The organism is uncultured Thiohalocapsa sp., from assembly GCF_913062725.1.
Taxonomy (GTDB): domain Bacteria; phylum Pseudomonadota; class Gammaproteobacteria; order Chromatiales; family Chromatiaceae; genus Thiohalocapsa.
In genome coordinates, this window is sequence record NZ_CAJXWY010000025.1 from 1 (window position 1) to 53,561 (window position 53,561).

The following is a 53,561-nucleotide window of genomic DNA, read 5'->3' on the forward strand; positions in this document are numbered from 1 at the left end:
GGTGCCATTACCAATTACATCGATGTCGCACAGCTCGTGCTGTACGTCTTCTGGTTCTTCTTCTTCGCGCTGATCTTTTATATTCGCACCGAAGACAAGCGCGAAGGTTATCCGGTGGCGTCTCAGCGCCTGGGCCGCGCAACGATGATGGAAGGCTTCCCGCCCTTGCCCAAGCCGAAGCAGTTCAAGATGCCGCACACCGGCACCATCGTGCAAAAGCCGAGCCCGGACCGGCCGCAGCCAAAGCTGAACGCGGCCGCCATCGCGGACTTCCCCGGTGCGCCGCTGGCGCCTACGGGTAACCCCATGCTCGCCGGCGTTGGTCCCGGCTCCTACGCCGTGCGCGCCGAAGAGCCCGACCTCACGGAGACCGGCGAGCCGCGCGTGCGGCCCATGCGCGTCGCCAAGCACTTCAGTATCGCCAAGGGCGACGCCGATCCGCGCGGCTGGCCCGTCGTCGGCTGCGACGGCGAGCAGGGCGGCGTCTGTAAAGAGATCTGGGTGGACACCGCCGAGCCCTGTGTGCGCTATTTCGAGATCGACGCCGGCGGCAAGCGCATGCTGGCGCCCAGTACGCTGTGCAACGTCCGTCGCAAGAAGGCGGTGATCGAGGTCAACAGCATCACCGGCGCGCAATTCAAGGACGCGCCCACACTGAAGAGCTATGACCAGATCACGCTCGCGGAGGAGGACAAGGTTGTCGCTTACCTCGGCGCTGGTAAGCTGTACGCCACGCCGGACCGGGCGGAGCCCTATCTGTGAGTGAGTTCGACTTCGAGCCGGTCCCCGGCTTGCCGGAGAATCTCCCGGAAGGGGAGCAGCTCCGGTGGCAGGGCGCGCCCAAGTGGGGCGCGCTCGCCGTGCGGGCGTTCTATGTCCGCACGGTGGCCATCTACTTCGGGCTGCTCATTGTCTTTCGCATCGGCTATGTCATCGCAGCCGGCGAGTCCGCAAAGGCGGCGCTGCTCTCGGGCCTGTGGCTGTTATTGCTCTGCCTGATGGCGGTGGGCATCCTCGCGCTCATGGCCTGGGCCTTCGCGCGCTCAACCATTTACAGTATCACGGACCGGCGCCTGGTGATCCGCTTTGGCGTCGCCTTGCCCATGGCCGTGAATATTCCTTTCAAGGCCATTCAGAGCGTCGGTCTGAGGCGTTACGAGGGCGGTGTCGGCGATCTCCCCATGGTGCTCGGCGACGGCCACAGCGTGAATTTCCTGATCCTTTGGCCAAACGTGCGACCCTGGCGCTTCCTCGATGCCCAGCCCATGCTGCGCTGCGTGCCCGACATCGACCGGGTGGCGGCGATCTTGGCCGATGCGCTGCGCGAAGCAGCGGCGGCGGAGCAGGACGCACCGGCGGACGCGACTGGCGGTACGCCGCGTGATGACGCCGGCGGCTCGCCGCAGCTCGGCGCAGCGCCGGCGACGGGCCGGTGAGCGAGGTCTTGTCCCTGTGAGCGACCCGTTCGAAGGCCGACCCTTCCCGCGTGCCGTGCTCATCGGCGCAGGGCTGCTGATCGGCTTCGTCATTCTTTCCGCGGCCATGGTCCAAATCACCGGCGTCGGCGGGACAGAGACACCGCTACCGCCGGTGGTCGAAAGCCGCGAGCTCGTGTTTGTGGATGATGGCGCGGGCACCACCATCGTGCGCATCGCCGGCGAGGACGGTGAGCTCGCGGAGCTGGAGTCCGGTATCGATGGCTTCGTGCTGGGCGTCATGCGCGGCATGGTGCGGGAGCGGGAGGCGTATGACGTACCGTTGGACGCGCCTTATTTGATCTCGCTGCGCGCCGGCGGCATCCTGCTGTTCGAAGATCCCCAAACCGGTCGGCAGATCGACCTGCGTGCCTTCGGTCCCACCAACACCGCCGCCTTCGCGCGCCTGCTGCGCACAGCGCCGATAACCCAGTGATCGTGCTGAGCGGGCATCGTACCACCTCGCGTCAGATGCCATGCCATGCCCGGCGCTGGCTCGGCGCGTGTCGAAAGCAACAACAATCGCATCCGGAGTGAAGGGTCTATGACCGAGACTAGCCAGCCAGCGAACGACGCCGCGCAACTCGCAGGAGAAGAAACCCTGCTGACGCCGCGTTTCTACAAGACGGACTACGCCGCCATGGACCGCCTCGATGTCGGGCCCGTGCGCGAGGCATGGGACGCCTTGATGGCGGAGTTCGAGGCGGACGTGAACCGCGGGCATTTTCGCCAGGATGAAGCGTTCCAGGCAGAAGTGAAGGAACTGCCCCCGGCTTTACGGGCAGAATTCTTGGATTTCCTGATCAGCTCAGTGACTGCGGAATTCTCTGGCTGCGTCCTCTATGCGGACATCAAGCAGCGCGCCAAGAACCCGGATATCCGCCGCGTCATGGGATACATGGCAAGGGATGAGGCGCGGCACGCGGGCTTCATCAATCGTGCGTTGAAAGACCTTGGTGTCGGTGTCGACCTTGCTTATCTCAAGCAAGCGAAGCACTACACGCACTTCCGGCCGAAGTTCATTTTCTACGCAACCTATTTGTCCGAGAAGATCGGCTACGCGCGCTACATCACCATCTTCCGGCATCTCGAGCGGCACCCGGAGTACCGTTTTCACCCGATCTTTCGCTGGTTCGAGCAGTGGTGCAACGACGAATTTCGCCATGGCGAGGTGTTTGCACTCATCATGCGGGCGCACCCGGAACTGCTGACCGGGCTGAACAAGCTCTGGATCCGGTTCTTCGTGCTATCGGTTTACGCCACCATGTTCGTCCGCGATCACGCCCGCCCGGAGTTGTACCAGGCCCTCGGCATCGACCCCGATACATTCGATGCGCGCGTCTTCGCAATCACCACAGAGATTACGCGGCAGGTCTTTCCGCTGACGCTCGACACCGACCATCCGCGCTTTCAGCGCGGTCTCTTACGCTTGAATGAGATCAGCCGGCGGCTCGACGCCGCCCGCGGTGGCTGGCTGGCTCCGCTGCGTCGGCTGGGGCTGCGCGCGTCGGCGGCGGTGACCTTCACTTCGCTGTTCCTGATCCCCGCCAAGCGTAACCCGCTGCCGGCACAGCCCCTGCTCGCCCCAACCTGGTAGCGTGCCACGGTGATGTTGAGTTACGGAATTGCCGTCGGCTATGCGCTGTTCCTGTGGTGGTTCAGCACCGGCGTCATTCTGTATCTGGACAAGCGCCCCGAGCACACCTACCCCTGGAGTCTCGCCGGGGCCACGCTGGCCCTCGTCATCGCCTTCGGCGTGTTGGTGTGGAGCCGTGACATGGCGACGGTGACCGGCGCCTATGCGGGCTTCACCGCCGGGGTGGTCATCTGGGGCTGGATGGAGATGAGCTATTTCATGGGCTTCATCACCGGCCCGCGTAAGCTACCCTGTCCGGAGAATTGCCATGGCTGGCAGCGTTTCCGCTTGGCGCTGTCCACCAGTCTCTATCATGAGCTGGTCATTGTGGCCGCCGCCGGCCTCATGATCTGGCTCACCTGGGGGGCGGTGAACGCGGTAGGAGCCTGGACTTATCTGATTCTTTGGCTGATGCGCTGGAGCGCGAAGCTGAATCTGTTTTTGGGCGTCCCCAACCTCAACGAAGATTGGCTGCCCGAGCGCATCCGATTCCTGACCTCCTATCTCGCCAAGCGTCCCATGAACCTGCTGTTCCCGGTGTCCGTGAGTGTGGCGACTGTCATCATGTGCCTGCTGGTGGATACCGCGGTGGAGTTGCCCGCCGGCAGCTTCACCGGCGTTGCGCTGATACTGGCCGCTACCCTGCTGGCCTTGGCGATCCTGGAGCATTGGTTTTTGGTGCTGCCGCTCACCGACGGCGCACTTTGGCGCTGGGCACTGGGGTCGGGTGCCGAGCATGGGGGCGAGGTCGAGCCCATGGCGCACAGCGCGCAGCGGACATCGCCGCGCAGTGATATTGGAGCGGAGCCAGTGACGGCGACGGGCAGGACGACACAGCACATGGTCTCGCCGCAGGCCGCTTCCCTCCCTGCAGTGCCAGGTTACGAGTCGCCCGCCATTCGCGCGCGGAAGGCGTTGAGCGTGACGCTGAGCACTTAGCGCCGCTCGGCAGGGCGCAGCGGCGGGAGACGTTCGCAGCCGGCTTGATGTCGATCAACGACGCCCCGGGACACCTTGGCTAAGTTTACAGGCGGGCGCACAGCGACCTCGCCTTCATGCCGGCGGGCGCCTCATACCGCTGCGGCGGTATCTTTTCATTACAAGACCAACTGGCAAATCAGTGTGCTGCTCAGGAGAAGCGATATTCAGCGTCTGGCAATGTATCGCCCTGAGCTGAGTAGGCTGGATAGCTGCTGATTCGGCTGCAGGCGCCGGCGTCGCACGCTGCTGCCACGGAGCCGAGCTTGTGGCGTTGTCTACCGGCCAGGGAGATCTGAACTGCGCTGGGGGGACGACGCCTCGCCGCATCCATCGGGCGGGGCTCGGGCCGCAGGTCAGCAATGGCTGCTTCCGGCTGCCCGCGCCTGCAACCCATGTCGGGTGCAAAGGCTCCGGCGCAACGTCCCACAGGAGGCACTGCCCAGGCGCACCTGCGCTTGCCGTGTCACCCGGAACTCACAGAGGCCACGCCACTATGTCCACCGCTGCACCCGCCGAGCTCACTCCGAAATTGGCTCAACGGTTGACGGGACGGGGGAGGCCCTTACAACAGGCGGTCCGCATCCCTCGCTGGGTCGACGGATACGGCGCCGAGGATTACGCACAAGATCTTGCCGCCATCGCGCAACGGCCCAGCGAGACGTTGTCGCTGCATGTGCACATTCCCTTCTGTGCCGGACGTTGCCTCTATTGCGGCTGCAACACCACAGTCACCCACGACAGCGCGCGCATGGATGCCTATCTGGACGCCCTGGATCGGGAGATGGCGCTGGTGGCAGAACGTATCGATGGCAACCGTGACGTTCTGCAGGTACATCTCGCCGGCGGTACCCCCAATTACTTGAGCGAGGCCCAGCTCACGCGTCTGACGGAGATGCTGGAGCGACGCTTTCATATCGTTGCGGACACGGAGTGCTCCATCGAGTGTGATCCGCGGCGAAGCTCGGCGGGGCAGTTGGAGCTGTTGCATGCGCTCGGCTTCCGCAGTATCGGCTTCGGTGTGCAGGATCTCGATGCGGATGTGCAGCGCGCCATCGGCCGCATCCAGTCCGAAGAGCTCATTCGCGATGTCTACTGGATGGCGCGCGAGATCGGCTTCGACAGCATCGGCTTCGATCTCATCTACGGCCTGCCGCAGCAAACCGCAGCCACCTTCGATCGCACCCTGGACACCGTGCTGGAATTGGCCCCCGACCGGGTGGCCTGCTTCGGCTACGCCCGGCGGACCCTCAGCGGTCCGCACCAGCATGCCATCGATGTCCACGAGCTTCCCGACAATGCCGAGCGCGAGCGGCTCTTTCGCACCGCCGTCTCCGCCTTCACTCAGGCGGGGTATGCCTGGATCGGGCTGGATACCTTTGCGTTGGAGACCGATGACCTGGCGCTCGCCCAGGCCGATGGCCGTTTGCACCGCAACTGCATCGGTTACACAGCCACACCCAGCGCCCACGTCGCAGGGCTCGGCGCCGGTGCCATCGGCGAATTGCAGGGCACTTGTGTGCAAAACCAGCTGGACTTGGAGGGTTGGCGCCAGGAGGTGCACGCCGGTCGCATGCCGGTGGATCGCGGGCGTAGGCTCAGTGCGCTGGACCGCCGCCGGCGCGACGCCATCTCGCATCTGATCTGTAACCTGGAACTGCCGTACAGGATGGCGGACGGTTGCCTCGACGACGAATATCGCCGCCTTGCGGCATACGCCGGTGACGGTTTGGTGGAGGTGTGGTCGCAGGGCCTGCGCGTCACCGAGGCCGGGCGTTTCTTCCTGCGTGAGCTCTGCACCGAGCACGACGCTGACTTCCACTGGGATCGCGCACGTTGGCATTTCTCTCCTTTCGCGTAAGGCACGCCATATCCCGACGCCGTGGCGGCCAGCCTACCGGCGTCGGTCGTCGACGAGCCGCCTGCCGCGCGGTCGTCGCTCGGCACCGGGCGCGCCTGAGCAGGCGTCGACGGCGTTGACCGAGGTCGACCAATCAGCCCCGGCGGCCGCCGCGCATGCCCACCCGGCGCCTGTTGCGGCGCAGGGCACGGCGGCGCGCATCGGGCCGAACGCCATTACTCGGGTGGCGGAAGCGCTGGAGGCGCAGGGAGCGGCGGTGGCGGCGGTCTTCGCCGACGCCGGGCTCGGGCACCACTTGGTGCAGCCGCCCGAGCACATGGTGGACGAGTGCGACGTGATCGCCCTGCAGCAGGCGCTGCGGCGACGGCTTGGTATCGCAGAGGCCAGATGCGTCTCGTTCGATGCCGGGCTGCGCACCGGTGACTACCTGCTTGCCCACCGGATTCCGCGCCCGGCACAGCGCGTGCTGCGACTGCTTCCGCCGGGTGCCGCCAGCCGCCTGTTGCTGAAGGCCGTGGGTCGGCATGCCTGGACCTTCTCCGGCAGCGGGGTCTTCGATTTCAGCCCACGCAGCCTGCTGCGGGGCCGCCCGGTGCGCGTGCGCATCGCCGGCTGCCCCCTGTGTCGCGACAGCCAGGCCGACACTCCCCTGTGCGATTTCTACACGGGCACCTTCGAGCGGCTGTTCCGTACACTGGTCAGCGCCCGCACCCGCGTGGAAGAGATCCAATGTCAGGCGCAGGGGGCTGACGCCTGCATCTTTGAAATGCGTTGGCGATGATGCCGGACCGGACGCCCGTTGCTGAAGCCGGTGGTCTTGACGGGCGCACTGGGCCGGGCCCAGTCACACTCAATGCAGGCGGGTGCCGGTATCCGCTTGCCCCTGCGACGTCCCGTTCTGCCCCTGTCCCCGTGGCTCCACCAGAGGCAGCGTGGCGTGATGCAGCACCATCCGCCAGCCATCGACGGTTTGCCGATAGACATTGGTTGCCAGAATGCGCGTCAGGTGGCGCTCAGGATCGTCGCGGGAGCCGATGAGCTCTTCCACCAGGTGGATACTGAGTGCGCCCGCGTTGGTGCGGTGCAGCAGGCGATGATGCACCCTCGGGGCGGCGGCGCCGGCGAAGATCTGTCGCCAACTGTCCAACACCGCGCCGGAGCCGCTCAGTAGATCGCCGCCGGGGTGGATGCAGCGGGCTTCGTCGCCGTCGTGCCAGACGTTCGCCATGGCCGTCAAATCAGCGTCTGCGAAGGCACCGTAGAAGGCGGCTTCGACCGCTGCGGCGGTTTCGAAACATGCATCGGGCATGCGGGTAACTCCCTGGGGCATGGGTGCGGTCCCGCGTTCGGGACTGCGGCGCCGCGGGCCGCTTAACGCAGGACGCCCGTCGATCGATGACATCGCCCGGCGATTGTGGCAGCAGACGGACGCGCGCCGGTGCGCGGGTCTGCTGACACCGACAGGCTCGGCGGTATGGCTGGGGTGCCGGCGAGACGCGCCTTGGGCTTTGCGCAGACGGCGCATTCGAGCGAGCCGGCGACGCCGTCAACATAGACCCGGTTGTGCTGGCAGGGCTGCCGCGAGGTGAGGGGCCGGCGCGATGGTACCGGGGACGAGACTCGAACTCGTAAGGTGTTGCCACCGGTGGATTTTGAGTCCACTGCGTCTACCAATTCCGCCACCCCGGCCAGTCATTCCGGATGGTAACGCAAGGCCGGTCTATTCCGCCAGTTTTGCCGCGCTGATCGCAATGCTGCCGACAGCGCTGCAAGGAGGTCACCGAAACGCCGTGGCGTTCAGTCCGTGCGCGCGCAGCTTCATGCGCACGGCCCGCGGTGTGATGCCGAGTGCCTTGGCCACATCGGTAACGCTGCCATGGCATTCGCGCAATGCTACGGTCAATGTTCCGATCTCCGCTTGTGCGGCGGCATGGCGCTTCGCCTGCCGCCAGTCGTGCGCGGTGTCGGGACCGGCTGCCGGCTCGACATCCAGGTGCTCGATGACCGCTCCCGGGGTAAAAATGACGGCGCGCTCGAGCAGATTCTCCAGCTCGCGGATATTGCCGGGCCAGTGATAGCGGCGGGCCTTCTCCCACGCGCATGTGCTCAGGCGCTTCGGCGCAGTCCCGTAGCGCTCGGCCAAGCGGCCCAAAATGTGCCGGACCAGCGGGGCGAGATCGGCCGCGCGTTGGCGCAATGGTGGGATGTCGATGGGGACCACGTTCAGTCGGTAGAATAGATCGCTGCGGAAGGCCCCACTGGCAACCAGGTCGCCGATGCTGCGGTTGGAGGCGGCGACGATGCGGACATCCGTTGTTAGGGTGCGTTTTCCGCCCACGCGCTCGTACTCGCCCTCCTGGAGCACCCGCAGCAGCTTGGCCTGTGCCGGCAGCGGAATGGAATCGATTTCATCGAGGAAGAGCGTGCCCGCCTGGGCGCGGTGAAAATACCCATGATGCAGCTCAGAGGCGCCTGTGAAGGCGCCCTTTTCGTGGCCGAACAGCGCCGATTCAATCAGATTCTCGGGGATCGCGCCGCAGTTCACCGTCACCAAAGGTCCTCGCCAGCGCTCCGAGAGCGTATGGAGGGCGCGCGCCATGAGCTCCTTGCCGCAGCCGGTCTCGCCTGTCAGCAGCACCGTCGCCTGGGTGGGGGCAACCACCTGCACAGCGTGCAGGGCGTCGCGCATGGCCGCAGATTCCGCCACGATGCTGGGCACTGCGCGCTTCGCGGCGCCTGCGGCGGAGACGCACCAGCGCTCGCGGATGCTCTGATCGATACGGGAGGCTACGGTACGGCCCGGGGCATGGGAGCGCAGATAATCGCCTTCGCGATGGTATGTTGTCCCCTGCTCGCCGTTGGCCCGCCCTGGGTCCAGATAGATCCGCGCCTCGCAACCGCTATGGCCCAAGGCGATGCGCCGGGAGAGCTCCACCTTGGCGTAGCCGAAGTTGCGCGCAGCAATACCCCCGAACACACTCGAGGTCATCTCACACAGATTGGGGGCATCCTTCACCCGCTCACCGAATGGGCAGCGCGTGCTGACGACCCGCACCATGCCCTCGTCCACTTCTGCGACGGCAAAAGCACCGCCAACGCGGTTCTTCAACGTGACGATGACATCGGCATACTCGGCGTTGGTCAGCGGTTTGTCGTCGCGTTGCAGGGCGCGACGGGCCATCAGCTCCAGGCACTCGCTGGCGCTCAGGCCCACCTGCTCCACGTTCAGCACAGGGCTCAGTGCGGGCGTGCCGCGCCCGTACTCGCCGCGTTGCTGCTCGACGACATTCATCAGTTCGACGATGAACGTCTGCAGGAAAGTCAGCGCCTCGGGTGTCGTCGCCGATGTCCGCATGGTCAGGCTGTCTTGCGACATGCTCATGCTGGGTGGCTCATCTTTTCGGTGGGCGGACAACGCTGCCCCAGGCAGATGCGCCGCGGGTGCTTGCGACCCGCGGCCGAGGGCAGGTCAATGCTGCGCACAGCCACAGTTCGGACCGTGGCGATGACCAGGTGCGGAGGCTGCGGGTGTGAGTGATTGCACGGCGCGCTCGCGCCCCTGCGCCATAACACCATGGACAGCGGGTGCAGAGAGTAAGGTCTTGCGCGTGGCCCCGCCGCAGTGCGGGCAGGGGGGCGCCTGCGCGGCGAGAGCATGGCTCGCCTCGAAGGCATGCTGGCATTGTTGGCAGCGGTAGTCGTAGCGTGGCACGAGATGTCCTCCCGGGTCGGTTTCCAGTGGTCGCGCCGTAGCGCCTGCGGGCGCCACGGCGCGCGGCGGCTCTCAGTCGATCAGCGCCAGCGCCCGGGCTGCGGCGAGCGCACGCCGAACTGATCGGCAGTTACATCGGTGCGTGCCCGTGCCGCCGCATCCGTGGTCGGCGCCCGCAGGCGTCGCGTCTCCACTTCCCAGATCCAGCCGCTCACTTCCACGTGCTTGGGAATCAGCGGATGATTCCTGAACACTTCCACCGTCTTCATGCAGGTGACGTCCACATCGTCCATCATGCCGATCCACTTGGCAAATCCTCCGGGCTGCAGGCTCAGCTCCGGCAGCGTCGGGTCCAACGTCAGGTTGTCGATGTCCACGCCTCGATCGCGCAGCGCCTGCTCCAGATCGGTAGCATTCGCCGAGAGCATGCCGCACTGGGTGTGCTGAACGATGGCGATTTCCTGCGTGCCGAAGAAGTTGCAGGTGAGCATCGCCGAGCGAATCGCATCTTCCGTGACGATGCCGCCGGCGTTGCGAAAACAGTGTGCATCGCCGCCGCCTACGGGGGTGTCGACGCGGATGCCCAGCGCCTCGTCCACCGGCAGCCGTTCGTCCATGCAGGCGAGTACCCACAGTCGCCGATTGTTGGGGCCATTGGGACCATGGCGCCGCCGTGTCGCCCAGTGGTCATATTGCTCGATTCGGGCTTGGATGTCGTCTTTCAGGAAACCCATGGAAACCTCCTCCATCGATGTTGTCGAGATCGTTGCGGCCGGCACCCGATAGCGCCGGCTTGGGAGGCTAAGCACGAACCAGGCCAAAGTCAGTGCTTTCATCTCGTTGCAGCCGCCGCAGCCTCATGGCCCAAAAACGTCCGTGGCGCGGTAACCTATGGAACCGGCGTTGGCCGATGTCGGCGGCTTCTGCCTGTGTGCTGCGGAAGTAAAGCTTCCGCTGAGGGAAGTGCTGCTTCCGTCCACACGGCAGCCGCCGTGACAAGACGAACGCGTGTGCTTAGATCGCCGGCAAGGTTGTCCTGTCGCAGGCGCCCCGTGTTGGCGGCCAAGGCGCGTCGCGCGACGGTGAGCGCGGCTGCGCTCAAACATGAATGTACGGACCTGAGTAGGCGAACGAGGTGATGCAGCGCAGCGATTTCGATTTCGAGCTACCGTCGGCGCTGATCGCTCAGCGTCCGCTGCCGGAACGGGCCGCGAGTCGGCTGTTGGTGCTGGATGGTGCGAGCGGCGCGTACCGGGACAGTCGGTTCGCCGACTTGCCGAGCCTGCTGGATCCTCGGGACTTGCTGGTGTTCAACGACACCCGGGTACTGCCGGCGCGACTCTTCGCCCGCAAGGCGACGGGTGGCCAGGCGGAAATCCTCGTGGAACGGCTGGTGAGCCCGCGGCGCATCACCGCGCACGTGCGTGCCAGTCAGGCACCCCGTCCCGGTACCCGGCTGGTGCTGCCCGGCGGTGAGGTGTTGACGATGGCGGGTCGTGAAGAGGCGCTCTTCGTGCTGGTGAGTGAGCACGAGGACATCGCCGTGCTGCTGCGGCGCCACGGCCACACACCCCTGCCGCCGTACATCGACCGCCCGGATGACGCCAGCGACCGCGAGCGCTACCAGACCGTCTATGGCCGGCGCGAGGGCGCGGTGGCGGCGCCCACCGCCGGCCTGCACTTCGACGCCGCCATGCTCGGGCGGCTGCGGGCCATCGGCGTTGAGCTGGCGCATGTGACCCTGCACGTGGGGGCCGGCACCTTCCAGCCGGTGCGCGAGGACGATCTCGACAAGCATCGCATGCACGCCGAATGGCTCGAGGTCGGCGAGGAAGTCTGTGCCCAGGTCGCGGCCGCACGCGAGCGCGGCGGACGGGTGGTGGCGGTGGGCACAACGACGGTGCGCAGTCTGGAGAGCGCCGCGGCATCGGGCGAGCTGCGGCCGTTCCGGGGCGACAGCCGATTATTCATCCGGCCCGGCTACCGCTTCCGCGCCGTCGACGCCATGCTGACCAATTTCCACCTGCCGGAATCGACGCTGCTGATGCTGGTCTGCGCCTTCGCGGGTCATGCGCCGGTGATGGCCGCCTATCGGCATGCCGTGGCCCGGCGCTACCGGTTTTTTTCCTACGGCGATGCGATGTTCCTGACCCGCGCCCGGGGGCCGGATCCTTGAGTTGCGACGTCATGCCGGCGTCGTTGCGTTCGGCGCCCGGAATCGGCGCCCGGAGGCGGACACGCTCACGTGTTGAGCGGGCAAAAAAAAGCGCGGCGGGCGCCGCGCTTCAAAATTACCACCAAAGGAGGATGGAGGAGTGCACTGAAGAACTGCAAATCTTCAGTACATCACTAGTTTCTTAAATACCGATGGATCTGTCAACCCCGATCGCTGCCGGCGCGAGGTCGCCTGCTCGGGCCTGCTAGGCCGCGACTGGATAGGGCACACCACAGCCGCCATGGCCGCAATAGCCCCCCGGGTGCTTGGCGAGGTACTGCTGATGGTAGTCTTCGGCGTAGAAGAAGATCGGCGCCGGCACGATCTCTGTGGTGATGCTGGCATGGCGCCCGGCCGCCGTCAGTGCCGCCTGGTATCGGGTCCGACTCTCCTGGGCGATTGCGAGCTGCTCGTCATCGACGCAATAGATGCCCGAGCGGTACTGCGTGCCCACGTCGTTGCCCTGGCGCATGCCCTGGGTGGGGTCGTGCCCCTCCCAGAAGGCGGCCAACAGCCGCTGGTAGCCGACGGCTTGGGGCTGGTAGACGACGCGCACCACCTCGTTGTGGCCGGTCATGCCGGAGCAGACGTCCTCGTAGGTTGGGTTCGGCGTATGGCCGCCGGCGTAGCCGACGGCGGTGCTGTAGACGCCGGGCAGTTCCCAGAACAGGCGCTCGGCTCCCCAGAAGCAGCCCATGCCGAACAGGGCGAGTTGCATACCCTCCGGGAACGGTGGCTGGATCGGGTGGCCCGAGACATGGTGGCGGTTGGTCACCGGCATGGGTGTGTCGCGCCCGGGCAGCGCCTGCTCGGCGCTCGGCATCTCGGTCTTCTTGCGGAACATGAACATAACTGGCCTCCGGCGGAGATGGTCACCTGACAGCGGGCGGCGTCAGGGCGGCGTCAGGGCGGCACGCCGGCGGCGTGCGCACCCGCTTCCCGCCCGCCTGCGCTCGCGTGCAGAATTGGGCGCCGCCTTCTGGTTACCAAGCAAAGGTCCGTCGATGCCAGTGCACACCCCGGCAAACGCCCAACCCGCCCCCACGCCACCTTCGGGTCTGGTGCGGCTCATCACCATCGATCTCGACGATACCCTCTGGCCCTGTGGGCCGGTGATCCAGGCGGCGGAGGAGGCCCTGCACGCATGGCTCGCAGAGCAGGCGCCGCGTCTGACGGCGCGCTTCGATGCCCAGGCGCTGCGCGGCCACCGCCAGACGCTGATGGCCGCACGCCCCGAGCTCGCCCACGACCTCACCCAGGTGCGGCTGCTGTCGCTGCGCGCCCTGCTCGCGGAGCTCGATTACGACATCGCCCTGGCGGATGCCGCCATGGACTTGTTTCGGCGTCACCGCAATCGCGTGCAGCCCTACGCCGATGTGGCACCCGTGCTGGCGCGACTGCGCGAGCGCCATCGCCTGGTGGCCGTCACCAACGGCAACGCCGAGGTACACCAGACGCCGCTGCGTGACGCTTTTCACCGCACGCTGACGGCGGCGGAAGCGGGCGCCGCCAAGCCCGACCCGGCCATATTCGAGCTCGCCATGGACTGGGCCGGCGTCACCCCCGCGCAGACCCTGCACGTCGGCGATGATCCGGTGCGGGATGTGGAGGCGGCGCGCCGGCTGGGCATTGCGGCTGTCTGGATCAATCGGGACAACCAGCCCTGGCCCGACGACCTGCCGCCGCCGCTGCTCGCGGTGGACAACCTGCATGGCCTCGCGCGCTGGCTCGAGACCGCCGTCGGGCCGGCTGAGCACGAGACCTCCTGATGATGCAATTTGCGCGCATCGCCACCGCGGGTCATGCCCGCCGCGGCCGGCTCAGCTTCCCCCGCGGCAGCATCGAAACGCCTGCCTTCATGCCGGTGGGCACCTACGGCACCGTCAAGGCGATGACGCCGGAGGAGCTCGAAGGACTGGGCGCGGAGATCATCCTCGGCAACACCTTCCACCTGTTGGGCCGCCCCGGTACCGCCGTCATCGAGGCGCACGGGGGACTGCATGGCTTCATGCACTGGCGACGGCCGATCCTCACCGACTCCGGCGGCTTTCAGGTCTTCAGCCTGGGTAATCTGCGTAAGATCACCGAAGATGGCGTGCACTTCCGCTCGCCGGTGGACGGGAGTCGCGTGTTCATGGGCCCCGAGGAGTCCATGGCCGTGCAGCGGGCGCTCGGCTCGGATATCGTCATGATCTTCGATGAATGCACGCCGTACCCCGCCGACGATGCAACCGTGCGCCTCTCCATGGAGCGCTCACTGCGCTGGGCCGCCCGCAGCCGCGAGGCCCACGGCGACAACCCCTCGGCGCTGTTCGGTATCGTCCAGGGCGGCATGTGCCCGGACCTGCGCAGCCGCTCCCTCGATGGGCTGTTGCGCATCGGCTTCGAGGGGTATGCCGTCGGCGGGCTCGCCGTCGGCGAGCCGGAGGCGGAGCGGCTCAAGGTGCTGGACCACCTGGCGGACCGGCTGCCGGCGGACAAGCCGCGCTACCTCATGGGTGTCGGCACGCCCGCGGACATCGTCAAGGCCGTGCTGCGCGGCATCGACATGTTCGACTGCGTTATGCCCACCCGTCACGCCCGCAACGGTTACCTGTTCACCAGCGCAGGCACCGTGAGAATCCGCAACGCCGTGCACAAGACCGACACCGGCCCGCTGGACCCCGCGTGCCGCTGCTACACCTGCGCCAACTACAGCCGGGCTTACTTGCATCACCTCGATAAATGCAACGAGATCCTGGGGGCGCGACTCAACACCCTCCACAACCTGACCTTCTACCAGGACCTGATGCGGCGGCTGCGGGCCGCCATCGAGGCGGGCACCCTGGCCAGCGTCGCCGCCGAGCTCGCCGTGCCCGTGCCGGAACCGATATGCCATAATGCTGGGCTTGGTTGCGTCTGACGCCGTTCAGTGATCCGCGCATCGCGCGGCAGCGAGGACTACTCATGAGCTTTTTCATCTCCGACGCCATGGCCCAGGGCGAGGCGGCCCCGGCCGGCGATCCGCTGCTGGGGCTGCTGTTTCCAGTCGGCCTCATCGTCATCCTCTACTTCCTCATGATCCGCCCGCAGATCAAGCGCCAGAAAGAGCACAAAAAGCTCATCGAAGGCCTGGGCAAGGGCGACGAGGTGGTGACCATGGGCGGCGTCGCCGGGCGCATCGTCGAGCTCGGCGAAAACTTCGCCCAGCTCGAAGTCGCCGACAACGTGCGCATCAAAATCCGCCGCTCCGCCGTGGAAGTGCTGCTGCCCAAGGGCCAGCTGAAAGAGCTCTGAGCGCCGCCCCACCCCGCGGCTCTAGACGTCAGGTCCGCGCCCCCGCGGCGCCGGCCCGCTGGCACCATGCGCTGCGGCCCATCGTCGGCGGCTGTTCGACCGGGCGGCGGGGCCATGTGCCCGCGTCTGGCGCCGCCGCCCCCGAGGAAGCCCCCAAGAAGCCTCAGCCATGAACCGCTATCCACTGTGGAAGAATCTGCTCATCCTGGCCGTGGTACTGATTGGGCTGCTGTATGCGCTGCCGAATCTGTTCCCGCAGGACCCCTCCATTCAGGTCACGGGCATCCGCGACCAACCCGTCACCGCGGCCAGCGCCGCGGAGATCGCCGCCGCCATGGAGAACGCCGGCGTACCGGTGAAGGACATCGAGCAGCTGCCGGACGACAAGCTTTTGGTGCGCTTCACGACTCCAAGCGAGCAGTTGCGCGGCGGCGAGGTGATGCAGCAGATCCTCGCGGACCGCTACAACAGCGCCCTCACCACCGCCCCTGATCTGCCGGGCTGGCTGACGGCCCTGAATGCCCAGCCGATGTTCCTGGGGCTGGATCTGCGCGGCGGTATCCATGTGCTCATCGATGTGGACATGGACGCCGCGGTGGACCAGGCCCTGGAGCGTTACACCGGCGACTTCCGCACCGAACTGCGCAAGCAGAAGGTCCGCTATCTCACCATCACCCGGGACCAAGGCCGGATTGCGGTGCGCTTCCGCGACGAAACGGCTCGGGACGAGGCGCAGCAGATCATCCGCAAAGAGTTCCGGGATCTGACGGTGGAGACGGACGAGGAGGCGGGTAACTACTTCGTCTATGCTTCCCTGCCGCCACAGATCAAGGAAGAGGTGAAGGACTTCGCGCTGGAGCAGAACATCACCACGCTGCGCAACCGTGTCAATGCCCTTGGTGTTGCCGAGCCCATCATCGCCCGACAAGGCGAGCGGCGCATCGTGGTGCAGCTGCCGGGCGCCCAAGACCCGGCGCGGCTGAAAGAGCTGCTCGGTGCCACGGCGACCCTGGAGTATCGGCTGGTGGACACCGAGCACGACGTGCGCGATGCCCTCGACGGCCGTGTGCCCGTGGGCTCGGCGCTTTATCGCGAGCGCAACGGTCAGCCCATCCTGCTGAGCCGACGGGTCATCGTGACAGGTGACCAGATCACCGACGCCTCCGCCGGCTTCGACCAGCAGTCCGGATCACCGGCGGTGTTCGTGAATCTGGACGGCCAGGGCGCCCGACGCATGCGCAGTGTGACCACCGAGAACGTCGGCAAGCCGATGGCGGTGGTCTTCATCGAGAGCCGCACCATCACCCGCATGGTGGACGGCGAGCCGGTGAAGGCGCGCGAGCGCACCGAAGAGGTCATCAGCGTCGCCAACATCCTGGAGCCCTTCGGCCGGCGCTTCCAGACCACCGGCCTCGATAGCTCCGATGAAGCCCATAACCTGGCGCTTTTGCTGCGTGCCGGCGCCCTGGCGGCGCCCATCGAGATCGTCGAGGAGCGCACCATCGGCCCGAGCCTGGGGCAGGACAACATCGATCAGGGCTTCCGCTCGGTGCTCATCGGCCTGGCGCTGGTGGTGGTGTTCATGGCGCTCTACTACCGCGTATTCGGCCTGGTGGCGGATCTGGTGCTGGTGGTGAACCTGGTGCTCATCGTCGCCGTACTCTCGGCGCTGCAGGCGACGCTCACCATGCCAGGCATCGCCGGTATCGTGCTGACGGTGGGTATGGCGGTGGACGCCAACGTGCTGATCTTCGAGCGCATCCGCGAGGAGATCCGTAACGGCTCCAGCCCCCAGGCGAGCATCCACGCCGGTTACGACAAGGCCCTGTCCACCATCGTCGATGCCAACATCACGACGCTGATTGCCGCCATCGTGCTGTTCAGCTTCGGCACCGGGCCCATCAAGGGCTTTGCGGTGACGCTGTTCATCGGCATCCTCACCTCCATGTTCACGGCCATCCTCGGCTCCCGTGCGGTGATCAACCTGATCTACGGCGGCCGCCGTGTGCCCAAGCTCGCCATCTGACCCAGCACGTCATCCGACGGAGAAGACCCAGCCATGGCCCCTGCGCAGATCCTCAAGGCGCTCGATATCAACTTCATGGGCAAGCGGTACATCGCCGCTGTGCTCTCTGGCATTGTGCTCGTGCTCTGTCTGGGGTCGATGCTGTTTCGCGGCTTCGAGCTCGGGCTGGATTTCACCGGCGGTACCGTCATCGAGCTCGGCTACGCAGCGCCCGTAGAGATCGCCGCAGTCACGGATACCCTGACCAACAACGATTTTGCGGACGCTGTCGTGCAGTACTTCGGCTCGAGCAGCGACATCCTCATCCGTCTGCCGCCGGCGCAGGAAGGTGAGGCCGCGAGCGCCCAGCGCAGCGACCAGGTGGTGCGCATCCTCAGCGATGCCGCCGCCAGTGGCCTCGAGCTGCGGCGGGTGGAATTCGTCGGCCCGCAGGTCGGCGAGCAATTGCGCGAGCAGGGCGGCCTGGCGGTGCTCTTCGCCCTCATTGGTATCCTCATCTATGTCGCCGTGCGCTTCGAGTGGCGCTTCGCCCTGGGCGCCGTGGCGGCACTGGTGCACGACGTCATCGTCACCGTCGGCATCTTCTCCGTGTTCCTCATCGAGTTCGACCTGACGGTGCTCGCGGCGGTGCTGGCGGTCATCGGCTACTCCCTCAACGACACCATCGTCATCTTCGACCGCATCCGCGAGAACTTCCGCAAGATGCGCAAGGGCTCGGTCATCGAGATCTGCAACCGCTCCATCAACCAGACCCTCTCGCGGACCATCATCACCTCCGGCACCACCCTGCTGGTGCTGTTGGCGCTCTACTTCCTCGGCGGCGCCGCCATCGAAGGCTTCTCGCTGGCTTTGATCATCGGCGTGCTGGTGGGTACCTACTCCACCATCTACATCGCCACCGCCATGGCCGTGTGGCTCGGCGTCAGCAAAGCGGATCTGCTACCGGCACCGGCGGTCAAGGAAGGCGAAGTCGTCGATGACCGGCCTTGAGGGAGGCTGCGGGCGCTAGGATCTGGGTGCTCAGGGGCCAGGCTGCGGGCGCTGGATCGGCGCAGACGGCCGCCGTCGCCCGGCGCCCCCGGTTCCCAGCTGCCGGCCCCCCGCTGCCAGCCCACCAGATGCGTCCCCCCAGCTACGTCCCACCAGCTACTGGCTCCACCGCATGTGCACTGTCGTGATCCTGCGCCGCCCCGAACACGCTTGGCCGCTGCTGCTGGCGGCCAATCGCGACGAGCTGCGCGCGCGGGCGTCGCAGCCGCCGGCGCGACACTGGCCGGATCGCCCGGACGTGGTCGCGGGCCTCGACGAGCTCGCCGACGGCAGCTGGCTCGGCGTCAACGATCACGGCGTGGTGGCGGCTGTGCTGAATCGCACTGGCACCCTGGGCCCGGAGCCCGGCCGGCGCAGCCGCGGCGAATTGGTGCTGGAGGCGCTGGACCACGCCGAGGCCAGGGCCGCCGCCGGCGCCTTGGCCGACCTGTACCCGGGCGCCTACCGCCCTTTCAATCTGCTGATCGCCGATCCCAAGGATTGCTACTGGGTGCGCCATGGCGGCGACGACGAGATCCGCGTGCATGCGGTCCCGCCGGGCCTGCACATGCTGACGGCCGGTGATCTGGATGATCCGGCCGAGCCGCGCATCGCCGCGTTTCTGCCCGCCTTTCGCGCCGTCGCCCCGCCGGCACCGAGCGCCGACGGCGGCGACTGGCGCGGCTGGATCGAGCTGCTCGGCCGACGGGCGGCGGACGACGCACCGCTCGCGGCGCGCTTGGCGGCGATGACCCTCGACCATATCCAGGTCGATGGCGGCGACTATGGCACACGCGCCAGCAGTCTCATTGCCATCCCCGCCTACCCGGGCTTCGACGCGCTGCCGGTCTTCCTGCACGCGGACGGGCCCCCGGATCGTACGGCCTTCCGGCCCGTGGCCATGACGGCCCCCGACGATTCACAGACCCCGGACGACGCATGAGCCCACTCGACCCCGATCGCCCCGTTCCGCCCCTCAAGACGTTGCAAGAGGTGGCAGCCGGCAGCTTCGTCTTCGAGCGCCGGGGGGCGCTGCCCCCCAGCTTTTGCGACGAGGTGGTGAGCCGCTTCGAGGCCAACCCGGCGCAGCAGTACGCCGGTCGCGTCGGCCAGCTGCGGGAGGAAATGGCGTCCATCAAGCAGACCACGGATCTGGTGGTCAGCAATAAGGCCGACTGGAAAGACGCAGACCAGATGTTCTTTCGCTCCCTGGCCGCGGCGATGCAGGAGTTTCGCGAGACCTATCCGTACTTCAAAGGTCCGTTCAAGGATATGGGCTACCAGGTCCAGCGCTACCGGCCGGGCCAGTTCTACCACTGGCATGTGGACGGCGGCAGCCACGAGCTGAGCCAACGCCAACTGGTGGCGATCTGGTACCTGAACGATGTCCCCGGCCCCGGCGGCGAGACCCAGTTCCTGTACCAAAATCTCAGCATCCGCCCCGAGCGCGGCAAGCTCATCCTCTTCCCGCCCTTCTGGACCCATGAGCACCGGGCCAATCGGCTGGACGCAGGCGTGAAATACATCGCAACCACCTGGGTGGTCTTCGCTTAGCACGTCTGGTGCAGGCAAGATGTGCGCCCCACATCCGGCGTGCCGTCCCCCGGTCTCCGCGCTCCGTGCGACGCCGTCGCGCTGAGAGGACCCACTGAGGTCGCAGCCGTCATCCCATGAGCCCAGCGCAGCACCCTCAGCCCAGCCTGCTCGCCATCATCGAGCTCGGCGGTTATCCCAACTTTGTGCCGCTCTACAAGCGCCTGGGCTTCGAGGCCGAGCTGGTGAGCTCCCAGCGCAAGGCCCAGGCGGCCCTCAAGCGCCGGGTGCCGGATGTCATCGTCGCCGAATACAACTTCCAGTCCGATTTTCGCGACCGCACGAGCAACCTCGAGACCCTGATGGCGCGCCTGCAAAAGCACCCCGAGGTCCGGGTCATCTGCATCTACCAACCGGAATATCAGCACAAGCTCGACACGCTGCGCGCACGTTTTCCGGTGTTCGCGGCGCTGGCGCTGCCCGTTGGCGAGGCGACGATGGCGGCAGCCCTGCGACAAGCGCTCGCCGATGCGGGCTCGGTTGGCTGACCCAGATCGGCTGATACCGCCCGGGTCTCCCGTCAGGCGGGGCGCATAACCGCAGCGATCATCATCGCGCTGATGCGCCATTGAGCACATGAGCCCGACACGAGCGCGGTCGACGGATCAGTACTCCGCCGACGGCGCGGGGGTGGTGATCGACTGGTGGTCAGGGGTTCCTGGCGTCGCCGTGGTGCGAAAGACTCCGCTTACCAAATCTTGCAATGTGCCGGTGTTGGGTTGCCCCAGTCGATGGCGCCACCTATGTTGGCCGCCGCAACGGTTTTGAGACATTTTGCGGGTCGGGCGGTGTTGCACGCCTTCGCTGTGGTCGTGTCCGGCCCGGCGCCCGCCTGACGTCGGCATTCCCAAGAATTTTCGCTTAGAGGTAACGGCATTGAGCACAAAGCTTTGTGTCTTCTGGTTAGGGCTGTTGATCAGCGCGACATCGCTCGCACAGGCGCCGGCGAGCACCATCGACCTCGCGGCGCTGGCCGCCCAGAAGCATGCACGTGTCCCCGCAAGTCTCAGTCGCCTCTATCAGGCGAGCCGCGGCGCGCCTGCGGCGTCGGCATTGGGCGCCCTCACCCGGCACAATCACGGCGGCCTCTACCAGATCAAGCAGGGCAGGGTGCTGATCGAAGCCTCCGGCGATGATCCGGTTGCGCTGAAGGCGGCATTGACCCGACTGGGCATGGCGGACGCGAAGCGCTTTGGTCCCAAGGTATTCGGCTGGTTCCCGATTGCGCAAATTCCGCGCCTCGAGGATGTGCACCAGATTCGCGTCCTGCGACCTGTGCCACGGCCGATGCCGAAGACGCCAATGCTGCCGGAGGACCAGGTTGCTCCGGCGCAGACGCCTCCCGGGCAGGTAGGCGATCAGGGCGATCTCGCCATGGCCACCAATCTGCTGCGTGAGCGCTATGCGGTGGACGGGACGGGCGTCATGGTCGGCGTGATTTCCGACAGCTATGACGCCAACGGCGGTGCGCCGGAGGACGTCGCCCAGGGGCGTCTTCCATCTGGCGTGGCGGTCCTGTCTGATGCGGCGTCCGGCAACGACGAGGGCCGCGCGATGATGCAGCTCATCCACAAGGTCGCACCCGGCGCTGAGCTTGCGTTCCAGTCGGACGCCGGCGGAGACGCCGGCGTCGCCCTTAAGGTGCTAGAACTGGCAGGATGCCCGGACGTACTCCCGCCGGCGCTCGCCGCGGACTGCGAGCCCTCCCCCGGCGTGAGCGCACAGGTGATCGTGGATGATGTCGGCATCTTCACCGAGCCATTCTTCCAGGTCGGCCTCTGGTCGGCGGCGGTCAACGCGGTCAGGGATGTCGGTGTCAGCTACTACACCGCGGCCGGCAACAGCGCTGACGACTCATATAGCGCCTGGTTCAGCCCATCGGGTCTATTCGGGCCCACCGGCGCCGAGCTGCACGACTTCGATCCCACGCCGGCGGTGGACGCCTACCAGCGCATCAAGGTCCCGGTGGGCTCTAAGCCCATCACCTTTGTATTCCAGTGGAACGATCCGGCGGCGAGTCAGTGCCTCGAGCCCTGCGCCGGCGCCGCCAGCGACTTCGATATCGCCTTGGTGGGCGACGGCGAGGGCAAATCGATTGTGCTCGCCGGCAGCTTCGCGGGAAATATCGACCGTGATCCCCTGGAGGGTTTCGAATTCAAGAATGACGGGAGCATCGATGTCGACGGTACTCCCGGCCCTGATGAATACTTCAACCTCGTGCTCATGCACGCAGAGGGCCCGCAGACGCGGCTGCTCAAATACATCGTGCCAAGCATCAACAGCGCCGAAATCCTCACCTACCGCACCAACAGCTCAACGGTCTTCGGCCACGTAAGCGCCCAAGGCGCCATGGCGATCGGCGCCGCGAACTGGCCGCAGACGCCCTATTTTGGTCAGTATCCGGCCCAGGCGACCACCTACTCCTCGCTCGGCGGGACGCCGATCTTTTTCGATACATCCGGCAAACCGATGTATGACGTCCCGCAGCAGCCCTGGATGCTGGCGCCGGACGGCGTGCAGGTCTGGGCTGCGAACGCCCCGCGCTTCCAGGGCGAGTTCTACGGCACCTCCGCCGCCGCGCCCAACGCCGCCGCCGCGGCGGCCCTATTGTTGTCCTACGACCCCAGCTTGTCGCCGGATGACCTCAAGGCCGCCTTCAGGCGGGCCACGCTCCCCTGGAACAACGGCCAGGCCTACACGTTCAAGGAGGGTTTCGGCTGGATCGATCCCCTGGCGGTCGCCAACGCGCGGTTCGTAGCGGCCGACGCGATCACCGTCGACGTGACGGCAAACGGCAAGCGCGAAACCCTCTCGGCGGGCAACCAACCCGTGGCGATTTCCGCCCTTCTCAGCGTGGGCCAGGCCATCATCAACCGCCCAGTGGACCTGTATTTCGTCGCACAAGCCGGACGGGACTGGTACAGCCTGGTAGGCTCAGCCGACGCGCAACGTTGGGTCTACGCCGGGACCAGGCCGCGGGGCCTGACGCCTTTCCAGAGCGATGTCACCCTGACCAGACCCGACGTAGGCTGGCTGGATATCATCGGTATCCAGGAAACGCTGCCCGCGCGCTACCGTTTCTATGTCGGCGTCGATACCGTTGCGAACGGCCGAATGGACCGCGACAACCTCTTCCTCGACGAGGTGACGCTGGACATGGGGCTGGGCGGTGCTACCGCGCCCGAAGCCGATCCTGAAGCCGATTCAGGGCCTATCGCGAATTGAGTTGAGCGCGTCGCCGAGACTGCGGAGTCACGTATTGCTGAAACCCGTCCCGGGACACCCCGCCGAAGCTCAAGGACGAGCGCCTGCGCCGGCTCGCCAGCGCGGTGCGTCCCCCCGCCCCGCAGCAGCATGGCGTCTTGGATCGCCGGTTGTCGCCGCAATCCGCGCGTTGCCGCGCTACCCTTGATGCCCAGGCTGCAGCCGGGTAGACGACATGGCAGAGCCTCCGCGTTCTTCGTCGTCATGGTTAGCTTGCACTTCCAAGAGTACGAGATCGCAGAGGGGCTGCCGACATTCCCCGGCCGGTTGCCAGAATCATATTGCGCATCCTCGACCAGGCCGATCGCTGCGAGCCGGGCGAGTTCGGCGCGCTGCTGCGCCGCGCTTGGGGTGGGGAAAGTAGGCCGTCAGCGCGGGGGTGCTCGGCACATGCAGCCAGTACAGTTTCGTCCCAACGCGTATCCCGGTCTCGTCGGCGTGGGCGACGCCGGCGATGATGAGCGCGTCATGGATGGCCTTACTCCAGGGGCTCGAGCCGCACGCCCGCGAGCGCGACCGCACGGTGCACGCTGCCCGGCGAGAGGGGGATGCCGCCGACCTGCGCCAACAGCTCGGCGGTGCGTTGATAGGGCAGCAGTTGGTATTGCGTGAGGTAGACCGCCAGCGCCGAGACACTCGGACCGTACTGTACCGGTGCCGCGACGCCCTCGGGAAACTCGCTGCGGTGCGTGTGCCCGCAGGCGCAGGTGCCGGCGACGATGCGGTACTCGATGACCTTGCGCCGGATCTCAAGCTCAATGACCTGCCGACGCTCGGGCAGGCCCTCGGCGGCGATCGCGGCGCAGGCGCGCCCGCAATCGCACTCACCGCTCAGCGCTACAGTGACGCGCTGGTCCGGGTCTTCGGCCAGCTCGCGCGTGGCGCCTGGATGGCCCTTCTGCCCGCCCGGCTTGCGCCCGGCCGACTCGCGCTGCGAGCGCGGCGGTGGCTTCTTGAACGGCGACTCCGAAGACGGCGCCTTGTTGGAGTTGTGGCTGTCCTTGTTCAGGCGGGCTTCCAGCTCGGCGATGCGCTGCTGCAACTGCTCCACCAAAGCCCGAAGGGCGGTGTTCTCCGCACGAGGAGGGCGACACCATGACGGGCGAGCTGACCGGACGACAATCCGGGGTTCTGGAAACTGCCGACAGCGCCTCGGCGAGGCCGGCGTGGTCGGGTGGATTAGGTGTCCGTCATCAACGTCGGAAGATCGCGAGCGCCGTGGACGACACACACGATCTCGATACCGTCCTGGACGGGACGATAGAGGATCAGATAACGCCGCACCGGCAGGTAGCGGAATGCCGGGGCGATATCGGGTCGCGCACGGCCAAGCGCGGGCTGGTCCGCGAGAAGCTGGAGCGTGTCCTCGATCTCATCAAGCAGACGGTCGGCGGCGTGAATATCGTCCTGGGCGATGTAAAGCCAGATCCCGATCAGGTCTTCCTCGGCCTGCGCCGTTCGCTGGATGGTTGGCATGCTCCCTCACGCACTCGATGCTTATGGTTCTTGCGCCTGGACAAGCCGGCGCCGGGCCTCGGCCTTGATGGCCGCCATATCGGCAAACCGTCCCGAGCCACTCTCGAGACCTTCCTGCCAAAGACACCGCAACTCCTCGATCTCGCGTTGCTCAAGCAGACGGCGACGCTTCCAGTCGCGTAGCGCTTCGCGCATCACTTCGCTGCTAGAGGCATATTCACCACTCTCAACCGCTTCACGGACAGCGGCCAGCATCTCCGCCGTCAGCGCGACACTCACTTTTTCGACATGGGCCATGACAAAGATCCTCCTTGCTTAAAGGTAGCAATCTTTCCTACCATAGAGCAAGGATATTGTTTCGCAACGGATAGGAAATCCAAGCTACCCTGAGCGTCGAGGTTGGCGCGAGGAAGGAGGTCAGCGGGGGTGGGGTGCGGGGTCAGCGCCCTACGGCGGGGCTGACGGGCGTCGGGGCGGTGCAGGCGCGCGCGTTCTGGTGTGCCGGGGCGCGCATCTTCGGGGCAGGGTGACACCGGCAGACGAGAGGGGCCGCACCGTTCCCTGCGAGAGACGGCGGCTAACAGGCGCCGCGCTGATCGAACGCGAAGTCGGGCTCGGGCTGCTGGAGGAGGTCCCAGTCCGGCATCGGCTCGCGCTCCGCCTGATCTCAAATCGGCCAGCGCAGCCGTTTGGGCACCGAGCGGACCCACTGGCGCACCGGCAGCGGCGGGATGACGTGATCGACCAGGTGCGCCGCGGTCTCCGCCATGCGCCGGGCGTTGTACGACGGACACAGGCCGCGATCTTTGCACGAGAAGGCGACCAGGAAGTCATGCCCGCAGCCTGGGCCTCTGGCCCTCGCAAAACCATAGGCGAGGATGCCGCATTCCAGATAACGCCGAAATTCGCGTTCCACGTAGGCCGGCACGCGCTGCCCGTCCCAGTCGTCTTCCCCCGCGAGCGCCAGATAAGTCTACAGGTGCTGCTGGACGACTTGGTAGAGGACGGTTTGCTCACGATGGCGGCAGTCCGGGGTAGGTGCGCATCCCGGTGCCGCGGCGGCCATGTCGGTAGCCGGCTGGAATGCGGCGCCTGACTGTATTGATCTATATTCTAGCCGGGCGCCCCGATTCCGGTGGGCCTGCGGCCGTGATCGTGGAGCTTGATGGTGCCACCGGGCGGTGGCCACCTTGAAGGCTGATGTGTCCGGTGCTCATTGACACGCACGGACCTTAATGTCCGGCTGTACGTCGAACGCTCAGCCATCTAAGGTTTGTATCGATGATAGCCCTGGCTGGCGTGCGGGGTGACTTTTCCGTCTAAGCCCTCCACTAATCCCAATATGCCGACGATGCCCAGGCTAATCAACACGCTGACGCTGCCACCCGAGACGCTTTCGAGCGCTTTGTCCGAGAGGTCTCTATCAACATATCCTTTGAGCAATGACACGCCTGGACCGGCGCTTTGATCGTCAGCCAAGGTCTGTGCATGACACATAGCCTCATCGATATCCGCTTGCGTAAAACGATAACCGAATTGTGCGGCGACCCCGAAGACGTCTTGATCCTCGCCCCCTGCTCTCAACGCATCCCGCAACGCAGGGTCACATGTCGTCCTATCGAGGAATGCGATGAACTGGTTGTCTTTCATTGTGACCTCGACCTGTTAAAGTTTGCTCCAGATACCCACATAAGCCCGGCAGGCTTACCCGCCCGGGCTGGGCCCCTGCCCAAGCCGCATCAGCCGCAACGCCGATGCGCTCAATCGTCTCCGCTGCGGACATGGCCAAAGCATGCCAAGCCAGCGATTGTGCGCCGCTATCGTAACAATAGCGGGTTGAACGAGATTGGTGTCTGACAGTAACGCGCCAGAGTGAAGCCGATCCCCGAGACGCCATCCAAGAAGCCGGGAATGATTGGACGGGAGTTCAGGCTCTGCAGCCGAAACCAGCCATGTCCATCATAATGATCCAGCAACTTTCCGACATGGGCGTCGACGGCGGACGACGGATAGCGTTCGCCATCGAGCTCGGTACATTCGATGAGGAACAGGATGACCGAGGCTTCGCCACAGCACATGTGATGCGCCGCGGTATAGTTGTGCGCTAGGAAGCCAAACGCCGTGTCAATATCCTGAAGCAGGAAATCCCTGTCGACCGGAAGATTCGATCGCAGCAGCTCGATTCGAGACATACCTACCCCGGCTGGCCCGTTGCACCAGCCATGGATCAGTTTTGTCTCCTTACCGTTCCAGATGCTCTTCCACACTCCCTTGTCCGTGTCGAGCATCCGCCGCTCAAACGCCAGTGCGTTATGAATGGAGTCGACGATCCAGGCTTTCGCGCCGATGCGCTCCGACAATCGATGCAAGGCGTACGCAACCCCGGAGGCGCCATGGGCGAAACCGACGACCGGATTGTGGGATACATTCGTCGAGAAACCGCCTGTCCAGGGTCCGTCCGTCAGTTGGCAGCGCTCCACCAGGTGCTTCCCCAGGGTCTCTGCAATGATCAGATACCGTTCTATTCCCGTCAGGTCAAAAGCGAGCAGCAACGTCATCAGGTTTGCGGTATCACCTGATAGAAAGTCGGCCGAATGGATATCGTACCAGCTGTCTGCCTCGTAGTGATCGATTAACGCAGCCACGTCCTGTGCATATGTCGGCTGCTCTGGGAAGAGATTGGCTGTAACCCGGCAGAGATAGGTGGTCGAGCAGAGTCCTTCGATGCCGGTCTTTTGCAGGTTTGTCAAAGTCTGCAGCGTTTTACAGTCCGTCAGTGCTGATTCGACTTGGGACTTTATCCCATGAAGCTGATCCGGATGGGGATCTTGGTGCGATTGCAGCGCGGCTGCCTGAAAAAGCGTGTAGCCGCAACTGCCCTGGTTTGACGAGGAAGGCGCGAGCGTCAGGTGCAAGGACCGCGCTTTGTCGGGGTTCAAGAGCGTCAGCCATGCGGGTCTTCCGTCTACGCTAACATGCAAGGCCTTCAGCGCTGTGAGACACTCGTGCATGACCTTAGCAGCCCGCGTGCGTTGTCGTGCGGTGTCAGTAAAAAGCTCTTCATCATTCAACATCCCGTCCGCGCCCCCTGTGCGCTGAACAGGCGCAGGCCGGTGCAGCGGCGCAGCAGCCATTTTCAAAGAGCCGCGCAGGAGCTCACGCTGCCAGCTTAGATCCGCGTCCGATAATTGCGCCAGTCGCGCCTCTACGGCGTCGAGGCCAGATTGAAAAAAGCAGTCACTGATCACCCTGTGGTGGCCGCTTCTGAGATGGCGCGTGTTGACCTGAGACGAAAACCGCGGCAAGTCCTGGCTCCACAGTGCCAGCTTCTCGAAAAAGGCAATGGACGCATGGTGGTGTGTCAGCTCGTTGGGCAAGCCGCCGCCGCAAACCGCTTCGAGCGCCGCCTCATAGCGCAGCCCCGAGGTCATGTTATCGGGTGCGGAGCACCAGAACAGCGTGTTTCCGTATTCGTTTGAGTCGCGTAGCATCACACGAACGACTGCCTGATTATCGACAGCGGATCGTTTGATGATCTTCAAGATATCCCGACGCGATTGGCTGATCAGTCGATAAGCCTCCGAGAAGCCATCGAGCAGAGCACTCTCGTAGCCGGGCACGGGAATTTTTCGGCCCCGCAGTGTCGGCAGTGCCTGAGATCGATCAGGCCGGTCGAGATAATATTCGATTTGGATATCAATGCGTCCGTGGTTGCGTACCCTCCAGGCTTTCACGGGCCATTGCTGTCCCGGGCGCAGGCCGGTGAGCGGTGAGATGGCAACCGCCTCTGAGTCACTGGCGCCGGAGAAGAAGCGCGGTGGGATGATTGTCGTTCCGACATTTACGGTGCGGTATTGCGGAGCGGTCTCTGCGAAGTGAAGCTCGCTGAGATCCAGGCAGCCCAGAAAAAACGTCTCGAGATCGATCGGCACCGGCGTTGATCCATGAGGGACGATGTTCTCCTCATGGAGATCGGTGCCACGGAGCACGAAGGCGAGGGCTGCCAATATCCCAAACCGATAATAGTAAAGGCGGATCGCGGATTCGTCGTCACAGTCTTGTGCGGGGACATTGCGGGCCCACCCGTAGGTGCCGCGGTCAAGCACCGGCGCTGCCCGGAGATGCGTTTCCCCCATCCGGTGATTGAGCCAGGTGATGACCTCGCCGTATAAGGTATCGATCGCAAGCGCTCGCGGCTTGTAGAAAAGGCGCTCGCCGCTGCTCAGTGTGATTGCAGCGACAGTGTATCCGCTATCGTGCGGGTCGGAGAGCTGGAGCTCGACATCCGTTATGCTCAGGCTATCCTGCGCGAGCGGTAAGAAGCGCTGGATCGCTTCCCAGTCAGCAGTCAGTCGTTGGATGAAAAGTGTGGTCGTCGCGATATGCTGCGCTGTGATGATGGTCAGATGGCGCAGCAGCACGGGAAAGTCCGCAAAGAATCCCAGGTAGGATTCCTGCGTCGCGCACACGTCCTCGAAAAACCTCGCATAGGCGTCCTCTGGTGCTTCTTGTCCGAGGGAGAGAAACGCAGGCATTCGCGACAGGCCGATCTTATAGATGATCGAGCGTAGACTGACCTTCGCTAAGCGGGTCACATGTGCCTCGAGCGCTGGCTGGTCGAGACGGGCGCCGCACGTGAGCTCAGCGTTCCTCAGATCGGCTTGGAGCTGATGCTGGGCGTATGCGAGGAAAGGCCGTAAGACCGGAAACGTTGGTGGCGCTTCCTGCGGCTGGAACACGGCGTCGTGGTGGGCCGGGGTGAAGGCGAAGGTTAAAATGGCCTGAAGCGTACGCCCCCAATCTGCGTTGGGATAGTCGACGTCGGGGGCCGCGTCACGGGGATGCGATGGAAGATCGAAGTCTGGTAGTGAGTTGAGACGCTTGTCTGCAGCGACGGTGCCGTAGCGGGTGCTGACAACCTCGTGGAGGCGCTTTTGATAGTCGTCTAGTTCGCTTGGGTCGAGAGCGTCCGGCACAAATGTGCTGTCGAAAGGCGCCGATGCGCGCTTTATCAGGGTTGCCAGGTGATCATTCATGGTCGTTGGACTCGGGTGACCGCCACAGACGCCAGGCGTCTGCGGCGGGGTCGCACGCGATCGGCGATGCTGAGGGAATTCCCTTAGGGCTGGCGTGCGCGTGTGACGGCGAGCCGACTTGGCGGACGTGCTAGGCAGCGGCGGATGCGGCCACTCCCACGGTCGAGGCGATTCCTGCGACGCCCAGGGTAAGGATCGCGCCGGCGGTACAGCCGGCCGCAACTGTAGCCGCGCAGACGGTACCACCGCCTGCAACGGCGGAAAGATCCGCATCGCTGAGCGCTGCGTTGGCTTGCGCCATGCCGAGACCCAACTCGTCGGCCGTAATGTCGATGCCCGCTGTCTTCGACAGCGCCTGGAGCTCCTGGAGCATCGGGGTCAGGTGCTCATGGACAATCTTGGCGTACGCCGTTTGAAACTCGCTGTCGGCTTCAAGGTGCTGCTTCAGCTGGTCGAGTGCTTCAGACATGATGTATCCTCTTGGTTGGGTATGATGACGGGCTGTACTGACAAGCCGGAGTCGACGTTGATCTGCGACCTCGCTGTTGGGATGTGAAAGCGGCGTTGTGGCCACCTGCATTCACGCCTGTCACTGATGCGGAGGGCTCCCGCGTTCGTTGCGCCATTCAGGAAAGCGCTAAACGCAGGCAGACACGACAGTTGCACCGCCTGCGACTGCACCGGAGGCTGCAGCTGATACGCCAATGGTCAAAATGCAGAAGGCGCCGCAAATGCCGCCGGTTGCAGCCGCGGTGGCTGAACAGGCCGTACTGCCGCCGCCGGCGATGGCGGAAAGGTCGGCATCGCTGAGGGCTGCGTTGGCTTGCGCCATGCCGAGACCCAGCTCGTCGGCCGTAATGTCGATGCCCGCTGTCTTCGACAGCTCCTGGAGGTCGTGGAGCATCGGTGTCAGGTGGTCATGGACGATCTTGGCGTACGCCGTTTGAAAATCGGTATCAGTTTCAAGGTGCTGCTTGAGCTGGTCGAGTGCTTCAGACATGATACGGACTCCTGGTTGGGAACGGTAAGGGCTTGTGGGCAAATAGGGCTGAGCGGTTGAGTGGCAGCTGGACTAGGCGACCATAGAGGCGGCTTTTATCCCGCCGCCGATCATCCCGGACGGTGCCGCGGCGAGTCCGCCGGTGAAGATGGCACCCACACCGCACATCACCGTGCTGATGCCCGTGCCGATGTCACAACCGTCAATGCCGCCGGCGACCCGCTCCATGTCGCTGTCGCTGAGGGTATTGGTGGGTGCCAGGTCGGCTTCGGTGACCGCGAGACCCTTGTCTTTGGCAATCTCCAGCATCTTGTCGGTGAAGAGCTGTTGCTTGGCTTCCGGCGTCAGCGACTCATCGGAGGCGAAGCGGTTGAAGAGTGCTGCGACCTGCGCTTTGGTCTGCTCGTCGTCGTTGATTGCGGTTTTGAGTTGGTCAATGGCAGTCTGCATGGGGGATCTCCAGCGAAGCGTTGTGACAGAAGGGCGGCAGCGATCGGCTGCGACTTTCTCAGAGAGGAGCGTTCACTCCTGAGACGTGACACTATACCGTCGGGGATTGCCTGATAGAAGGTCTCCGCGGCGGTGGTAAGATTCTGTAAGTAACGGTTTTTTAATGTTGAATGATCGGGTACCGACAGAGGCGCATGCGGCGGCATGGGTCCCGCCGGGGCGCGCGTTACTGGGGTTGGCGCGGGCGCAGGCGCTGCGGGTTCCGACTAGGCACTGATTTGCTGCCGGGCGGCGAGCTGGGAAAAATGGCCGCCGCTTTCCATCAATTCGTCGTAAGTGCCGGTCTCGATGACGCGCCCGGCGTCCATCACGTAGATCTGGTCCGCATTGATCACGGTGCTCAGGCGGTGGGCCACCACCAGACGGGTGATGCGCAGCCGGTCGAGGCTGTCGGTCACCACCGCCTGCGTGCGGTTGTCGAGCGCGCTGGTGGCCTCATCGAGCAGCAGGATCTTGGGCTTGCCGACGATGGCCCGGGCGATCATCAGGCGCTGCATCTGTCCGCCGGAGAGGGCGCCGCCGCCTTCCAGGATCATGGTCTGCATGCCCATGGGCATCTGCTCGATGTCCTCGGCGAGTCCAACCTGCCGGGCCGCTTGCCAGGCATCGTCCAGGCTGCCGCCGGAGGGGCCGACGATGTTCTCGAACAGGGAGCCCGGCATGACGTTGGCGTTTTGCATCACCACGCCCATCTGTCGGCGCACCGAGCCGACGTCGATGGTCGTGAGATCCTTGCCGTCGAAGAAGAGGCCGCCGGACTCGGCGGTCTCGAACCCGAGCAGCAGGCGTATCAGGGTGGATTTGCCCGAGCCCGAGGCGCCGACGAGGGCGACGAAATGTCCCGCGGGCACGTGGATGCAGACGTCCTTGAGGATCAGCGGTCCATCGTCGCGGTAGCGGAAATGGAGATGCGAGATGTCGATCTCGCCGGACAGGCGCCCGGCGTCGGGGCGCTCATCGGCGGCCTCGGGCGCGGTGGTCAGCAAGGGGCGGGCGCGCTCCAGCAGCGGTTGGATGCCCAGCGACTGACTGACCACCTGCATCAGCTCGGACATTTTCGAGGCGAAGCGCTGATACGTCACCAGCAGCGCGGAGAAGGCACCGATCGCGAGCAGATCCTGTTGCGTGCTGGGCTTGCCGATGACGAACACGAAGATCAGCAAGCCTGCCAGGGCCAGCAGATGGTCGAGGGCGGTCTGGATGGCGATGAGCCGCTGTGAGGCCAACTGGTGGCGGCGATCCTGGGCGAAGACCTGCGCCCATTCGCTGAATGCACGCTCCTCGCCGGCCGCCAGGCGGATTTTGGCGATCCCGAGGATCATCTGCAGCACACGGTTGCTGAGCTGTCCGTTCAGGGTCGCCAGCAGGCGCTGCTGGCGCAGCAGGCGATAGGCGATAAAGACACTGACCAGGCTGTAGATCAGGGTGAGCAGGCCAGCCCAGAGCGCCAGGCGCACGTCGTAGTAGAACATCAGCGCGAAGCTGAATATCGCCACCAGCCCGCCGAGCAGGCTGCTGGTGGTGGTGCCGGAGAGCATGGTCTGGATACGGCTCAGCCCCATGACGCGCGAAGCGAGATCGCCGGTCGAGTAGTCTTGAAAGAACCGCATCGGCAGACGCAGCACCCGATCCATGAGCCCCGATTGGAGTTGGCGCCCCATGCGACTTTCGGCGCGGGTATAGGCCAGGGAGGTGGTGTAGGAGACCACGAAGGTGGTTGCGGCGAGCACCAGCAGCACCACGCCCAATTGCACGAGCTGCGAGAGATCCTGATCGGGGATGACACTGTCGATGATGTAGCCGGTGGCCACCGGTGTTGCCAGGCCGACGAGCGCGCCGATCGCCCCCAGCAACAGGACGGCCCAGAGATCGGAGGCGGCGCCCTTGAGGCCGCGGCCGAAGAAGCCGCCGAAGCTCAATGCACGAAAGGGCAGGGAGGCGGTGAATTCCCAGGCCGCCGGCGCCAGGCGCTCAGGTCGCAGTGGTTGCCGCTCGCCTGTGGTCGGCTCGATGAGTACGGGCTGGCGACGCCCGTGGGCGCTCGCCACCAGCGGTGCGCCCGAGTCGTGATCGAATACCAGGAGTGCACTAAAGTCGCGCAGCCACCAGCGATCGCGCAGCACGATGGCGCGGGCGCGCACGCCGCTGGCCTGTGCCAGGGCTTCGACGGCGGGCTGGGCATCGTCGTCGAGGTCGGCCGGCGGGGTGACCTCGAAGCCCATCTCGTGCCCGATCAGCCGCATCGCTGTCACCACGGGGGCCTCGGTCTCCGCCGCCTGTGATGGCGCGATCCGTGTGCCATGCGTGACGTGCATCAGCTCCGCAAAGGCCTGATCGCGTCGTTCGGCATTGGCGGTCCGGCGCGCGGCGAGCTGGTCCACCGCCGCGGCCTCGGTGAGAGTCAGGTCGTGCTCGATCGCGCCGAGCACGGCTGCGTGCAGATGCGCGATGCCGGCCCAGGCTGTGCCATCCGCCAGCACGGCGGCGGTATCGGTGGCATCGATCTCGATGGCCGCCGTGCTCGTCAGCCAGGCATCGGCGCCCAGGGGGAAGCGAACGGGCTCGGCGTCGGCAGCCGGCGCCTGGGTATCGACGAATTGCGCCGCGTTGCCCGGTAAGCGCACCCAGCTCAGTGACGACTTGCTGCCGACCCGCACGCCCTCGGCCAACGATCGCGATTCGCCCGGCGCGATGGACTCGGCGATTCGCGGTCGGGGCGCTGTCCAGACCGCGACGCCCCGACTCAAGGCCTGCAGCCAGGACTCGAGGAGAGTCACCAGCTCGGCGTGATGGTCCGCGTCATCGCCGACACGCACCACCGCATCAAAGGGCAGCTCGAGGACTTCCGTGTCCACCCTGGGTTGCGCCAGCAGACGTAACCCGGGGCAGGTGTCCGCAGACACGCCCAACATGAGCGTATCGACCGCGAGGGTCTCCAGATGGTGCCGCGGGCCCTCGGCAGGGTGCTCGGTCTGGTTGAGCGCGGGGCTTGCTGCAGCGTCCGGCCCGGCGCCGGTTTCGGCTTCGAGCGCGAACAGCTCGACCGCCCCCTGACGGATGATCCAGGCCGTCTGCGGATCGCTCAGCAGCAGACGCTCATGACCACGACACCGGATCAGCCGCCCTTGCGCCACAAGGGATTCCGGCAGGACCAGGCTGGACACATGGGTCAGGCTCATGTCTCCAGCAGCTCCCGGTAGGGCCCCTCAACCCTGGCCAGCGTTTCGTGGGTGCCGCGCTGCAGCACCCGCCCATGGTCCAAGACGATGATCTCGTCGCTGTCGCGGATGGTGCTGAGGCGATGGGCGATGATCAGCAGGCTGCAACCACGGCGCCGGACGTTGTCCATCAGCGCCTGTTCGGTGAGGGTATCCAGGGCGCTGGTGGCCTCATCGAGCACCAGCAGCTGGGGGTTGGTGGCCAGGGCGCGGGCGATTTCCAGGCGCTGGCGCTGGCCGCCGCTGAAGTTGCGCCCATTCTCCTCGACCTTGGTGTCGTAGCCCTCGGTGCGGGCCATGATGACATCGTGGATCATGGCATCCTTGGCCGCGCGGATGATTTGTGCCTGCGGCAGTGTCCGGTCCCAGAGGCTGATGTTGTCGCGGATGCTGCCCTCGAAGAGGACGATCTCCTGGTCGACCACCGCCAGCGAGCTGCGCAGGATGTCCCGGGGGATATCGGTCAGGGGATGGCCGTCGTACAGCACCCGGCCCCGCCAGGGCTCGAACAGACCGGTGACGAGCTTACCGATGGTGGATTTACCGCTGCCCGAGCCGCCCACCAGGGCGATGCGGCTCCCCGGGGCGACGGACAGCGAGAGACCATCGAGCAACGGCGTCTCGAGCGGTGCGTAGCCGAAGGTCACCGCCTCGAGCGCGACCCGGCCGCTCAGACGCAGTGGCGGCGACGTCGCTGCCGCGGTGCCCGTGCCCGGCATTTGCGGCGGCTGGCGCTGTGCGCCCTGCGCGCCCCGTCGCTGGCCTCGCTCGCCCGGTGCAAGCACATCTGATGCCTCGTTCTGAAACTCCCGGGCGCGCGGATAGCGCAGCGTGTCGTCGATCTGCGCCAGGTCGCCCTTGGTCTGCTGCAGGGTGCCCGCCACCGACACCAGACCCTGTATCGGCTGGTTGAGGAGCACGCTGATGGTGCTGAAGGCCACCAGCATGCCGATGGAGAAGGTCTCGACCATGGTCAGGTGGCCGCCGACGACCAGAATCGCCGCCGCGGTCAGGCTCGCAAACAGGGCCTGCAGCGCCGTCAGCAGGGCCTCGCGCCGGCCGATCTCCTGCTGGGCGTTGATGAACAGCGCCTGCAGGCCGGACCAGTTGGCGAAGAAGGCCGCGTCGGTGCCGGTGGATTTCAGGGTCTCGATCATGCGCAGGCCCTGCATCGCCTTGCCCGACATCTTCACCGTCTGCATGGCGATCTTCTCGGAGGCCTCGCCGAGGGACTTGCGCATGCGTTGGAAGACCAGGGCATTGAGCAGGCCCATCACCAGCGCGATCAGGGTGAGCGTGGGGCTGTATTGCAGCATCAGGGCCACCAGCATCAACAACAGTGCCAGATTGACCAGGATCTGCGACAGTCCCCGGGTAATGCTCAGCACCAGCTGGTCCGCCAGCGCCACCCGACTGCTGATCATGCCCGCGTAGCGCTGACTGAAGAACATCACCGGCAGTCTCAGCAGGTGCCAGACCATGCGGCTGGACAGCACCATGGACAGCTTGGCGTTGATGGTCGCCAGCAGGCGTCCCTGCATCACGGCGAGCAGGGCCATGAACGGTGCGACCGCCAACAGCGTCGCCGCCAGGGGCCAAACCCAATCGTCCAGCTCCTGCACCAGGATCCTGTCGACGTAGATCCGCTGCAACCCGGGCAACAGAATGCCCACCAGGGACAGCATCAAGCCCAGCACTGCCAGCCACAGCAGTGGGCCGCGGGTGCGCCTGGCGATCTGCAGCAATCCCGGTAACACGGCGGGCGGTGAGCCGCCAGTCTTGAACTCTGCGGTGGGCTCGAAGGTCAGGACGATGCCGGAGAACATCTCGTCGAGCTCGGTGGGGCTGACCCAACGGCGACCGGCGGCGGGATCGTTGAGCTGGAACCGGTCCCTGGCGACGCCCTCATACACCACGAAGTGGTTCATGTTGACGAAGAGGATCGCCGGGGTGGGCAGCGCCCGCAGCTGCGCCGGCTCCAGGCGCTTGCCGCCGGCCTGCATGCCCAATGAGCGTGCCGCCTTGACGATGTTCAGCGCCTTGCTGCCGTCGCGCGACACGCCGCAGAGCACGCGCAGCTCCTCGACCGGTATCCAGCGTCCGTAATACGCCAGGATCATCGCCAGCGCGGCGGCGCCGCACTCCAGCGCCTCCATCTGCAGGATGGTGGGCGTCTTGACCAGCGCGGCCTTGGCCTTGGCCTTAGCGGTGCTCATCGGTGCCCAAGCCAACCGTAGACGTATTGCATGGCTGGCAGCAACAGGCTGATGAGGTGAATGCGATCCACCACCACCGCGGACTGGGCCATCGTGCCAGGCTGCAGTTGCAGATTCGGTCCGTCGCCGGAGGTCCAGGCATAGCCGCTTGGTGTCTTGCTGTCGGGCTGCAGATCGATTTGCACCTCGATGGGGGCGCCGCCCTGGAGCAATTGATTGACCAACACCTCGTTACCCAGGCGTCGCATGAGTGATGCCCGATTCTCCGGTAGTGGAGACACGCGCTTGACGACACCGACCAGATAGCCATCCAATTCCGGCTTGACCGTTGATGGCGAAACCTGAGCTTCCATGCCCACCTCGATCTTCTTACCGTCCGCGGCGGGCATGTAGTTGAAGGCGTCCAAGTTGGTCGTGTCGGCGTTCTCGACAATCAGCGTCGCGACCTGCTGACCGGGCTGCGCGAGATTACCGATATCCATATTCAGGGTTGCGATGGTGCCCGCGGCATCGGCAGTCACGACGCGCTGGCGTGCATCGGCCTGGCGTTTATCCTTCGCCTCGCGCTCCAGCGTGCGCATCTTGATCCGCTGGTCGGCGAGCTGGTCGTTGCGCTGATCCCGCTCCCGTTGCTGATCGATCTCGAGCTGGGCCAGTCGGTTCCGCGCCGATGCGATCTCGTTGTCGATGTCGGCGAGCCTGGTCTCGGTGTCATAGAGTTCGACCCCACTCACCATGCCTTCCTTGAATAAGCGTGCCTCCCCATCCTGGCGCCGCCGCAGCGTGGCGCCGAGCGCCTGCAAGCTGTTGATGCGCTCTTCGGTGGCGAGGGTGGTGCGGTTCTTTAAATCGTCCGCGGCCTGGTTTTGGATGGCGAATTCCTTTTCCAGCATCTCATACATCGTGCGTGCCTCGCGTGCGGCGGCCTCGGCCCGCTCGACGTCGGCCAGCCGCTGGAGATCTTGCAGTAGGGCGATCTGCTGGCCGGCGGTGACGCGGTCGCCCACCTGCACCAGCCATTGGGTCAGGCGTCCGCTGCCCTCGGTGGTCACGCCCATGACGCCTCCGGCGGAGAGCAGGACTCCAGGCCCTGAGACCTTGACCGGCGCCGTGGCAATCGCGCTCCACGTCAATGCGGACAGCACAACGATGAGCACGAAGCCGAAGCCCAGCCAGTGGGCGGGGCGGATAATCTGCAGGGCCTGATCGAGCTGATCAGGGTTGCTGACCTTGGCCAGCGCTTTTGTTCTGAACAGTTGTTGCACTGGCGTTGAACCCTGCGGATTGACTGCGGGACGACGCCGCAGAGGCGAGACTGGACGATGGTTGGGCGGCGCAGCGCCGCCGTCGGCTGCCGGCGTGCATGGTCGGACGCAGGCAGCCTTGGATCAAGCCAAGGGCCTGGGATGGTAAGATTCTGTCAGTTACACAACGGCATCAGCCCGGGTACACTCCGTCGCCCTGGCTGCCCCAAGACGCTGCAGGCACGCGGGGGTTGGGCGTGATGTGGAGAGTCGTCAACGCACCTTGCCCCCGCGATTCGTGTGCCAGAGCGTCAGTCCCGCACGGTCACAAAGGCGTAGCCCTTGTTTCGTTCCGTCACGAGCGGCCGCCAGTCGGGGCAGTAGGATTGGATTTTCCGGCGCAGTCGGCTGATCATGGTATCCAGCCGGGTGCGACCGAAATACACCGGGGAGTGCCCCATGGCGGTGATCAATTGATCGCGCTCCACCAGACCGCCCTGGTGGCGAATGAGCACATCCAATAGCAGGCATTCGCTCTGGGTGAGGGGAATCGCCACCTCGTCCGGTCCTACCAGGCGCCAAAATCTTGGTTCGAAGCGCCAGGTTGGCGGCCCGAGGGTGGGATGTCTTTCCCGCTCGATACGCCGTAGCAACGCGCAGACCGTCGCCTTGAGCTCCCTGAGATCGACCGGCTTGACGAGGTAGGCGTCCGCCCCCTGCTCGAGACCCATGAGCCGACTTTCCATGTCCCGGCGTGCGGTGATCATGATGATGCCGCAGCGGTATCGGCTCAGCAGGCGGGTTGTCAGCGCGAAGCCATCCGTATCGGGCAGGCCAATATCCACCAGCACCAGGTCACAGGGCTTTGCGTCCAGCGCGCCGAGCAGGGCCTCGCCGGTGGAATAGGTGTCCACATGGAAGCCTTCACCACGGAGTGTGCTGGCGAGCAGATCCCGCACCAGCCAGTCGTCGTCAACGATATAGATGTTCGCGGGCAGGGTGTTCATGCGCGCGATTATCCGGCAGCCGGCACAGCGAGGCGAGTACCGGTCGCTGACGAAATCTGACAGTCGCACAAGCCGTCGCCCGGCCGTGGTCAGTGGTGGATGGGCGGCGCCGTGGCGCTCGGGATGTAAGACCGTATGTCCGCCAGGGCTTCGGCGCTCAGCGGCTTTGCATGGAAGGCGTCGGCCCCGGCGCGCGCCGCGCGCTGGTTGAGCGCGTGTGCCTCCGCCGGTGAGGCAACCGCGCTCAGCAGCATGAAGGGCGTGTGCTCCAACAGCGGCTTCGAGCGCACCGCCTCGAGCAAGGCGAAGCCATCGGCGTCGGGCATGCGAACATCACAGAGAATCAGGTCGATGCCCGTGTCCGCGAGCACCCTGAGGGCCGCCTCGACGTCGTTGGCCTCGTAGAAGTGTGTCGCAGGCAGTACCGGGCTGAGACGGTCTTCGAGGGCACTGACTTGCAGCGGCTGATCGTCCACGATCAGCACGCGCCGCTCGATCGTGGGCATGATCACGCGGAAGCGGACCATTGGCTCGTCGATGTCGCTGATCAGATCGCCCCCCCGTGCGCGCATCACCCCGCGGGCCAGCGTCAAGCCCAAGCCGCGCCCACTGCCGAGGGCTGCGAAGAGGGCATCGGCGGTTTGCGTCGCCTCATCGTCATTGGGTTGTCCAATCGTCATGTGCTGCTCATTCAAGCCTAGAATTTTCGCCCGGGACGATTCCGACAAGTCCTTGACCGTGTTGCCCACGAAAAAACCCGATGCGTCATGGGGGTCGTGGCCGATGCGCACGACGCCGTCGGGCGAGCCATGTTGCAGGGCGTTACCCAAGAGGGTTTCGAGCATGGTATTCAGTAGCAGGGGGTCGGCACGAATCGTGCTATCCTGATCTATTTCATTCACGGCGTTCATGGCTCTGCTCGCGAAGCGACCCCGCCAGTTTGCCAAACAGGATGCCACCACCTGATGCAGATCGAGCGTGGGGGGCAGCTCATTACGGGAGCTGGTGCGTAGGGTTTCGATATCGAGTAGGCGGTCGACCAGCGAGACCTGCTGAATGAGCGTATCGTCGACATTTGTCAGTAAGCGCGCAAGCTCCTGCGTTTTGCCTGCGTGTAAATTGAGCAAGAGGTGACTGATGCTTTGCGAAGCGCTGCTGAGGGGGCCGCGAAGGTCGTGCGATATCAGCGAGAGAAAGGCCTGCTTGCTGCGATACTCCTCATTGGCGCGGCGCTCCTGCTGGCGCAGCTCCGCGGTCCGCTCGTCGATTTCCGTGCGCAGTTGGTCCTGTAGATCCAAGGCGGCGCGGTTGATGGCTTCGGCTGAAGCCAGGGCCGTGGTGCTGTCTTCGGCGAGCTTCTTCAGGCGATAAGACAGCGCGAGGCTGATGGCGATGCCTTCCAGCGCAATGCCCAGCATGTAGGCGACGGTCAGCCAGGCGCTGCCGGGGACGAGCCCCAGATTCCGCGCAAACCATAAAATGGCGCCCGTGGCAATCGCAGGCCAGAACAACGCCATCAGTCTGGCGCCAAAGCCGCCGACGTGGCGGATTGCCAGGAACGCCCGGGTCCAGAAATAGGCATCGATGGGGGCGATGATCATCTGCGCCAGGCCGACCCAATGGGGCGGCACCACCAGGAGTGCCGGCAGTGGCAGCATGACGAGCTTTTCGGTCAGTGCGAGCTTGCGGTCGTGGGCAGGAATCAGCTCCGCGAAGCGCAGGAAGGGACGCGTGAACCAGCTCGCCAGCACCGTGATGACGACGATTGTGACGCTGGCGACATAGGGCGCAATTGTTTGCTGCAGGATCGGGAGGAAAAAATCGAAGACGCCATAAAAAAAGGCGTCGGTGAAAGCGATGGTCAGGCCGAGCAGCCCCAGCGTGAGCCGGAAGGTCTCCTGGAGGATGTAACCCTGCAGCAGGTTGTACAGCGAAAACACCAGCACGACGGAGAGCCAGCTGCCGAGCAGCAGGTCGGCGAACGGCCAATCAACGATCATGGGGGTGGATCACCGCATTCGGGATGATCGTCGGCCTGATCTGCGGGCGCTTGTTGGCGGACGGCCTGCCGTCTTCAGCGCCCGCTTAACAAGACCTGACACTGCGCCGGCGGCTGTGGCCGCGCCTTGGGCTTGCGCGAGGATGCGCGGGTGGGGCTGCGGGCCTCGAGGCTGAACCACCAGGCCAGCTCGCTGCCACAGCCGCTGCCCATGGGCACCGGGGATTGCGCTCGGCAATGGGGGCTGTCAGGCGGGCACTTGAGACGCACATGCATGTGCGCGTCGTGGCCCCACCAGGGGCGGAGCTTGCGCAGCCAGTGGGCATCGTTCTCCTGCTGGCACAGGGCGCGCTTGATGCCCGGGTTGACCAGGATGCGGTCCACGGCCGGGTCCTGTGCGGCGGCTTGCAGCAAGAACAGCTGGTCTGGGCCGAAGCGCTCGTGCAAGGCGAGCTTGTTGGGTGTGAGCATGCTCGGCGGGTCGCGCTGCTCCGGGGTGGCACGAATGGCCTCGGCGGGTGAATCCGCCAAGGCCAGCCAGATATCGACGTCGAGGCCGTTTTGATGGCTCACGTGGGACGAACTCATGCGCCCGCCGCGCGGCTGGGCGAGGTCGCCGATCATGATGTAGCGCCCGTTGCGCTGGTGCATGGCACGGCCGAGGTCGCGCACCAGGCGGATGGTCTGCGGATGGCCGTAGTAGCGGTTGCGGTGGCGGCGGATGCTGACGAAGCCAGGGCCAGTGGACGGCAGCGCCTCGGCGCCGTCGATACAGCCGTTGCTCGGACCGCCGATGGCGGCGGGCTGACCGGGGGAAACATCCGGGATGCGCGACCAGGGCGTCTCGGCGGCATGCATTGGTAGCGCCACCAGCGCCGTCAGCAGCCCCGATCCCAGCACCGAGCGCAGCGGCCCGATTGGGCGCCGTCGACATGCCGTCGAGCGCCTGCGCTGCCCCTGTAACGCCAGCATTCGATCTCCCCTGGTTGGTCAGCGTGCCAGCACGCAACGACCGGTATCTTAGCCCAGAGCGGTCGGCGGGGGCGATAGCGAGGCGCCCAAGGGCGCGGGGTCTGCGGCAGTGCGCCGCCGCTGTATGCGGGGTGATGGGAGGCGCGCGCGGGAGGCCATGGGCGCGGGTGTCGGCTCGGCTTGGCGATGCGAGACCAACGTCCGGCAGGTGCGTGATGCCGTCCCTGGCGTCGGCGCCGTGGTGATGGCGCCCCGGGCGTCCGGCCCTGGCGTGTGCGTTGGCCCGTTCGGTGGGCTCAATCGCCCTGCTTGCGCCTGTGGCTGGCGCGTTTGGCGATCAGGGCGCCACGCATCATGAACACCACGAACAGGCTTGCAATAAAGCCCGCCACCGCCACGGCGCTGCTGACGAGGACCGGCTTGGCCTGGGGCTCGGAGATGCCGAGGGTGTTACCGACGGCGATCAATGTGGGATTGTCCGCCGGTACGGCGATCAGGAAGGCGCAGAAGGCCAGGAACACCGAAAAGAAGATGAGCTTGATGTCCATCTGCACCGCCGCCAGCAGGGTCCCGAGGGCGAGCAGATAGATCATCAACGCCGTGTACTGCTGGTCGCTCATCAGCTCACGGTAGCCCTGGGAGTTCAGCAGCCACAGCAAGCCGATGAGGGCGCCCCAATGGATCGCCTGCCGCAGCAGATACCAGACGCGGTTGCTGTTGCTGACATAGGCCTGCGTCCAGCCGGACACCAGGGAAACCACGGCCACCACGGGCACGAAGATCTCCCAGTACTTGTAGGTACCGGACATGTCCCGCTGGCTCAGCCAGAACAGGATGACCGTGGCGGCAAACAGGATGAGCAGCGGGATCAGGGCCAGGCCGAGGGGGCTCAGGCCGTTGTCTCGCTTTTGTGACGGGGCTTGGTTGGTTGCGGCAGCGGACACGTCGAATCCTCCAATTGGCATGGGGAGAGGCCAACGGCCGTCGAACCCGTGCGTTGGGGTGTGCCTGCCATGGCGGTGGGTCGGTCCCGCGGCAGGGAGCCGTCGGCGGAGCAGCCAGCTAGAGTTTAAACCATTTTTATCGTGTGTGAAGCGTGATTGACACAAATTTATTCAAACAAATGTCAACCGTTGCTGACAATTGCCGTTCACAGCACTGCAGGATAGTCGCAAAGTCGTGTGGAGTACCGGTGGCGAAGTATGACGGACGACGCCGGGTAAGGGCAGAGGTCTTCGGTTGTGCCGCGCGCGTCGCCGGGGCGAGATGGCGTGCGCTGCTCAGAAGGGCCAGATCAGAGGCGTGAGGCCGACGGTGACGGCCTCCACGCTCGGATTGCGCTGCGGATGCTCGGCAGCCGTCGTCGGCTGGGCTCAGACGCTGGCGCCGAGTCGGCGCGCGATGTCGCGGATCTGCTCCGGCGGCGGGTATTCCGTGGCGGCGGCGTCGCTTTCGAGATATACGCGCCAGCGGGCGAAGGCGTCGGCGAGATCCGGATCGGTATTGTGGCAGCCAAGCACGGTGATCACGCAGTCGCCGATGCGCCAAGGGCCCCGGCCGGTGAGCTCGCCCGTGAGCAGATGTGCCGCCTCGGCGGGCGTCTTGCGATGCCAGAACAGATCCAGGTACAGCAGCCCCTGCGGGTGGGGGAAGCAGGCGGCCACCACCTTGGCGGCGCCGCTGTGGCGCCAGCGCAGGGCCAGTGGGGCAGTGACTTCGAACGGCGTGGGCTGGTTGCTGCTGTTGGCGGCGGTCATGGACGCTGGGCGGGGGACGCTGGCGGGCGGGTGGAGCGTGACGGGCGTGCGCTGGCGGTGGCCTGTCGCGGCTTTGATTGTATCTGCGCTGCGATACTGGGGCAGGCCGCGCGCGGCGGGCTGGCGTGCCCTCAGCCGTTGTCCCCGATGAGCGCCTCGTAGCGCTCCCGGAACGCCGCCTGGCGCAGGCGCTCAGCCTCTTGCGCGGTGGCAATGAGGGGCGATTCCTGCCAGCTGCCGCTGGCATGATCATAAACTGAAAATCGCCAGGCCTTGCCTACCTTAAACACCTTGGTGACGTCGTTGCCCGCCTGAGCCATGGCCTGCATGCGGCTGAGCCCCGTCGGCGCGCCGGCCGTTGCGGCGGCCTGTTCCGGTTGTTGGCCGGCGGCGGCCACCGGTGCGCCTGCGCGGAAGCGAAAGCCGTTGTTCTGCATCTCGCCCTGGATGTCCAGCTCCACGGCCTCGACGTTGGGGAGCCGCTTGAGGATATAGGCCGCCATCAGCATGCCCAGCTTGTGGTTTTCTTTCTCCAGCGCCGTCAGTAGCTTGTCGGCGACGATCTGACAGCGCTGTTCCAGGTTTGGCTGCGCCACCCATTCCCGGCTCATCTGCCAGCCGGCGTCCATGTCGGCGTCGAGCTTGTCGCAGTAGTCGTCGCAGCCGGCGAGCAGGCTCTCGGGCACGTTCAAGCTGTATTCCTGGTCCTCGACGATAGCCTTGAGAATCATGCGTCCACCTCCGCTGGCGCGTGTGCAAGTGAATTGGCTATGGTATCAAACGCGTCCGCCGCCGCCGTCATCGCCCGCCCAAGTCCGCCATGCTGCTTACCATCCCCAATCTGCTCAACGCTGCCCAGCTGGACAAGCTGCGGGAGATCATCCGTGCTGGCACCTTCGTCGACGGCAAGCTCACCGCCGGCTTCGCCGCTGCGCGTGTCAAGCACAACGAGGAGCTCGGCCAGGAGCCCGAGCGCCTGCAGCGACTGATCCGAATCCTGATGGCGAGCCTCGGCCACAACGAGACGTTTCGCTTCGGCGTGCTGCCCCACCGGGTGGCGGACCCGATCTTCGCCCGCTACCGCCCGGGCATGGCCTATGGCGATCATGTGGATGATCCAATCATGGGCAGCGGCGGCCCGCGCTTTCGCGCCGATGTTTCCATGACCATCTTCCTGAATGCGCCCACTGACTACGACGGTGGTGAGCTGGTGATGCGCACCAGCTTCGGCGACAACCGGGTCAAGCTCCCGGCGGGCCACGCCATCGCCTACCCGTCTTCCAGCCTGCACCACGTCGCTGCGGTGACCCGTGGCGAGCGCCTGGTGGCGCTTACCTGGGTGCAGAGCTATGTCCGCGATCCGGGCCGGCGCGAGCTGCTCTACGAGCTGAGTCTGGCGCGAGCGCACCTGCTCAAGGCTGACCCCGGCGCCGAGCACACCGCCCAGGTGGATCGCAGCTACAACAATCTGGTGCGGCTGTGGGGGGAGGTGTGAGGGGCTGGCGTCGGCTGTCGAGCACCGAGGCAGGGCCTCACGCCTCGTTACGCGTTGCTCAGGCGCCGCGCCTGGCCCTTCATCTTGTTGACGATGGCATAGACACCGACGTGGCGGTTTGGACTCAGGTGCTCTTCGAGCTTCAGCCCCGCGAACAGTGCATCCACGTCCATCGCTTCGATCTCGGCCGCAGACTTGCCGGAGAATAGCTGCACCAGCAGCGCCACGACGCCCTTGATGATGGCCGTGTCACAGTCGCCCTGGAACGCGAGCCTCGGACCCCCGTCGATCGACGATGGTGCAACGTGCACGGTGCTCATGCATTCCATCACGCGGTTGGCGTCCACCTTCAGCATGGGGTCCATGGTCGGCAGACGCTCGCCGAGCTCGACCAGGTACTGGTAGCGCTCGTCCCAGTCGCCGAACAGTTCAAAGGTGTCGATGATCTCGTCGATCTCGCTGGTGCTGCTCATGGGCGGAGAATGCGGTTACGGGGGGCACAAGTACGGTGACGGCTGCGGCCGGTCCATGGGGCCGCGTGGCCTGGTTAGGGTGCGGTTGCGTGGCGCGAAGGCCCGCCGCGGCATCGGCGTTCGGCGGCTCGCCGAGCGCCGCCGGGCGGAGACCTGGACGGGACGCGCTTCAGACGCTGAACGACTCGCCGCAGCCGCACTCGTCCTTGACGTTCGGGTTGCGGAACTCGAAACCCTCGTTCAAGAGGCTCGATTTGACGAAATCCACCTCCATGCCGTCGATGCGCGCCAGACTGGTGTCATCGACCACCACCTTCACGCCATGGCTCGTGAACACCTGGTCACTGTCGTCGAGCGCATCTGCGTAGTCGACGACGTAGGCGTAGCCGGTGCAGCCGCTCTTTTTGGTGCCGATACGAAGTCCGATGCCATGACCGCGCTTGGCCAGCATGCTGCTGACGTGGCGGGCGGCGGTGTCGGTGAGGGTGACTGCCATGATGCTGCTCCCATGTTGATCGTTGTACTGCGACCCGGTAGTAAACCTTCCGCGTCGCGATTTCAAGGGGCAGGTGACGACGGCCGGCGGCGCCGACGGCGAGGTCAGTGCCGTTGCTCGCTCGTGCCCGGCGCGATGCCGAAGGCGGACATTTCCATCAGTCCGCGCATCAGGTCCGCGCGGGCGTCGATACCATTGGTCTCCAGCAGCGCCTGCTTGTCATCGGCGCCGAGCGGTAAGTGGGTACAAAGCAGGTTGACCAGATCGTGGTCGTCCATCTTGCCGATATCGTCCCACGGGACCTCCACGCTGCGCTGGTCGCAGAAGGTGCGCAGCGAGCCCATGAAGCGCTCACGGTCAGCGATGCTGCCGGCGCTGAGATCGTAGTCGCCGGCGAAGCGACTCCAATCCGGACGTATGCGCCTGTAGCCATCGCGCTCGGGCAGTTCCTCGGCGATCTCAAAGCGGCAGAGCCCGGTCAGCACCAGCACGATGCGGCCATCCGCGGTCTCGCTGTAGGAGGTGATCCGCCCGGCGCAGCCAATGCGGTGCACCGGCGGCGCCTCCCCTTCGGCATCGGGGCGCGGTTGCACCATGCCGATCAGGTGGTTTTGGGCCAGCGCCGCCTCGACCATATTGAGGTAGCGCGGCTCGAAGATGTTGAGCGGCAGTTGCACGCCGGGCAGCACCACCGCTCCGCTCAAGGGGAAGATCGGCAGCTCGCGCGGCAGGTCGTTGAAGGCTTGAAGGAAAGGGCTTTTCAAGGCGTGTTCTCCCGTCGCGGGTATCATCGGGGCCGGGCGGCCCGGTGCCGTCTCCGACTGGCAGAGTCTCCGTTAAGTTCAAGATATAGGGGTGGGCGAGCGTCGCTGCGAGGGGGCACCGGGACGGGTGCCGCTTTAGGCGTGCCGCCGAAGTCCGCCCGCCTCAGCGCACGATCGGGTCTTCAGGTGTTCGTCCTACGACTTGACAGTGCAGAGCCCTAGCCCCTAGACTTTTCGATTCGCTGTTGTGTGATCTCGCCCATGGACCTCTCCGTAATTCGGGCGCCAGTGTCCGACGACCTCCGGGCCGTTGACGCGCTCATCCTAGAGCGCCTGCAGTCGGACGTGGTGCTGATCAACCAGATCGGCCACTATATCGTCGGCGGCGGCGGCAAGCGGCTGCGCCCGCTGCTCGTCCTGCTCGCGGCACGTGCCTGTGGCTACCATGGCACGTGCCATCACGAGACGGCCGCCATCGTCGAATTCATTCACACTGCCACATTGCTGCACGACGACGTCGTCGACGGCTCCGAGCTGCGCCGCAACCGCGACACCGCAAATGCGGTCTGGGGCAACGAAGCCAGTGTGCTGGTCGGCGATTTTCTTTACTCACGCGCCTTCGAGATGATGGTCGATGTGGGCGTGATGCGCATCATGGACGTGCTGTCCCACGCCACCAATCGCATCGCCGAGGGCGAAGTGCTGCAGCTGCTGAACGCCCACGATCCCGAAACCGATGAGGCGCGCTACATGGAGGTCATTCGGCGCAAGACGGCGACGCTGTTCGAGGCCGGCACGCGTCTGGGCGCCGTGCTCGCCGAAGTGCCGCGGGCGCTGGAAGATCGCATCGCAGACTTCGGATTGCATCTGGGCATCGCCTTCCAGCTGGTGGACGACGCCCTGGACTACGATGCCGACAGCGAGACCATCGGCAAGCACATCGGCGACGATCTGGAAGAAGGCAAGCCGACGCTGCCCCTGATCCGGGCCATGGCCGTCGGCACCGAGGCCCAGCGCAGCATGCTGCGCAAGGCCATCGAGGAAGGTGGGCGCGGTCGCATCGACGATGTCGTCGCAGCCATTGTCGACACCAACGCACTCGACTATACTGTCGAACTGGCCAGACACCATGCGCAAGCCGCCCGCGACGCGCTCGACGGGCTCTCTGATTCAGAGGCGAAGCGCTCAATGTTGGCCACTGCCGAGTTCGCCGTCGCCCGCACCTATTAATCGGGTCAACAGCGCTCAAACAGGTCCCGGCTGTCTGAGCAACTGCACATCAACTACAGCAAAACAGGCGACGCTCGCAGATCGCCAAAAGGCGAGGAATCGTCTGTCTATCAAGCACTTTCGGGGTGTAGCTCAGCCTGGTAGAGCACTGTCTTCGGGAGGCAGGGGTCGAAGGTTCGAATCCTTTCACCCCGACCATTTTCATCGACGAGTTAGATCATTTTCTGACCCCTCTGAATCAGCCACTGTGCAAAACAGTGTGCAAATGCGGTATCGGCGCTGCCGACTTCGGGCGGTCGAGGACGGCAACCGCTGATCCTGCACTGACCGGGTCGTCCATCGCCCGGGGTTCTACCCGGGTGCCCACTCTCTTCAGGCGCCGTACGCCAGCCATTCGCCCTCTCCGCCTTAACCCGGGCGGGTAAGCTGCGTCCGCACCATCGCCTGCGACCTCCGCACAGGTGCTCGGTTCCGCCACCCCAGGCTCGCGCTCAAGGCGAGGGCCAGGTTGGTCTCCGCGGCTCAGCGCAGACTCCCGACAACACCTTCCTGCAGCCCGCGCAGGGCTTTCAGGGCCGCCGGAAAGTCCAGCGCCCCGATGTGCCGCAGCAGGTCGCATGCTCCCCGGGCGCTTCGACGCCGACCCAGTCCTCCAATCAGGGCAGGTGCTCCAGGGCACGGGGGCTGTCCGCCTCCGGCAGTGCCTCGAGGTCGCGCAGGCGCTGCCTCAACTCCAGCCCCGGCTTTATGTCAACGCCCGCTGGCAGGAGTGGTCGACATTCAGCGACAACGAAGTCGGCTTCAGCAGCGACCGAGTCGTCGTCTCCGACCGCAAACTGGAATGACTCCTCGCATCGGGGCGTTGCTGCCGTCTGAGCTTTGAGCTGGACGTCCTTCGATTGCTTCCGGGTAACCTATTTCCCCGCTCAAGGACAAGTACCGGACCCTGGACTTACCGGTGGACGCGCAGAGGTCAGTTGCGGCCCTTGTGGTCCGCGAACGATGCAACAACGACGCAGCGATGACAGGAGCCACCATGGAAGCAAAGATCACGTCGACCAGCGTCTCGACCATGGCCTGCTCGGCCCTCGTGTGTCTCGGTATGGCCCTGTCGTCGGGCCCCGCGAGCGCCCAGGAGGTGCTGCCCTTCCCCGATCCGCCGATGGGCGGGGCGGTCGGCCCGACCATGCAGGAGTCGGTGCACCAGTGGCGCCAGGCGCCGCGGCGGTTACCGGAAGATGCCCCCAATCTCCTCATCGTCATGCTCGATGACGCGGGCTTCGGGCAGCCCGACACGTTTGGTGGTGAGATCCACACGCCGACGCTCACCCGCCTGGCCGAGGAAGGGATCGCCTTCAACCGATTCCACACCACGGCCATGTGCTCGCCGACCCGGGCCGCGCTGATGACCGGGCGCAACCACCACCGGGTGGGTGCGGGACAGATCGCCGAGTTCGCCAACGACTGGGACGGCTACACCGGCGTGATCCCGAAGTCGTCGGCCACCATCGCCGAGGTGTTGGGCCACTACGGCTACGCGACCTCGGCCTTCGGCAAGGACCACAACACGCCGGTGGACCAGATCGCCAACGGCCCCTACGACCGCACGCCGACGGGGCGTGGCTTCGACTACTTCTACGGTTTCATCGCGGGCGAGACCTCGCAATGGGAGCCCACGCTGTGGGAAAACACCACGCCCATCTCGATGCCGCACGTGGAGAATTACGAGGATTTCCACCTCACCGAGGCGATGGCGGATAAGGCGATCACCTGGATGCGACGCCACCTCGCCATCAATCCGGACCGCCCCTTCCTCATGTGGTGGACGCCCGGTGCCGTGCACGGTCCCCATCATGTCGCCCGGAAATGGGCGGACAAATACAAGGGCAAATTCGACGATGGCTGGGACGCCTACCAGGAGCGGGTGTTCCAGCGACAAAAGGCCACAGGCTGGATTCCCGAGCACGCCGAGCGGGCACCGCGGCCTGAGGGCATTGACGCCTGGGAAGACATACCCGACGACGAGAAGACGTTCCAGGCCCGGCTCATGGAAGTCTACGCGGGCTTCTTCGAGCACACGGATGCGCAGGTCGGCCGGCTCATCGACGAGCTGGAAGCGCGCGGCATCCGCGACAACACCCTGATCCTGTATCTCGTCTCGGACAATGGCGCCTCGGCAGAAGGTTTGCAGGGCAGCGTGGCCGAGCTGAACTCGCAGAACGGCATTCCCTCGACGGTTGCCGAGCACATCGCCGTCGCCGAGGAATTCGGCGGGCTCGATGCGATCGGCGGACCGCGAATGGACAACATGTACCATGCCGGCTGGGCCTGGGCCGGCGACAGCCCGTTCCGCTATACGAAGCTCGTAGCCGCGGACTGGGGGGGCACACGCACGCCCTTGGTCGTGTCCTGGCCGGCGCGGATCGAGCCGGACGCCACGCCGCGGCCGCAGTTCACCCATGTGAATGACGTGGTGCCGACGATCTACGAGATCCTCGGCATCACCCCGCCGAAGGTGGTCAACGGTCACAAGCAGGACCCCATCGACGGGGTGAGCTTCGCCTACACCTTCGCCTCGGCCGACGCGCCGGAGCGCAAGACGACCCAGTATTTCGAAGTCATGGGCAGCCGCGGCATCTACCACGAAGGCTGGATGGCCAGCACCTTTGGTCCGCGGACCCCGTGGGACGCGGATCTGTCGGGGTTGATCGGCTGGGAGCCCTCATCAGACATCTGGCAGCTTTTCGATACGCGCAGCGATTATTCACTGATGAACGATCTCGCCGAGAAGCATCCGCATAAGCTGCAAGCGCTCAAGGCGTTATTCATGGAGGTCGCAGCGGAGAACAAGGTGCTCCCGGTGGGTGGGGGGCTCTACACCGGCCTCAATCCGCAGGAGATGAAGCGGAGTACGAACACCGAGTGGACGCTGTTCGAGGGCATCACGCGCATTCCGGAGTCCGAGGCGCCGAACGTGCGCAACGGCAACCTGCGCGCCGAGATCGAGGCCGAGGTGCCAGAGGACGTCAACGGGGTGATCTTCGCCATGGGTGGTTATGCCGGCGGCGTCAGCCTCTTCGCCGTCGACGGTACGCTCTACTACGAATACAGCGCCTTGCTGCTCAGGCGCGACACGATCGAGGTGGGCCCGCTGCCGGCTGGCGAGGTCTCGATCGCGCTGGAAATGCGTACGCCCATGGAACGTGCGGCGCCCGCGGAGCTCAAGTTCTGGATCAACGGCCAACCGGCCAACGGCGGCACCGTACGCCGCACCGTCCCGGCCGTGTTCACCGCCTCCGAGACCTTCGACGTCGGAATGGATACCAGTTCACCCGTCGCCAATGCCTATTTCGACAAGGCGCCGTTCGCATTCGAGGGCAGGCTCGCGCGGCTGCACTTCGAGACCCTGGCGCCGCAGGCGGCCATTCCGGTGGTGCCGGATGACTGAAGCAGCGCTCCCCGGGAAGGGTCGTTCCATGTAGGGAACGACTTTCTGTCAAGTCCCAGGAGATTCTCGGGCCGCTTCCAGAACAGTTCAGGCCGTTAGCGCAACCACCGTCTGCGCCCTAAGAATACGCTCCGAGCCGACCGGGCTGGAAGATCAGTGAACTATCCCCGTGTAGCAGCGCTTGATCCCAAGAGCGGCGCGTATCACGCCGAAGTCTCCGGCTGTCTGCTCAGATCGTCCCACGTCCTGAGTGCCGGACACAGCCCACTTCACGGCGCTGTCCCCGAAAAGGCCGACCACCCCAAAAGAGGAGAACCCTCATGGCTCATCGCATCCGGCTCGAATCACTCGCGGCGGCCGCTCTGCTCGGCGCCGTGCCCGTGTTGCTCCCCAGTGAGGCCCTGGCACAGTACATCCCGCTGGGCGACCAGGAGTCTCTGTCGGAGGTCTATCCCGGCAAGGCCTACTCGCCCTACGCCCAGCGCAGTTTCCCGAGCCAGGTCTTTTGGGGAGACACGCATCTGCACACCGCGTTGTCCATGGACGCCGGACTATTCGGCGCCCGGCTCGGCCTGGACGACGCCTATCGCTTCGCCCGCGGCGAGGAGGTCATGGCCTCAAGCGGTCAGCCGGCGAAGCTCGGACGGCCGCTGGACTGGCTGGTGATCGCGGATCACTCCGACGGCATGGGGTTTATCACCGATCTCGCCGCGGGTAAGCCCGGCATTATCGCCTTTGAGCAGGGCAAGCGCTGGTACGAGGGCTTGCAGCAGGGGGGCGAGGCCTCGGCGGCCGCCGCGCTCGACCTGATCGGCACCTTCTCACAGGGGCAGATCGACCCCGAGATGATGGCGGAGTACTCACCCGGTGGTAAGACCTACGGCTCGATCTGGGAAGACGTCGTCGCTGCGGCCGAGCGCTACAACGACCCCGGACGTTTCACGACGTTGATCGGCTTCGAGTGGACCTCGCTGGTCGAGGGCGCCAACCTGCACCGCAACGTGATCTTCCGCGACGGGGCGGACAAGGCGGGGCGGGTCGTGCCCTACACGACCCAGGCGCCGATCGGATCGACCGATCCGCTGGATCTCTACGCCTGGCTCGAGAACTACGAGCAGACCACCGGCGGCAGCGCGCTCGCACTCGCGCACAACGGCAACCTCTCCAACGGGATCATGTTCCCGGTGGACGCCCAGTACACCGGCCGGAAGATCGATGCGGAGTACGCCCGCCTGCGCGCCAAGTGGGAGCCGATGTACGAAATCACCCAGATCAAGGGCGATGGCGAGGCCCATCCCTTCCTCTCCCCGGACGACGCCTTCGCCGACTACGAGACCTGGGACGTGGGCAACCTGGACCTCTCCGAGGCCAAGCGCCCCGGCATGCTGCAGTACGAATATGCCCGCGAGGCGTTGAAGAACGGGCTTCTGCTGGCGCAGCGTCACGGCACCAACCCCTACAAGTTCGGGCTGGCGGGCTCCACCGACAGCCATACCGCGCTGGCCGCCGTCGAGGAGGACAACTTCTTCGGCAAGGCCACCAACGCCGAGCCCAAGCCTGATCGCATGGGCCATCCCTTCGCCGAGAACGAGAATGGCGCGTTCCGGGGGGATATGCTGGTTGCTTCCGGCTACACCGGAGTCTGGGCCAAGGAGAACACCCGCGAGGCGATCTACGACGCCATGGCGCGCAAGGAGGTCTATGCCACCACGGGCCCGCGCATGATCGTGCGCTTCTTCGGCGGCTGGGATTACTCGGCGGCGGATCTCGACAGCCGTCAGCCGGCCTTTCGGGGTTACGAGAAGGGCGTGCCCATGGGCGCCGACCTGAAGGCCATGAACGGCGAGCAGACGCCGAGCTTCATGGTCTATGCGCTGCGCGACCCCATCGGCGCCAACCTCGACCGTATCCAGATCATCAAGGGCTGGCTGGATAAGGACGGCAAGACCCACGAGCAGGTCTACGACGTGGCCTGGTCCACGGGCCGCGAGCCCGACGCCGGGGGCGTACTGCCGCCGGTGGGCAACACGGTGGATGTGAAGAACGCCAACTGGACCAACACCATCGGCGCCTCCGAACTCGGCACCGTGTGGAGCGATCCGGACTTCGACCCGGCACAGCCCGCCTTCTACTACGCCCGGGTTCTGGAGATCCC

48 protein-coding genes, 2 tRNA genes and 1 pseudogene are annotated in these 53,561 nt (G+C 65.4%); 23 read left to right on the forward strand and 28 right to left on the reverse strand.

The window, feature by feature from the left end:
• The 7 genes from puhA to bchJ all read left to right on the forward strand — a co-directional run.
• A partial coding sequence (puhA, locus tag QZ588_RS08735) for a photosynthetic reaction center subunit H (RefSeq protein WP_295541823.1) occupies positions 1 to 762 on the forward strand: 762 nt, incomplete at its 5' end.
• Positions 759 to 1,436: a photosynthetic complex putative assembly protein PuhB gene (gene puhB, locus QZ588_RS08740; RefSeq protein ID WP_295541825.1), complete on the forward strand. Its 678-nt coding sequence runs from the start codon at positions 759 to 761 to the stop codon at positions 1,434 to 1,436. The genes puhA and puhB, both read left to right, overlap by 4 nt.
• Positions 1,437 to 1,452: 16 nt before the next feature.
• On the forward strand, positions 1,453 to 1,911 hold the full coding sequence (puhC, locus tag QZ588_RS08745) for a photosynthetic complex assembly protein PuhC (protein WP_295541827.1): 459 nt from the start codon (positions 1,453 to 1,455) through the stop codon (positions 1,909 to 1,911).
• Positions 1,912 to 1,956: 45 nt separating this feature from the next.
• Positions 1,957 to 3,072: a magnesium-protoporphyrin IX monomethyl ester (oxidative) cyclase gene (gene acsF, locus QZ588_RS08750; protein ID WP_295541829.1), complete on the forward strand. Its 1,116-nt coding sequence runs from the start codon at positions 1,957 to 1,959 to the stop codon at positions 3,070 to 3,072.
• Positions 3,073 to 3,084: 12 nt separating this feature from the next.
• Positions 3,085 to 4,050, forward strand: a complete 966-nt coding sequence (gene puhE, locus QZ588_RS08755; RefSeq protein ID WP_295541831.1) for a putative photosynthetic complex assembly protein PuhE — start codon at positions 3,085 to 3,087, stop codon at positions 4,048 to 4,050.
• Positions 4,051 to 4,672: 622 nt separating this feature from the next.
• Positions 4,673 to 5,950: an oxygen-independent coproporphyrinogen III oxidase gene (gene hemN / locus QZ588_RS08760; protein WP_295541905.1), complete on the forward strand. Its 1,278-nt coding sequence runs from the start codon at positions 4,673 to 4,675 to the stop codon at positions 5,948 to 5,950.
• A gap of 115 nt (positions 5,951 to 6,065) precedes the next feature.
• A complete protein-coding gene (gene bchJ / locus QZ588_RS08765; RefSeq protein WP_366929548.1) occupies positions 6,066 to 6,731 on the forward strand; it encodes a bacteriochlorophyll 4-vinyl reductase in 666 nt (221 codons plus the stop codon).
• Between the two features lie 69 nt (positions 6,732 to 6,800).
• Here bchJ and QZ588_RS08770 read toward each other — a convergent pair whose 3' ends face one another.
• The 5 genes from QZ588_RS08770 to QZ588_RS08785 form a co-directional block, all read right to left on the reverse strand.
• A complete protein-coding gene (locus QZ588_RS08770) occupies positions 6,801 to 7,259 on the reverse strand; it encodes a nuclear transport factor 2 family protein (RefSeq protein ID WP_295541833.1) in 459 nt (152 codons plus the stop codon).
• A gap of 293 nt (positions 7,260 to 7,552) precedes the next feature.
• A tRNA-Leu gene (locus QZ588_RS08775) sits at positions 7,553 to 7,639 on the reverse strand.
• 88 nt (positions 7,640 to 7,727) lie between these two features.
• Positions 7,728 to 9,332: a sigma 54-interacting transcriptional regulator gene (locus tag QZ588_RS08780; protein WP_295541835.1), complete on the reverse strand. Its 1,605-nt coding sequence runs from the start codon at positions 9,330 to 9,332 to the stop codon at positions 7,728 to 7,730.
• A gap of 87 nt (positions 9,333 to 9,419) precedes the next feature.
• Positions 9,420 to 9,719: a zinc ribbon domain-containing protein gene (locus tag QZ588_RS18105; protein WP_366929549.1), complete on the reverse strand. Its 300-nt coding sequence runs from the start codon at positions 9,717 to 9,719 to the stop codon at positions 9,420 to 9,422.
• Between the two features lie 23 nt (positions 9,720 to 9,742).
• Positions 9,743 to 10,396, reverse strand: coding sequence for a carbonic anhydrase (locus QZ588_RS08785; protein WP_295541837.1), 654 nt, complete (start codon positions 10,394 to 10,396; stop codon positions 9,743 to 9,745).
• A gap of 404 nt (positions 10,397 to 10,800) precedes the next feature.
• Here QZ588_RS08785 and queA point away from each other — a divergent pair, with 404 nt between their 5' ends.
• Positions 10,801 to 11,838, forward strand: coding sequence for a tRNA preQ1(34) S-adenosylmethionine ribosyltransferase-isomerase QueA (gene queA / locus QZ588_RS08790; protein ID WP_295541839.1), 1,038 nt, complete (start codon positions 10,801 to 10,803; stop codon positions 11,836 to 11,838).
• Between the two features lie 244 nt (positions 11,839 to 12,082).
• On the opposite strand, the gene msrA is transcribed toward queA, so the two are convergent.
• Positions 12,083 to 12,727 (reverse strand): peptide-methionine (S)-S-oxide reductase MsrA, encoded by a 645-nt coding sequence (gene msrA, locus QZ588_RS08795; protein WP_295541841.1) that lies wholly within the window; start codon positions 12,725 to 12,727, stop codon positions 12,083 to 12,085.
• A 154-nt stretch (positions 12,728 to 12,881) separates the two neighbouring features.
• Between msrA and QZ588_RS08800 the strand changes: the two genes are divergently transcribed.
• The 9 genes from QZ588_RS08800 (at position 12,882) to QZ588_RS08840 (ending at position 23,026) form a co-directional block, all read left to right on the forward strand.
• The gene (locus QZ588_RS08800; RefSeq protein WP_295541843.1) at positions 12,882 to 13,646 is read left to right on the forward strand and encodes an HAD family hydrolase; all 765 of its coding nucleotides are present in this window, start codon (positions 12,882 to 12,884) and stop codon (positions 13,644 to 13,646) included.
• Positions 13,647 to 13,648: 2 nt separating this feature from the next.
• The gene (gene tgt / locus QZ588_RS08805; protein WP_295541909.1) at positions 13,649 to 14,779 is read left to right on the forward strand and encodes a tRNA guanosine(34) transglycosylase Tgt; all 1,131 of its coding nucleotides are present in this window, start codon (positions 13,649 to 13,651) and stop codon (positions 14,777 to 14,779) included.
• A gap of 44 nt (positions 14,780 to 14,823) precedes the next feature.
• Positions 14,824 to 15,153 (forward strand): preprotein translocase subunit YajC, encoded by a 330-nt coding sequence (gene yajC / locus QZ588_RS08810; RefSeq protein ID WP_295541845.1) that lies wholly within the window; start codon positions 14,824 to 14,826, stop codon positions 15,151 to 15,153.
• 169 nt (positions 15,154 to 15,322) lie between these two features.
• Positions 15,323 to 17,179 carry a protein translocase subunit SecD gene (secD, locus tag QZ588_RS08815; protein WP_295541846.1) on the forward strand — a complete coding sequence of 619 codons (1,857 nt, stop codon included), beginning with the start codon at positions 15,323 to 15,325 and terminating at the stop codon, positions 17,177 to 17,179.
• A gap of 33 nt (positions 17,180 to 17,212) precedes the next feature.
• Positions 17,213 to 18,169, forward strand: coding sequence for a protein translocase subunit SecF (gene secF / locus QZ588_RS08820; RefSeq protein ID WP_295541848.1), 957 nt, complete (start codon positions 17,213 to 17,215; stop codon positions 18,167 to 18,169).
• Between the two features lie 172 nt (positions 18,170 to 18,341).
• Positions 18,342 to 19,151, forward strand: a complete 810-nt coding sequence (locus tag QZ588_RS08825; protein WP_295541850.1) for an NRDE family protein — start codon at positions 18,342 to 18,344, stop codon at positions 19,149 to 19,151.
• Positions 19,148 to 19,762, forward strand: coding sequence for a 2OG-Fe(II) oxygenase (locus QZ588_RS08830; RefSeq protein ID WP_295541852.1), 615 nt, complete (start codon positions 19,148 to 19,150; stop codon positions 19,760 to 19,762). Before QZ588_RS08825 ends, QZ588_RS08830 begins: the two co-directional genes overlap by 4 nt.
• A gap of 116 nt (positions 19,763 to 19,878) precedes the next feature.
• A complete protein-coding gene (locus QZ588_RS08835) occupies positions 19,879 to 20,289 on the forward strand; it encodes a hypothetical protein (protein WP_295541853.1) in 411 nt (136 codons plus the stop codon).
• Between the two features lie 388 nt (positions 20,290 to 20,677).
• Positions 20,678 to 23,026, forward strand: a complete 2,349-nt coding sequence (locus QZ588_RS08840; RefSeq protein WP_295541855.1) for a S8 family serine peptidase — start codon at positions 20,678 to 20,680, stop codon at positions 23,024 to 23,026.
• Positions 23,027 to 23,341: 315 nt separating this feature from the next.
• Here the strand turns inward: QZ588_RS08840 and QZ588_RS18110 are convergent, their stop codons facing one another.
• From QZ588_RS18110 to QZ588_RS08930, 19 genes and pseudogenes are all read right to left on the reverse strand, one after another.
• Positions 23,342 to 23,587 carry a transposase gene (locus QZ588_RS18110; protein WP_366929550.1) on the reverse strand — a complete coding sequence of 82 codons (246 nt, stop codon included), beginning with the start codon at positions 23,585 to 23,587 and terminating at the stop codon, positions 23,342 to 23,344.
• Complete coding sequence (locus QZ588_RS08845; protein ID WP_295541856.1) at positions 23,544 to 24,296, reverse strand: DUF6444 domain-containing protein; 753 nt, start codon at positions 24,294 to 24,296, stop codon at positions 23,544 to 23,546. Before QZ588_RS08845 ends, QZ588_RS18110 begins: the two co-directional genes overlap by 44 nt.
• Complete coding sequence (locus QZ588_RS08850; RefSeq protein ID WP_295541858.1) at positions 24,245 to 24,541, reverse strand: type II toxin-antitoxin system RelE/ParE family toxin; 297 nt, start codon at positions 24,539 to 24,541, stop codon at positions 24,245 to 24,247. The genes QZ588_RS08845 and QZ588_RS08850 overlap by 52 nt, the downstream gene beginning before the upstream one ends.
• Positions 24,542 to 24,562: 21 nt before the next feature.
• Positions 24,563 to 24,838 (reverse strand): type II toxin-antitoxin system ParD family antitoxin, encoded by a 276-nt coding sequence (locus tag QZ588_RS08855; protein ID WP_295541860.1) that lies wholly within the window; start codon positions 24,836 to 24,838, stop codon positions 24,563 to 24,565.
• A gap of 379 nt (positions 24,839 to 25,217) precedes the next feature.
• Positions 25,218 to 25,607 (reverse strand): annotated as a pseudogene (locus QZ588_RS08860) (transposase zinc-binding domain-containing protein); the annotation flags it as partial.
• A gap of 200 nt (positions 25,608 to 25,807) precedes the next feature.
• Positions 25,808 to 26,191: a Nif11-like leader peptide family RiPP precursor gene (locus QZ588_RS08865; protein WP_295541862.1), complete on the reverse strand. Its 384-nt coding sequence runs from the start codon at positions 26,189 to 26,191 to the stop codon at positions 25,808 to 25,810.
• A gap of 167 nt (positions 26,192 to 26,358) precedes the next feature.
• A complete protein-coding gene (lanM, locus tag QZ588_RS08870; RefSeq protein WP_295541864.1) occupies positions 26,359 to 29,577 on the reverse strand; it encodes a type 2 lanthipeptide synthetase LanM in 3,219 nt (1,072 codons plus the stop codon).
• Positions 29,578 to 29,707: 130 nt separating this feature from the next.
• Positions 29,708 to 30,046, reverse strand: coding sequence for a hypothetical protein (locus QZ588_RS08875; protein WP_295541866.1), 339 nt, complete (start codon positions 30,044 to 30,046; stop codon positions 29,708 to 29,710).
• Positions 30,047 to 30,214: 168 nt separating this feature from the next.
• Complete coding sequence (locus tag QZ588_RS08880; protein ID WP_295541867.1) at positions 30,215 to 30,577, reverse strand: hypothetical protein; 363 nt, start codon at positions 30,575 to 30,577, stop codon at positions 30,215 to 30,217.
• Positions 30,578 to 30,649: 72 nt separating this feature from the next.
• Complete coding sequence (locus QZ588_RS08885) at positions 30,650 to 31,027, reverse strand: hypothetical protein (protein ID WP_295541869.1); 378 nt, start codon at positions 31,025 to 31,027, stop codon at positions 30,650 to 30,652.
• 266 nt (positions 31,028 to 31,293) lie between these two features.
• Positions 31,294 to 34,266, reverse strand: a complete 2,973-nt coding sequence (locus tag QZ588_RS08890) for an NHLP bacteriocin export ABC transporter permease/ATPase subunit (protein WP_295541871.1) — start codon at positions 34,264 to 34,266, stop codon at positions 31,294 to 31,296.
• A complete protein-coding gene (locus QZ588_RS08895) occupies positions 34,263 to 36,521 on the reverse strand; it encodes an NHLP family bacteriocin export ABC transporter peptidase/permease/ATPase subunit (protein ID WP_295541872.1) in 2,259 nt (752 codons plus the stop codon). The genes QZ588_RS08890 and QZ588_RS08895 overlap by 4 nt, the downstream gene beginning before the upstream one ends.
• The gene (locus QZ588_RS08900; RefSeq protein WP_295541874.1) at positions 36,518 to 37,786 is read right to left on the reverse strand and encodes an NHLP bacteriocin system secretion protein; all 1,269 of its coding nucleotides are present in this window, start codon (positions 37,784 to 37,786) and stop codon (positions 36,518 to 36,520) included. The genes QZ588_RS08895 and QZ588_RS08900 overlap by 4 nt, the downstream gene beginning before the upstream one ends.
• Positions 37,787 to 38,076: 290 nt before the next feature.
• Entirely contained in the window at positions 38,077 to 38,772 is a 696-nt protein-coding gene (locus tag QZ588_RS08905; RefSeq protein ID WP_295541876.1) for a response regulator transcription factor, read from the reverse strand.
• A gap of 89 nt (positions 38,773 to 38,861) precedes the next feature.
• Positions 38,862 to 40,772: a response regulator gene (locus QZ588_RS08910; protein WP_295541878.1), complete on the reverse strand. Its 1,911-nt coding sequence runs from the start codon at positions 40,770 to 40,772 to the stop codon at positions 38,862 to 38,864.
• A gap of 74 nt (positions 40,773 to 40,846) precedes the next feature.
• A complete protein-coding gene (gene mepA / locus QZ588_RS08915) occupies positions 40,847 to 41,671 on the reverse strand; it encodes a penicillin-insensitive murein endopeptidase (protein WP_295541880.1) in 825 nt (274 codons plus the stop codon).
• A gap of 368 nt (positions 41,672 to 42,039) precedes the next feature.
• The gene (locus QZ588_RS08920) at positions 42,040 to 42,687 is read right to left on the reverse strand and encodes a hypothetical protein (protein ID WP_295541882.1); all 648 of its coding nucleotides are present in this window, start codon (positions 42,685 to 42,687) and stop codon (positions 42,040 to 42,042) included.
• 429 nt (positions 42,688 to 43,116) lie between these two features.
• Positions 43,117 to 43,500 carry a hypothetical protein gene (locus QZ588_RS08925; RefSeq protein ID WP_295541884.1) on the reverse strand — a complete coding sequence of 128 codons (384 nt, stop codon included), beginning with the start codon at positions 43,498 to 43,500 and terminating at the stop codon, positions 43,117 to 43,119.
• A gap of 131 nt (positions 43,501 to 43,631) precedes the next feature.
• Complete coding sequence (locus QZ588_RS08930) at positions 43,632 to 44,231, reverse strand: hypothetical protein (protein WP_295541886.1); 600 nt, start codon at positions 44,229 to 44,231, stop codon at positions 43,632 to 43,634.
• Positions 44,232 to 44,320: 89 nt separating this feature from the next.
• On the opposite strand from QZ588_RS08930, the gene QZ588_RS08935 reads away from it, so the two are divergent.
• Positions 44,321 to 44,995 (forward strand): Fe2+-dependent dioxygenase, encoded by a 675-nt coding sequence (locus QZ588_RS08935; RefSeq protein WP_295541888.1) that lies wholly within the window; start codon positions 44,321 to 44,323, stop codon positions 44,993 to 44,995.
• A 47-nt stretch (positions 44,996 to 45,042) separates the two neighbouring features.
• Here QZ588_RS08935 and QZ588_RS08940 read toward each other — a convergent pair whose 3' ends face one another.
• The 3 genes from QZ588_RS08940 to QZ588_RS08950 form a co-directional block, all read right to left on the reverse strand.
• On the reverse strand, positions 45,043 to 45,468 hold the full coding sequence (locus QZ588_RS08940; RefSeq protein ID WP_295541890.1) for a SufE family protein: 426 nt from the start codon (positions 45,466 to 45,468) through the stop codon (positions 45,043 to 45,045).
• Between the two features lie 169 nt (positions 45,469 to 45,637).
• Positions 45,638 to 45,964: an iron-sulfur cluster assembly accessory protein gene (locus QZ588_RS08945; RefSeq protein ID WP_295541892.1), complete on the reverse strand. Its 327-nt coding sequence runs from the start codon at positions 45,962 to 45,964 to the stop codon at positions 45,638 to 45,640.
• A 104-nt stretch (positions 45,965 to 46,068) separates the two neighbouring features.
• Complete coding sequence (locus QZ588_RS08950) at positions 46,069 to 46,728, reverse strand: LON peptidase substrate-binding domain-containing protein (protein ID WP_295541894.1); 660 nt, start codon at positions 46,726 to 46,728, stop codon at positions 46,069 to 46,071.
• A 261-nt stretch (positions 46,729 to 46,989) separates the two neighbouring features.
• On the opposite strand from QZ588_RS08950, the gene QZ588_RS08955 reads away from it, so the two are divergent.
• From QZ588_RS08955 to QZ588_RS08975, 5 genes are all read left to right on the forward strand, one after another.
• A complete protein-coding gene (locus tag QZ588_RS08955; RefSeq protein WP_295541897.1) occupies positions 46,990 to 47,958 on the forward strand; it encodes a polyprenyl synthetase family protein in 969 nt (322 codons plus the stop codon).
• A gap of 121 nt (positions 47,959 to 48,079) precedes the next feature.
• A tRNA-Pro gene (locus QZ588_RS08960) sits at positions 48,080 to 48,156 on the forward strand.
• Positions 48,157 to 48,575: 419 nt separating this feature from the next.
• Entirely contained in the window at positions 48,576 to 48,803 is a 228-nt protein-coding gene (locus QZ588_RS08965; protein ID WP_295541899.1) for a hypothetical protein, read from the forward strand.
• A gap of 191 nt (positions 48,804 to 48,994) precedes the next feature.
• Positions 48,995 to 51,406, forward strand: a complete 2,412-nt coding sequence (locus QZ588_RS08970; protein WP_295541901.1) for an arylsulfatase — start codon at positions 48,995 to 48,997, stop codon at positions 51,404 to 51,406.
• A 320-nt stretch (positions 51,407 to 51,726) separates the two neighbouring features.
• Positions 51,727 to 53,561, forward strand: a 1,835-nt coding sequence (locus tag QZ588_RS08975) for a DUF3604 domain-containing protein (RefSeq protein WP_295541903.1), incomplete at its 3' end; no start/stop codon positions are given.

What these genes read in the sequence shown, in the direction of transcription:
- acsF (WP_295541829.1), top strand. Translation starts at nt 1,957, where the DNA reads ATGCCCGGCGCTGGCTCGGCGCGTGTCGAAAGCAACAACAATCGCATC.
- puhE (WP_295541831.1), top strand. Translation starts at nt 3,085, where the DNA reads ATGTTGAGTTACGGAATTGCCGTCGGCTATGCGCTGTTCCTGTGGTGG.
- QZ588_RS08770 (WP_295541833.1), bottom strand. Translation starts at nt 7,259, where the DNA reads ATGCCCGATGCATGTTTCGAAACCGCCGCAGCGGTCGAAGCCGCCTTC.
- QZ588_RS08780 (WP_295541835.1), bottom strand. Translation starts at nt 9,332, where the DNA reads ATGAGCATGTCGCAAGACAGCCTGACCATGCGGACATCGGCGACGACA.
- QZ588_RS08785 (WP_295541837.1), bottom strand. Translation starts at nt 10,396, where the DNA reads ATGGGTTTCCTGAAAGACGACATCCAAGCCCGAATCGAGCAATATGAC.
- queA (WP_295541839.1), top strand. Translation starts at nt 10,801, where the DNA reads ATGCAGCGCAGCGATTTCGATTTCGAGCTACCGTCGGCGCTGATCGCT.
- msrA (WP_295541841.1), bottom strand. Translation starts at nt 12,727, where the DNA reads ATGTTCATGTTCCGCAAGAAGACCGAGATGCCGAGCGCCGAGCAGGCG.
- QZ588_RS08800 (WP_295541843.1), top strand. Translation starts at nt 12,882, where the DNA reads ATGCCAGTGCACACCCCGGCAAACGCCCAACCCGCCCCCACGCCACCT.
- tgt (WP_295541909.1), top strand. Translation starts at nt 13,649, where the DNA reads ATGCAATTTGCGCGCATCGCCACCGCGGGTCATGCCCGCCGCGGCCGG.
- yajC (WP_295541845.1), top strand. Translation starts at nt 14,824, where the DNA reads ATGAGCTTTTTCATCTCCGACGCCATGGCCCAGGGCGAGGCGGCCCCG.
- secD (WP_295541846.1), top strand. Translation starts at nt 15,323, where the DNA reads ATGAACCGCTATCCACTGTGGAAGAATCTGCTCATCCTGGCCGTGGTA.
- secF (WP_295541848.1), top strand. Translation starts at nt 17,213, where the DNA reads ATGGCCCCTGCGCAGATCCTCAAGGCGCTCGATATCAACTTCATGGGC.
- QZ588_RS08825 (WP_295541850.1), top strand. Translation starts at nt 18,342, where the DNA reads ATGTGCACTGTCGTGATCCTGCGCCGCCCCGAACACGCTTGGCCGCTG.
- QZ588_RS08830 (WP_295541852.1), top strand. Translation starts at nt 19,148, where the DNA reads ATGAGCCCACTCGACCCCGATCGCCCCGTTCCGCCCCTCAAGACGTTG.
- QZ588_RS08835 (WP_295541853.1), top strand. Translation starts at nt 19,879, where the DNA reads ATGAGCCCAGCGCAGCACCCTCAGCCCAGCCTGCTCGCCATCATCGAG.
- QZ588_RS08850 (WP_295541858.1), bottom strand. Translation starts at nt 24,541, where the DNA reads ATGCCAACCATCCAGCGAACGGCGCAGGCCGAGGAAGACCTGATCGGG.
- QZ588_RS08855 (WP_295541860.1), bottom strand. Translation starts at nt 24,838, where the DNA reads ATGGCCCATGTCGAAAAAGTGAGTGTCGCGCTGACGGCGGAGATGCTG.
- QZ588_RS08865 (WP_295541862.1), bottom strand. Translation starts at nt 26,191, where the DNA reads ATGAAAGACAACCAGTTCATCGCATTCCTCGATAGGACGACATGTGAC.
- lanM (WP_295541864.1), bottom strand. Translation starts at nt 29,577, where the DNA reads ATGAATGATCACCTGGCAACCCTGATAAAGCGCGCATCGGCGCCTTTC.
- QZ588_RS08875 (WP_295541866.1), bottom strand. Translation starts at nt 30,046, where the DNA reads ATGTCTGAAGCACTCGACCAGCTGAAGCAGCACCTTGAAGCCGACAGC.
- QZ588_RS08880 (WP_295541867.1), bottom strand. Translation starts at nt 30,577, where the DNA reads ATGTCTGAAGCACTCGACCAGCTCAAGCAGCACCTTGAAACTGATACC.
- QZ588_RS08885 (WP_295541869.1), bottom strand. Translation starts at nt 31,027, where the DNA reads ATGCAGACTGCCATTGACCAACTCAAAACCGCAATCAACGACGACGAG.
- QZ588_RS08890 (WP_295541871.1), bottom strand. Translation starts at nt 34,266, where the DNA reads ATGAGCCTGACCCATGTGTCCAGCCTGGTCCTGCCGGAATCCCTTGTG.
- QZ588_RS08895 (WP_295541872.1), bottom strand. Translation starts at nt 36,521, where the DNA reads ATGAGCACCGCTAAGGCCAAGGCCAAGGCCGCGCTGGTCAAGACGCCC.
- QZ588_RS08905 (WP_295541876.1), bottom strand. Translation starts at nt 38,772, where the DNA reads ATGAACACCCTGCCCGCGAACATCTATATCGTTGACGACGACTGGCTG.
- QZ588_RS08910 (WP_295541878.1), bottom strand. Translation starts at nt 40,772, where the DNA reads ATGATCGTTGATTGGCCGTTCGCCGACCTGCTGCTCGGCAGCTGGCTC.
- QZ588_RS08925 (WP_295541884.1), bottom strand. Translation starts at nt 43,500, where the DNA reads ATGACCGCCGCCAACAGCAGCAACCAGCCCACGCCGTTCGAAGTCACT.
- QZ588_RS08930 (WP_295541886.1), bottom strand. Translation starts at nt 44,231, where the DNA reads ATGATTCTCAAGGCTATCGTCGAGGACCAGGAATACAGCTTGAACGTG.
- QZ588_RS08935 (WP_295541888.1), top strand. Translation starts at nt 44,321, where the DNA reads ATGCTGCTTACCATCCCCAATCTGCTCAACGCTGCCCAGCTGGACAAG.
- QZ588_RS08940 (WP_295541890.1), bottom strand. Translation starts at nt 45,468, where the DNA reads ATGAGCAGCACCAGCGAGATCGACGAGATCATCGACACCTTTGAACTG.
- QZ588_RS08945 (WP_295541892.1), bottom strand. Translation starts at nt 45,964, where the DNA reads ATGGCAGTCACCCTCACCGACACCGCCGCCCGCCACGTCAGCAGCATG.
- QZ588_RS08955 (WP_295541897.1), top strand. Translation starts at nt 46,990, where the DNA reads ATGGACCTCTCCGTAATTCGGGCGCCAGTGTCCGACGACCTCCGGGCC.
- QZ588_RS08965 (WP_295541899.1), top strand. Translation starts at nt 48,576, where the DNA reads ATGCTCCCCGGGCGCTTCGACGCCGACCCAGTCCTCCAATCAGGGCAG.
- QZ588_RS08970 (WP_295541901.1), top strand. Translation starts at nt 48,995, where the DNA reads ATGGAAGCAAAGATCACGTCGACCAGCGTCTCGACCATGGCCTGCTCG.